The sequence below is a fragment of the Halorussus caseinilyticus genome, from assembly GCF_029338395.1.
Lineage (GTDB): Archaea > Halobacteriota > Halobacteria > Halobacteriales > Haladaptataceae > Halorussus > Halorussus caseinilyticus.
Genome location: NZ_CP119809.1, coordinates 2235882 through 2291549, shown reverse-complemented (window position 1 = coordinate 2291549; position 55668 = coordinate 2235882). Strand labels below are relative to the sequence as shown.

General features: G+C 64.7%; 53 protein-coding genes, 1 tRNA gene and 3 pseudogenes (1 of these 57 cut by a window edge). 28 read left to right on the top strand and 29 right to left on the bottom strand.

Annotated elements, in window-relative coordinates; translation table 11 throughout:
* Both P2T60_RS11485 and P2T60_RS11480 read left to right on the top strand, forming a co-directional pair.
* Positions 1–79, top strand: partial view of a molybdopterin molybdotransferase MoeA gene (locus tag P2T60_RS11485; RefSeq protein WP_276279389.1) — the 3' end only. The gene continues 1148 nt to the left of window position 1, outside the view; the window shows 79 of its 1227 coding nt (coding positions 1149–1227); its start codon lies off the left edge, out of view; the stop codon is at positions 77–79.
* Between the two features lie 466 nt (positions 80–545).
* Positions 546–2456: a molybdopterin biosynthesis protein gene (locus P2T60_RS11480; protein WP_276279388.1), complete on the top strand. Its 1911-nt coding sequence runs from the start codon at positions 546–548 to the stop codon at positions 2454–2456.
* Positions 2457–2595: 139 nt separating this feature from the next.
* Here P2T60_RS11480 and P2T60_RS11475 read toward each other — a convergent pair whose 3' ends face one another.
* The 3 genes from P2T60_RS11475 to P2T60_RS11465 all read right to left on the bottom strand — a co-directional run bounded on the left by P2T60_RS11475 (position 2596) and on the right by P2T60_RS11465 (position 4005).
* Entirely contained in the window at positions 2596–3246 is a 651-nt protein-coding gene (locus tag P2T60_RS11475) for an HAD family hydrolase (protein WP_276279387.1), read from the bottom strand.
* 97 nt (positions 3247–3343) lie between these two features.
* On the bottom strand, positions 3344–3715 hold the full coding sequence (gene lwrS, locus P2T60_RS11470; RefSeq protein ID WP_276279386.1) for an LWR-salt protein: 372 nt from the start codon (positions 3713–3715) through the stop codon (positions 3344–3346).
* 14 nt (positions 3716–3729) lie between these two features.
* A complete protein-coding gene (locus P2T60_RS11465) occupies positions 3730–4005 on the bottom strand; it encodes a 4a-hydroxytetrahydrobiopterin dehydratase (RefSeq protein ID WP_276279385.1) in 276 nt (91 codons plus the stop codon).
* Between the two features lie 193 nt (positions 4006–4198).
* Here P2T60_RS11465 and P2T60_RS11460 point away from each other — a divergent pair, with 193 nt between their 5' ends.
* Both P2T60_RS11460 and P2T60_RS11455 read left to right on the top strand, forming a co-directional pair.
* A complete protein-coding gene (locus P2T60_RS11460; protein ID WP_276279384.1) occupies positions 4199–4831 on the top strand; it encodes a hypothetical protein in 633 nt (210 codons plus the stop codon).
* On the top strand, positions 4812–5099 hold the full coding sequence (locus tag P2T60_RS11455) for a hypothetical protein (protein WP_276279383.1): 288 nt from the start codon (positions 4812–4814) through the stop codon (positions 5097–5099). The genes P2T60_RS11460 and P2T60_RS11455 overlap by 20 nt, the downstream gene beginning before the upstream one ends.
* Positions 5100–5124: 25 nt before the next feature.
* Here the strand turns inward: P2T60_RS11455 and hemA are convergent, their stop codons facing one another.
* From hemA to P2T60_RS11440, 3 genes are all read right to left on the bottom strand, one after another.
* On the bottom strand, positions 5125–6492 hold the full coding sequence (hemA, locus tag P2T60_RS11450; protein ID WP_276279382.1) for a glutamyl-tRNA reductase: 1368 nt from the start codon (positions 6490–6492) through the stop codon (positions 5125–5127).
* Between the two features lie 162 nt (positions 6493–6654).
* Positions 6655–7056: a DUF5778 family protein gene (locus P2T60_RS11445; RefSeq protein WP_276279381.1), complete on the bottom strand. Its 402-nt coding sequence runs from the start codon at positions 7054–7056 to the stop codon at positions 6655–6657.
* A gap of 101 nt (positions 7057–7157) precedes the next feature.
* The gene (locus P2T60_RS11440; protein WP_163520280.1) at positions 7158–7352 is read right to left on the bottom strand and encodes a cold-shock protein; all 195 of its coding nucleotides are present in this window, start codon (positions 7350–7352) and stop codon (positions 7158–7160) included.
* 135 nt (positions 7353–7487) lie between these two features.
* Here P2T60_RS11440 and uppS point away from each other — a divergent pair, with 135 nt between their 5' ends.
* Together uppS and P2T60_RS11430 are read left to right on the top strand one after the other, a co-directional pair.
* Positions 7488–8438, top strand: coding sequence for a polyprenyl diphosphate synthase (uppS, locus tag P2T60_RS11435; protein WP_276279380.1), 951 nt, complete (start codon positions 7488–7490; stop codon positions 8436–8438).
* A gap of 124 nt (positions 8439–8562) precedes the next feature.
* A complete protein-coding gene (locus P2T60_RS11430; RefSeq protein ID WP_276279379.1) occupies positions 8563–9000 on the top strand; it encodes a hypothetical protein in 438 nt (145 codons plus the stop codon).
* A 12-nt stretch (positions 9001–9012) separates the two neighbouring features.
* Here the strand turns inward: P2T60_RS11430 and P2T60_RS11425 are convergent, their stop codons facing one another.
* Positions 9013–9621: an undecaprenyl diphosphate synthase family protein gene (locus tag P2T60_RS11425; RefSeq protein ID WP_276279378.1), complete on the bottom strand. Its 609-nt coding sequence runs from the start codon at positions 9619–9621 to the stop codon at positions 9013–9015.
* A 134-nt stretch (positions 9622–9755) separates the two neighbouring features.
* Here P2T60_RS11425 and P2T60_RS11420 point away from each other — a divergent pair, with 134 nt between their 5' ends.
* On the top strand, positions 9756–11024 hold the full coding sequence (locus P2T60_RS11420; protein ID WP_276279377.1) for a DUF7115 domain-containing protein: 1269 nt from the start codon (positions 9756–9758) through the stop codon (positions 11022–11024).
* Between the two features lie 43 nt (positions 11025–11067).
* On the opposite strand, the gene P2T60_RS11415 is transcribed toward P2T60_RS11420, so the two are convergent.
* The gene (locus P2T60_RS11415; RefSeq protein ID WP_276279376.1) at positions 11068–11475 is read right to left on the bottom strand and encodes a DUF5830 family protein; all 408 of its coding nucleotides are present in this window, start codon (positions 11473–11475) and stop codon (positions 11068–11070) included.
* A 350-nt stretch (positions 11476–11825) separates the two neighbouring features.
* The gene (locus P2T60_RS11410; protein ID WP_276279375.1) at positions 11826–13649 is read right to left on the bottom strand and encodes a hypothetical protein; all 1824 of its coding nucleotides are present in this window, start codon (positions 13647–13649) and stop codon (positions 11826–11828) included.
* A 149-nt stretch (positions 13650–13798) separates the two neighbouring features.
* On the opposite strand from P2T60_RS11410, the gene P2T60_RS11405 reads away from it, so the two are divergent.
* The 5 genes from P2T60_RS11405 to P2T60_RS11385 all read left to right on the top strand — a co-directional run bounded on the left by P2T60_RS11405 (position 13799) and on the right by P2T60_RS11385 (position 17074).
* Entirely contained in the window at positions 13799–14446 is a 648-nt protein-coding gene (locus P2T60_RS11405) for a TVP38/TMEM64 family protein (RefSeq protein ID WP_276279374.1), read from the top strand.
* A gap of 156 nt (positions 14447–14602) precedes the next feature.
* Positions 14603–14965, top strand: a complete 363-nt coding sequence (locus P2T60_RS11400) for a PGF-CTERM sorting domain-containing protein (protein WP_276279373.1) — start codon at positions 14603–14605, stop codon at positions 14963–14965.
* Entirely contained in the window at positions 14962–16461 is a 1500-nt protein-coding gene (locus P2T60_RS11395) for a molybdopterin-dependent oxidoreductase (protein WP_276279372.1), read from the top strand. Before P2T60_RS11400 ends, P2T60_RS11395 begins: the two co-directional genes overlap by 4 nt.
* Before the next feature lie 37 nt (positions 16462–16498).
* Complete coding sequence (locus P2T60_RS11390) at positions 16499–16774, top strand: ArsR/SmtB family transcription factor (protein ID WP_276279371.1); 276 nt, start codon at positions 16499–16501, stop codon at positions 16772–16774.
* A gap of 12 nt (positions 16775–16786) precedes the next feature.
* The gene (locus P2T60_RS11385; RefSeq protein WP_276279370.1) at positions 16787–17074 is read left to right on the top strand and encodes a DUF8036 family membrane protein; all 288 of its coding nucleotides are present in this window, start codon (positions 16787–16789) and stop codon (positions 17072–17074) included.
* Positions 17075–17572: 498 nt separating this feature from the next.
* Here the strand turns inward: P2T60_RS11385 and P2T60_RS11380 are convergent, their stop codons facing one another.
* The 5 genes and pseudogenes from P2T60_RS11380 to P2T60_RS21740 all read right to left on the bottom strand — a co-directional run.
* Positions 17573–17695, bottom strand: coding sequence for an HVO_2523 family zinc finger protein (locus P2T60_RS11380; RefSeq protein WP_276279369.1), 123 nt, complete (start codon positions 17693–17695; stop codon positions 17573–17575).
* 40 nt (positions 17696–17735) lie between these two features.
* The gene (locus tag P2T60_RS11375; RefSeq protein ID WP_276279368.1) at positions 17736–18962 is read right to left on the bottom strand and encodes an aryl-sulfate sulfotransferase; all 1227 of its coding nucleotides are present in this window, start codon (positions 18960–18962) and stop codon (positions 17736–17738) included.
* A 374-nt stretch (positions 18963–19336) separates the two neighbouring features.
* Positions 19337–21965, bottom strand: a pseudogene (locus P2T60_RS21750) (TSCPD domain-containing protein); the annotation flags it as partial.
* Positions 21966–21968: 3 nt separating this feature from the next.
* Positions 21969–23120 (bottom strand): annotated as a pseudogene (locus P2T60_RS21745) (LAGLIDADG family homing endonuclease); the annotation flags it as partial.
* Positions 23115–23840, bottom strand: a pseudogene (locus tag P2T60_RS21740) (ribonucleotide reductase N-terminal alpha domain-containing protein); the annotation flags it as partial. The pseudogenes P2T60_RS21740 and P2T60_RS21745, both read right to left, overlap by 6 nt.
* A 397-nt stretch (positions 23841–24237) precedes the next feature.
* On the opposite strand from P2T60_RS21740, the gene P2T60_RS11365 reads away from it, so the two are divergent.
* Complete coding sequence (locus tag P2T60_RS11365; RefSeq protein ID WP_276279366.1) at positions 24238–24429, top strand: DUF8029 family protein; 192 nt, start codon at positions 24238–24240, stop codon at positions 24427–24429.
* Between the two features lie 531 nt (positions 24430–24960).
* Here P2T60_RS11365 and trpG read toward each other — a convergent pair.
* The 5 genes from trpG to P2T60_RS11340 all read right to left on the bottom strand — a co-directional run bounded on the left by trpG (position 24961) and on the right by P2T60_RS11340 (position 30143).
* Positions 24961–25578, bottom strand: a complete 618-nt coding sequence (trpG, locus tag P2T60_RS11360; protein WP_276279365.1) for an anthranilate synthase component II — start codon at positions 25576–25578, stop codon at positions 24961–24963.
* Positions 25575–27212 (bottom strand): anthranilate synthase component I, encoded by a 1638-nt coding sequence (gene trpE / locus P2T60_RS11355; protein ID WP_276279364.1) that lies wholly within the window; start codon positions 27210–27212, stop codon positions 25575–25577. Before trpE ends, trpG begins: the two co-directional genes overlap by 4 nt.
* Positions 27209–27871 (bottom strand): phosphoribosylanthranilate isomerase, encoded by a 663-nt coding sequence (locus tag P2T60_RS11350; protein ID WP_276279363.1) that lies wholly within the window; start codon positions 27869–27871, stop codon positions 27209–27211. Before P2T60_RS11350 ends, trpE begins: the two co-directional genes overlap by 4 nt.
* A complete protein-coding gene (gene trpD / locus P2T60_RS11345) occupies positions 27868–28872 on the bottom strand; it encodes an anthranilate phosphoribosyltransferase (RefSeq protein ID WP_276279362.1) in 1005 nt (334 codons plus the stop codon). Before trpD ends, P2T60_RS11350 begins: the two co-directional genes overlap by 4 nt.
* A 530-nt stretch (positions 28873–29402) precedes the next feature.
* Positions 29403–30143, bottom strand: a complete 741-nt coding sequence (locus tag P2T60_RS11340; protein WP_276279361.1) for a proteasome assembly chaperone family protein — start codon at positions 30141–30143, stop codon at positions 29403–29405.
* Positions 30144–30315: 172 nt separating this feature from the next.
* Here P2T60_RS11340 and P2T60_RS11335 point away from each other — a divergent pair.
* Together P2T60_RS11335 and P2T60_RS11330 are read left to right on the top strand one after the other, a co-directional pair.
* Positions 30316–30389, top strand: a tRNA-Val gene (locus P2T60_RS11335).
* 315 nt (positions 30390–30704) lie between these two features.
* On the top strand, positions 30705–31040 hold the full coding sequence (locus tag P2T60_RS11330) for a hypothetical protein (protein ID WP_276279360.1): 336 nt from the start codon (positions 30705–30707) through the stop codon (positions 31038–31040).
* Positions 31041–31145: 105 nt separating this feature from the next.
* Here the strand turns inward: P2T60_RS11330 and P2T60_RS11325 are convergent, their stop codons facing one another.
* The 3 genes from P2T60_RS11325 to P2T60_RS11315 all read right to left on the bottom strand — a co-directional run bounded on the left by P2T60_RS11325 (position 31146) and on the right by P2T60_RS11315 (position 32852).
* The gene (locus P2T60_RS11325; RefSeq protein ID WP_276279359.1) at positions 31146–31700 is read right to left on the bottom strand and encodes a DUF7504 family protein; all 555 of its coding nucleotides are present in this window, start codon (positions 31698–31700) and stop codon (positions 31146–31148) included.
* Between the two features lie 2 nt (positions 31701–31702).
* Positions 31703–32344: a DUF7344 domain-containing protein gene (locus P2T60_RS11320; RefSeq protein ID WP_276279358.1), complete on the bottom strand. Its 642-nt coding sequence runs from the start codon at positions 32342–32344 to the stop codon at positions 31703–31705.
* Between the two features lie 202 nt (positions 32345–32546).
* Positions 32547–32852 carry a lycopene cyclase domain-containing protein gene (locus tag P2T60_RS11315; protein WP_276279357.1) on the bottom strand — a complete coding sequence of 102 codons (306 nt, stop codon included), beginning with the start codon at positions 32850–32852 and terminating at the stop codon, positions 32547–32549.
* 115 nt (positions 32853–32967) lie between these two features.
* On the opposite strand from P2T60_RS11315, the gene P2T60_RS11310 reads away from it, so the two are divergent.
* Positions 32968–34110 (top strand): CBS domain-containing protein, encoded by a 1143-nt coding sequence (locus tag P2T60_RS11310; protein ID WP_276279356.1) that lies wholly within the window; start codon positions 32968–32970, stop codon positions 34108–34110.
* Between the two features lie 213 nt (positions 34111–34323).
* Here the strand turns inward: P2T60_RS11310 and P2T60_RS11305 are convergent, their stop codons facing one another.
* A complete protein-coding gene (locus P2T60_RS11305) occupies positions 34324–35325 on the bottom strand; it encodes a phosphate uptake regulator PhoU (RefSeq protein WP_276279355.1) in 1002 nt (333 codons plus the stop codon).
* A gap of 270 nt (positions 35326–35595) precedes the next feature.
* On the opposite strand from P2T60_RS11305, the gene P2T60_RS11300 reads away from it, so the two are divergent.
* From P2T60_RS11300 to P2T60_RS11265, 8 genes are all read left to right on the top strand, one after another.
* Positions 35596–36693, top strand: coding sequence for a PstS family phosphate ABC transporter substrate-binding protein (locus P2T60_RS11300; protein WP_276279354.1), 1098 nt, complete (start codon positions 35596–35598; stop codon positions 36691–36693).
* Positions 36690–37763 carry a phosphate ABC transporter permease subunit PstC gene (pstC, locus tag P2T60_RS11295; RefSeq protein WP_420028681.1) on the top strand — a complete coding sequence of 358 codons (1074 nt, stop codon included), beginning with the start codon at positions 36690–36692 and terminating at the stop codon, positions 37761–37763. The genes P2T60_RS11300 and pstC overlap by 4 nt, the downstream gene beginning before the upstream one ends.
* Positions 37760–39382 carry a phosphate ABC transporter permease PstA gene (gene pstA / locus P2T60_RS11290; protein ID WP_276279353.1) on the top strand — a complete coding sequence of 541 codons (1623 nt, stop codon included), beginning with the start codon at positions 37760–37762 and terminating at the stop codon, positions 39380–39382. Before pstC ends, pstA begins: the two co-directional genes overlap by 4 nt.
* Positions 39379–40296: a phosphate ABC transporter ATP-binding protein PstB gene (gene pstB, locus P2T60_RS11285; RefSeq protein ID WP_276279352.1), complete on the top strand. Its 918-nt coding sequence runs from the start codon at positions 39379–39381 to the stop codon at positions 40294–40296. The genes pstA and pstB overlap by 4 nt, the downstream gene beginning before the upstream one ends.
* Before the next feature lie 155 nt (positions 40297–40451).
* Positions 40452–41132: a phosphate signaling complex protein PhoU gene (gene phoU / locus P2T60_RS11280; protein ID WP_276279351.1), complete on the top strand. Its 681-nt coding sequence runs from the start codon at positions 40452–40454 to the stop codon at positions 41130–41132.
* Between the two features lie 127 nt (positions 41133–41259).
* Positions 41260–41868 carry an alpha/beta hydrolase gene (locus P2T60_RS11275; RefSeq protein ID WP_276279350.1) on the top strand — a complete coding sequence of 203 codons (609 nt, stop codon included), beginning with the start codon at positions 41260–41262 and terminating at the stop codon, positions 41866–41868.
* A 64-nt stretch (positions 41869–41932) separates the two neighbouring features.
* Positions 41933–43081, top strand: coding sequence for a hypothetical protein (locus tag P2T60_RS11270; protein ID WP_276279349.1), 1149 nt, complete (start codon positions 41933–41935; stop codon positions 43079–43081).
* A 50-nt stretch (positions 43082–43131) separates the two neighbouring features.
* Complete coding sequence (locus P2T60_RS11265) at positions 43132–43455, top strand: hypothetical protein (protein WP_276279348.1); 324 nt, start codon at positions 43132–43134, stop codon at positions 43453–43455.
* A gap of 110 nt (positions 43456–43565) precedes the next feature.
* Here P2T60_RS11265 and mptA read toward each other — a convergent pair whose 3' ends face one another.
* Both mptA and P2T60_RS11255 read right to left on the bottom strand, forming a co-directional pair.
* A complete protein-coding gene (gene mptA, locus P2T60_RS11260) occupies positions 43566–44495 on the bottom strand; it encodes a GTP cyclohydrolase MptA (RefSeq protein ID WP_276279347.1) in 930 nt (309 codons plus the stop codon).
* A 50-nt stretch (positions 44496–44545) separates the two neighbouring features.
* Positions 44546–45364 (bottom strand): NAD(+)/NADH kinase, encoded by an 819-nt coding sequence (locus P2T60_RS11255; RefSeq protein WP_276279346.1) that lies wholly within the window; start codon positions 45362–45364, stop codon positions 44546–44548.
* Between the two features lie 153 nt (positions 45365–45517).
* On the opposite strand from P2T60_RS11255, the gene P2T60_RS11250 reads away from it, so the two are divergent.
* Positions 45518–46912: a KaiC domain-containing protein gene (locus P2T60_RS11250; protein WP_420028680.1), complete on the top strand. Its 1395-nt coding sequence runs from the start codon at positions 45518–45520 to the stop codon at positions 46910–46912.
* Positions 46913–47048: 136 nt separating this feature from the next.
* Here P2T60_RS11250 and P2T60_RS11245 read toward each other — a convergent pair whose 3' ends face one another.
* The 3 genes from P2T60_RS11245 to P2T60_RS11235 form a co-directional block, all read right to left on the bottom strand.
* Positions 47049–47477 carry a universal stress protein gene (locus tag P2T60_RS11245; RefSeq protein WP_276279344.1) on the bottom strand — a complete coding sequence of 143 codons (429 nt, stop codon included), beginning with the start codon at positions 47475–47477 and terminating at the stop codon, positions 47049–47051.
* A 151-nt stretch (positions 47478–47628) separates the two neighbouring features.
* Positions 47629–49407 carry a sensor histidine kinase gene (locus tag P2T60_RS11240; RefSeq protein WP_276279343.1) on the bottom strand — a complete coding sequence of 593 codons (1779 nt, stop codon included), beginning with the start codon at positions 49405–49407 and terminating at the stop codon, positions 47629–47631.
* Positions 49408–49467: 60 nt separating this feature from the next.
* The gene (locus P2T60_RS11235) at positions 49468–51351 is read right to left on the bottom strand and encodes an ATP-binding protein (protein WP_276279342.1); all 1884 of its coding nucleotides are present in this window, start codon (positions 51349–51351) and stop codon (positions 49468–49470) included.
* Positions 51352–51438: 87 nt separating this feature from the next.
* Here P2T60_RS11235 and P2T60_RS11230 point away from each other — a divergent pair, with 87 nt between their 5' ends.
* Together P2T60_RS11230 and P2T60_RS11225 are read left to right on the top strand one after the other, a co-directional pair.
* Positions 51439–51789 carry a DUF7113 family protein gene (locus P2T60_RS11230; protein ID WP_276279341.1) on the top strand — a complete coding sequence of 117 codons (351 nt, stop codon included), beginning with the start codon at positions 51439–51441 and terminating at the stop codon, positions 51787–51789.
* Between the two features lie 362 nt (positions 51790–52151).
* Positions 52152–52973, top strand: a complete 822-nt coding sequence (locus P2T60_RS11225) for a PspA/IM30 family protein (RefSeq protein ID WP_276279340.1) — start codon at positions 52152–52154, stop codon at positions 52971–52973.
* Here P2T60_RS11225 and P2T60_RS11220 read toward each other — a convergent pair.
* Positions 52970–54352, bottom strand: a complete 1383-nt coding sequence (locus tag P2T60_RS11220) for a hypothetical protein (RefSeq protein WP_276279339.1) — start codon at positions 54350–54352, stop codon at positions 52970–52972. The genes P2T60_RS11225 and P2T60_RS11220 overlap by 4 nt on opposite strands.
* 71 nt (positions 54353–54423) lie before the next feature.
* On the opposite strand from P2T60_RS11220, the gene P2T60_RS11215 reads away from it, so the two are divergent.
* A complete protein-coding gene (locus P2T60_RS11215; RefSeq protein ID WP_276279338.1) occupies positions 54424–55497 on the top strand; it encodes a DUF7972 family membrane protein in 1074 nt (357 codons plus the stop codon).
* Positions 55498–55668 lie beyond the last annotated feature (171 nt).

Genomic DNA, 55668 nt, shown 5'->3' with positions numbered 1-55668 from the left:
GGTCGAAGTGCCCGAGGGCCGCGAGGGGATTCCGGAGGGCGAGACCGTGAGCGTGCAGGACTGGGAGTGGTCGGCGTGAAACGGAACGGCGAACGTGGACGGACGCTAGAGCAACCTCTACAAGTCTTTCGGGAAGGAAATAGACTTTTAAACAATCAATTTCATTGCTCTGCGGTCGGCGCGCGCTGGCGCGGCGCTCTCGTGCGCCGCGCCCTCCCCGCGCGAGGGACGAGCATCGTAGGCCGGAGCGAAGCGGAGGCCGAGACGCGCAGTCGGTTGGGGAGGCCCGTGGCCCGCGGTCGCGGTGCGGTTCGGGTGGATGAAGGGGCCGCCCGGTCGCGCCGAAGGCGTGGTCGTCTGGCCGACCCCTATCCGCGCCGGGCGGTGCGGAGAGGCGCGGATATGTCGGCCAGCGACCGCGACCGGGCGGGGGCTTCAGAGGCGTTCACCCCCGAATCCTCTGCCGTCGCTTCTGGCCCGTTTCTTCTACGTAGAACCCTGAAAACAACACCCAACCGCCAAACACCACAAGGAGATGATGAAAAATGACAGATAGAAAGGAGTTCAGAGACCTCGCGGACCCCGAAGACGCCCGGCAAGCAATCGCTAGCCTCGACCTAACGCCCGACCCGGAACAGGTCCCCCTCGCGGAGGCCCGCGGCCGCGTCCTCGCGGAGCGAATCGACGCGGCGCTCGACGTGCCGGGGTTCGACCGCGCGAGCATGGACGGCTACGCGGTGCGCGCCCGCGACACCTTCGGCGCGGACGAATCCGACCCCGCGAGCCTCGAACTCGCCGGTGCGGTCCACGCGGGCGAGGAACCCGACGTAGCGGTCGAAGAGGGCCACGCCGTCGAAATCTCGACCGGCGCGGTGATGCCCGAGGGCGCGGACGCCGTTGTGATGGTAGAGCGCACCGAAGAGTCGGACGACGGCGAGACGGTACTGGTCCGGACCGCCGTCGCGCCCGGCGACCACGTGATGCTCGCGGGCGCGGACGTGGCCGCGGGTGAGCGTGCGCTCGGACCGGGAACGCGCCTGACCGCGCGGGAAATCGGCCTGCTGTCCGCGCTCGGCGTCGAGTCAGTGCCTGTCGGAGGCAAGCCGACGGTCGGCATCGTCTCGACCGGCGACGAGTTGGTCCGGCCCGGCGAGGAAGTGGACAGCGCGGCGGGCCAAATCTACGACGTGAACAGCTACACCGTCGCCACAGCGGTCGAAGAGGCGGGCGGAGAGCCGAAACTCTACCCCCACGCTGGCGACGACTACGACGAGATGGAGGCGATTCTGCGAGAGGCCGCAGACGAGTGCGACCTCGTGCTGTCGTCGGGGTCCACGAGCGCAAGCGCCGTGGACGTAATCTACCGCGTCATCGAAGAGCGCGGCGAACTTCTCCTGCACGGCGTGGCGGTCAAACCCGGCAAGCCGATGCTAATCGGACGCGTCGGGGAGTCCGCCTACGTCGGACTCCCCGGATACCCCGTCTCGGCGCTCACCATCTTCCGGACGTTCGTCGCGCCCGCCGTCCGCGAGGCGGCCGGAGTCCCCGAACCCGCCACTGCGACAGTCGAGGCGCGAATGGCCGCCGAGGAGCGATACGGCGAGGGTCGGATGCGGATGATGCCCGTCGGACTGGTCGAGGACGCCGGGAGCGACGGGCCGGGCGACCTGCTGGCCTACACGACCGACAAGGGGAGCGGTGCAACCACCAGTCTCGTGGAGGCCGACGGCGTGGTCGAAGTTCCGGCCGACACCGCCTACGTCGCCGAGGGCGAGTCGGTCGAAGTCCAGTTGTTCTCGCCGGAGGTGCGCCCGCCGACGGCGTTGGGTGTCGGCGAGGACGACCCCGCGCTGGCCCGCCTGCTCGACGCGCTCGAACGACCGCGCTACCTCTCTGTCGGGTCGCGCGAGGGCCTGCGCCGACTCCGCGACGGCGTGCCGGACTTCGCGGTCACGAGCGGCGGGTCCGCCGACGACCGCGGGGTGGAAGCGACCGAACTCGCGGCCTACGACCGCGAGTGGGGACTGGTCGTGCCCGCCGGGAACCCGGAAGAAGTCGCGGGTCTCGTGGACCTCGTGGACCGAGACCTGCGGTTCGTCAACCGGGGGTCGGACTCGGGCCTGCGGACCTCCCTCGGGAACGCCGTCGCGGACCTCGCGGACGACCGGGGAGTCTCGCGCCACGACCTCGTAGAGTCCATCGACGGTTTCGGACTCGCGGCGAAGGCACACGAGAGTCCCGCCAGAAAGGTCGCGGGCGAGCAGGCCGACGCCGGACTCGGCCTGCGAGCGACCGCAGAGAAACTCGGTCTCGGGTTCGTCCCGGTCGGCTCCGAGACGGTCCGCGTGCTGGCGAACCCCGACCGCACCGAGAAGTCCGGCGTCCGGGAACTCCGGCGTGCGCTGGACGAGGAGTTGGACGCCGTACTCTCCGAACTGCCGGGGTTCGGGCGGTAGCGCCCGGTGGAACGTCCACGGGGGGTCGCGGTGACTCTACCGACTCGTAAGTCTTCGATAGTCGAATAGAGAAACGTCTTTAGTCCCTATACAATCAAAATTATTGCCAAAAGAAATAATTATGTTTTCCTCTCCCGGCTCACTTCGAGTTCGGCGTCGTCAGCAACTCGTCGAAGCCCTCCACGCGATAATCGCCCAAGACGCACTGCTCGCGTCGGTGGTGGCCGTGGCGCTCGACGTGAATCGCGTCGAGTCCGGCGTTCCACGCCGCGCCAACGTCGCTCGCGCCGTCGCCCGCGTACACGCCGTCGTGACCGTTCTCTCGGACACTGAGTCGCTCCATCGCGTGGTGCATCGGCGCGGGGTCGGGTTTCCAGCCTAACTCCTCGTCACAGCAGATAACGGTGTCGAACCAGTCGCGGATGTCGAGTTCGTCCAACACGGGGTTGGTGAGAAACGGCTGGCAGTGGGTGACGAGTCCGACCGGACAGTCCAACTCGCCGACGAACGCCGCATCGTCGTAGAGAAACGTCTCTTCGGCCCGGCGCTGTGGGTCCTCCACGTCGTGGAACTCCGGCCAGAAGTCCTCGGGGTCGATTCCCCACTCGCGCAACTGGTCGTTGCGGTTGCCGCCGAGCCCGTGCCAGAGAATCTCGGCCTCGCGGTCGGAGAACTCCCGGCCGAGTCGGTCGCCTACCCGGTCGAACACCGAACGCGGATACGACCAGTCCACGTCGATGAGGGTGCCGTCCAAGTCGAGCAACCAGTAATCGTACTCACGGGCGACCATAGGGACAGACGTGTAGGTACTCCGGCAAAATAAACGTTTTCCGGTCGAGACCGGCGAGCGACCGGAACGGTCGGGGACGCGACGGCCCGAGAACGTCCTACTTTTGGACCTCGATAGAACTCCCGAGGTACTTGTTCAACACCTCGGAGACCGAATCGGCCCTGAACGTCCCGAGGTCGTCCCGAATCTCGTCTCTCAACGCCGCCAGATACTCCTCGTCGGTCTCCAGTGCCCGGTACTCGACCGACACTACCGTCGCGCCGAGCGCTTGCTCGGTCAACCGCCGGAAGTGGCGCTCGTCGTTGATTTCCCCACGCCAGAGGTTGTCACGGAAGAACAACCACCCGTCCTCGCCCGGCGGGTCGGCCCCGCGGGAGAGTCGGGTCTCGAACTCGTCGGGAGCGACCGAGACGCCTTCGGTCGCGGGTTCGAGGCGGAACCGGACCGCGAAGACGTATCTGGCGTCCATCGTCCGACTCCGAGTCAGCGCAGGTCGTTGGTGAGTTCGGCCATGTCCACGTCGGCGTCGGTGATGCCACCCTCCTCGTGGCTAGTGAACCGGACTTCGACCTCCTCGTAGCCGATTTTCATCGTCGGGTGGTGAAACTCCTCTTCGGCGAGTTCGCCGACCTCGGTGGCGAACGCCACGCCTTCGAGGTAGTCGTCGAACTCGAAGACCCGGAGGATTTCGTCGCCTACGCGCTCCCATCCGTCGGGGAGTCGGGCCTGAATCTCGTCGTCGGAAAGCAAATCTGCCATGCGTGGCTGTTCGGCGTTCTGGCTGATAAAGTCCGGTGACAGAGTGGGAAGTCGGAGCCGATTCTCCGGGCGGTGGTCTTTCGTTGCTGTCTGGACGGGAGAATAAAATTTATACGAATCCATACTATAGTCGTATTCGACTACGAATTTCAGAGAGAATTCCCTCATGCCCAAAGCGCATTCATTTCGAGAAATGGATTGGAAGGTAGTCTTTCTAGCCGGTTGGTTAGTCGGCGTTTTTCTAACGATACTCGGTCTCTCCGTGGGTTTGCCACAGGGTGTCGGAAACGCTCCGATGGGCGTCTCGGGTTCCAATCCGGAATATACGCTTCGTCTCATCCAAGCTATCGGAATCTTGCTCCCGCTCTTTACGGGACTGCTACGACTTACGACGAGCGACTATGCTAGGGTTGGACAGAACATCAACAAATTTCTGTTCACCGGGATTCTCCTTCTCGTCGTCGGTGGAATTATCGCTGTTGCTGGAGGATTGACGGCAGATATGGCCGGAGTTCTGAGGCTTGCTCTGGTCTTTGTCCTCCTTACGTTCGTTATGATTGCTGTCGTTGCAGGAATGATGTTCACGAAGATACCTACCGAAACGGCATCCACGGATAGGACGACCGGGGAAACAGGAGACTACGAAGGCGGACAGACAGTGGATGACGAAGGAGTAGGAGACGACTCCGAGGAGGGGACTCCGGAGTGCGACGAACCGAAGAAAACCACGACGGAATCCGACGGGCCAGAAGCGGGGTCAGAACAGACTGATGAGGCAGATGGCGGGAGTGACTCTACGATAGGAGATGGAAGTGAACAGTTATGATGATGGAAACCGAACTTCAAACAAGAACACAAGTGGAGACGGGGCTATAACAATGGCAACTAGACAGGAAATCAACGAAATCGTTGATTACATTCTGAAGTCCCTCGGCGCGTTTGCCACACTCGCCATCGCGTGGGTCGCCTTAGATTCGCTTGCAAACATCACTAACGTCGGAGTCGTAGGCTCGCTCGCTGGACTCGTCTTTATCTCGGCGTTGGTCGCGCTGATTGCTGTCGTCGGGCTTGCAGGTTATCTTCTAGTGAAGTAACTATAGCGACCGATAGCTGTGCGAGTCAGTCGTCGTCGCTCGCAATCATCGCCCGAACGTCGTCGGGCATCCGTTCGGCCACGTCGTCGGGAACCTCGCCGTCGGCGAACTGCTCGCGGACGAACGCCGGTGGCCGGTCGCTCCCGCCGAAGTCGGGGTCGAACAGTTGAAGCGCCGTGTTGATGGTCGCCCAGTCGTCCTCGGCGGCGGCGTCCCGCAGACTCTTGGTCGGCGGCGCGAGCAGTTGCGAGACCAGCGCGTCGGCCAGCGACGAGACGATTTCGCGTTGGTCGTCGGTGAGTCCGCCGTGGGCGTCAAGTTTCGTGAGCGCCTCCGAGAGTTCGCGCTCCTTGGCGCGCTCGGCGCTCTCGTACATCGCCGAAATCACCTCGTCGGCGCGCTTGCGCTTGTAACTCTCGAGCAGGTGGTCGAACTCCCGGTCTATCATCGCCTCTACCGATTCGGCGGCGGCCCGGCGTCGGCGCTCGGTCTCGTCCGTGACCGACTCCAGCGCCGACATGCCGTGGACGCGCACGCCGTTCAGCGTCTCCGCGGCGGGCGACACGTCCCGCGGTTGGGCGATGTCCACGACTTCCATCTCGCCGGACCCGCGGAAGTCGTCGGCGGTGAGGACGTGTGTGTCGCTTCCCGTGGCGCTGACTACCACGTCCGCGAAGTTGAGCGTCGAGGCGAGTTCGTCGAGTGCGACCGTGTGTACGTCGTCGTGGTCCACAGCCCGAGCGACTTCGGCCGCGCCGTCGAGCGACCGGTTGGCGACGTAGAGCGTGTGAACGTCGGCGTCAGCGAGGGCGTGGGCCGCGATGGTTCCCATCTCTCCCGCGCCGACGACCAACGCGGTGGCGTCGGTGAGGTCGGTGTGGTCGCCGAGCAGTCTGACCGCCGCGCTCCCGACCGACACCGCGCCGTCGTTGATGTCGGTCTCGGTCCGGGCGCGTTCCCCGACGTGGATGGCTTTCGTCACCGCCGCGTCCAACATCGGGCCGAGCGCACCCACCTCGCGGGCCGACTCGTAGGCGTCCCGAATCTGCCCGAGAATCTGGTCCTCGCCGAGGACGAGCGATTCGAGTCCGGCCGCCACCCGGAGCAAGTGGCGCAGGCTCTGTTCGTGGCCCATCTCTACGACGGAGTGTCCGCCCACGTCGGGCGCGAAGTCGGCCAACGTCGCACGTCCGGCGGTATCGGCGTCGGTGACGACGTAGGCCTCGAAGCGGTTGCACGTCTGGAGCGTGAACGCTTCGTTGACGCCCGGCGCGTCGAGCAGTCGCCGGAGAACCATCTTTTCGTCGGCGTGGCAGGCGGCCTCAACCTCGTCCAGTCCCGCGTGGTCGTGACTGACCCGAACGCCCGAGACGACGCCCGTCGCCGCGGTCACGGGAATCGCCCCCCGAGTTGCGTGCCAGAGAGAGAGATTTCGAGAGTCATGTTTTCACCCTGTGTCTGCACCCGTCGCACCGTTCTTGTCGGAGGCTTGGGTCGGCCGGTACGTAAACCCTTCCAAACGCGACACATCGTGCAGGTACCTGCAAGCGTCGGTTCACCCCTCGACGCCGGTCACGTCGAATCCGAGGTCACGAACGTCTTCGAGGATGGTCTCGTGGTCGGCGGTGGCCTCGTAGTAGAACACCACGTCGAAGGTGCCCTCCCGCAGGAGTTGCTGGCACTCCCAGACGAACGACTCGTCGTCTAAGGTCAGACCTTGATGCTGGTTCGAGGCGAAGTCGGTGTCGTCGGTGCCCGAGTAGACGAAGGTGTCTTTCGGGTCGTGACCCGCGCGTTCGGCGATGATTTCGCCGATGTCTACGGTTGCCTGATGCATCTCGATGTCCTCGTCGCTCCCGAGGTCGGTGCGGACGATGGCCCCGTTGAGTTCGATGTCGCCGGGTTCGAGCAGTTGCTTCGTCCTGCGATAGAGGTCCTCGTCGAGTGCGTCTTCCATACTCGAAGCAAGCCGACCACCGGTTAAACGCCCTACGGTTTGCGAGGATAGCCGCCGCTACCGGGTCGGCGCCAATAAAAGCTCAGTTCGACGCGATACGTTTACAGACGTTTGAGGTTCTTCGCGCGCGGACCCTTGTCCGCCTGCTCTATTTCGAACTCGACTTCCTGCCCCTCTTCGAGGTCGGGACCGCCGATGTCCTCCATGTGGAAGAACACGTCTTCGTCAGCATCCTCGGTGTCGATGAAACCGTAACCGCCAGTGTCGTTGAAGAAATCAACCGTACCTTTCGCCATTGCGTTCTGTCTAAAGTCCCTCCACGCTTAAAAAGGTATGCAACTAGCTGAAGCTGGTGGGCCGACAGGTCGCCGAACCGAACGGTACAGGGTCAAAAGGCTAATTGCTCTCGGCGGTGACGAAGCCAGTAACGGATGTTCCAGTGGGCACGGCGGCGAGTTGGGGCCGCCTACGAGCGACTTCTGAGACGGGAGATTTCCGGCGCACCGACGCACGTCGCCGTCATCCAAGACGGGAATCGGCGGTACGCCGACAAGCAGGGCGAGGACACTCCCGACGGCTACCGCGCGGGTGCAAAGACCACCGAGCGCGTGCTGAACTGGTGTAAGGAGATGGGAGTCGAGGAGTTGACCCTGTACGCCTTCTCGACCGAGAACTTCGAACGACCCGACCACGAGCAAGCGGTGCTGTTCGACCTGCTCGAAGAGAAACTCTACGAGTTCGGCGACAACGACCGGGTTCACGACGACGAGGTGTGCATCCAAGCTATCGGCGATAGGGACCGACTCCCCGGACGAGTACAGGAGGCCATCGACTACGCCGAGCGCCGGACCGCCGACTACGACTCGTTCACGCTCAACGTCGCGCTTGCCTACGGCGGCCGGAACGAACTTCTCGGGGCCGCCCGCGACGTGGCCGGTGCGGTCGAAGACGGCGAGTTGGACCCCGAGGACATCGACGTGGCCGAAATCGAAGAGCGAATCTACGACCGGCCGCTCCGCGACGTGGACCTCATCATCCGGACCGGCGGGGACGAGCGCACCTCGAACTTCCTGCCGTGGCACGCCAACGGCAACGAGGCGGCGGTGTTCTTCTGCACTCCCTACTGGCCGGAGTTCTCGAAGGTGGACTTCCTCCGGGGGATTCGGACCTACGAGTCCCGCGAGGAGTCGTGGCGGCGCGCGAAGGCCAAGCGCGCGCTGGCGCTGGTGAAGGCCCTCGGCGGCGTGGAGTTGGCCGAGGCCCGCGGCGTCATCGACCGGTTCCGCGGGAGTCTGCCCGACGAGTCGAGCGTCGAAGAGATGGGCGCGGAGGAGTTGGGTATCGAGGAGTTCGAGGCGGACGGCGAGTCGTCGGAGGCGTGAGCTACTATAAATACAGACTCATTCTTGATGGATTTAGTTCTCCAGAGTTGTTGGTTGTGTGTATGTATGTTGTTGGTAAATTTCGCCGAAACAGTCTTCTCATATTTACTCGTATTTTCAATACATGGTTGCAGAAAGCGCGTTTATCGCAGGGTTTGCAGGTATTATCAGTGCTTTAGCCACTCAGTGGTTCGTTTATAGACGACGTAAAATTGAAGCAGTAAATGAAATTAGGTCTATATTAAAAAGATTCGAAGATATGGATGTCAATGATGTAATCCGGGCTAAAAAAGATATTGAGAAACAATTGACAGATAAGAAAATGACAGATATTTGGTTTCTACGGGAGCGATTACTCGAAATTAGAGTAACTTCACACGCTTCCCTAAATGCAGAAGAAAAAGAGTCAGTAACCGAGGTTTTCAAGCAATTCGAATATATAAATAGGGATTTGGGGAAAGATGGAACACATATGAAGGAAAGAGAGATTGCCAAAAGAATTCAGGAGAAGTCAAAAGTTGCTCTTGAAAAGATTTCTCCCCGCAGGTGGTGGGGAATATAATTAGGTCGTCGCCTATCGCCCGAACCGCCGCTGGCGATTCTTGTAGTCCAACAGCGCACGGAGGTAGTCGCGCTTCCGGAAGTCCCGCCAGTTCACGTCGGTGAAGTAGAGTTCCGAGTACACCGACTGCCAAATCATGAAGTCCGAGAGTCGTTCCGCGCCCGTCTTGATAACGAGGTCCGGGTTCTCGGGGAACACCAGATGCTCCTCGACTTCGCTCTCGCCCACCTCCTCGGCGGTCAACTCGCCGTCCCGCACGTTTTCGGCGATTTTCCGGACCGCGCCAGCGAACTCGTGTTTGCCACCGAGACCGATGGAGACCTGAATCGGCGCGTCGGCGCGTTGGGTGTCGTCGGGGCCGCGGACCGCCAACTTGCGCGGGGCCGACACCCCTTCGAGTTCGCGCTGGAGCGTCGGGGCCGCTTCGGGGTCCAAGACGCTGGCGTAGACGGTGATTCGTTCGACATCGTACTCGAAGGCCCACTCGAAGAAGGCTTCGAGGGTGGCGTACGCGCCCTGTTCGAGCAAGTCGCGTTCGGTGATGTTGACCGCGACGTGACTCGGCGGGTCGGCGTCGTGTCTCCGGAGGCGGGCGGCGAGATACCGGTCGTACACTCCCACAGACCGTAGTTCGCGGGCCATCGTCCTAAACGTCACGGACTGGGTTACGGTGGTTTCGTGTCGTCCGAGCGCCAGTAAATACGTCGCGCTACTCACCCGGCGGATTTAAGCCGGGGGGCTAATCATACCACTTCATGAGCGTTCCCGCCATCGTACAGTCCCGGTTGAACGGCGAACAGGTCGCCGCACGAGTCTCCCTCGGAGGCGAAGACGGTCTCTACGTGACCAAGACGCGGACCCTCATCTATCGCGCGGACGGACTCCTGAGCGACGAGTCCGTCGAGGAGTACTCTCACGACGCCGAGCGAATCGAGATTTCGGAGGGGCGGCGCAAGTCGTCTGTCACCCTCGACTACGGCATCGACGGCCAAGAGAAGTTCAAAGTGCCGTCGAACCGCCTCTACGAGGCGCTTCACCCCGTGCTGGCGGGCGTGTTGAACGCCGCCGACGTGACCGGACCCGACGAGACGGTCAAACAGACCTACCAGTTCAGCGAACTCACGCTGGTCATCACCAGCGAACGCGTCGTCAAGCACGTCGGCGCGGCGGTGTGGGACGAGGACTACGAGGAGTTCCACTTTGCCGACGTGACCGCCCTCGACGTGGAGGAAGGGAGCGTCTCCTCCCAGATTATCATCGAGAGCGCGGGCCGACCCCAGCGCATCAAGACCCCGAGCGACCAGACCCGCGAGGTCCGCGAGCGCATCGAGCGCGCACTGCTTGAGTACCACGGCGCGAGTTCCTACGAGGAGTTCGCGCGGGAACACGCCGACCCGGACGACCACGCCGACGCCGAGGGCGAGGCGTCCGCCGACTCCGACCCCGACGCCGACGAGGAGGCCGACCCGCTGGCCGGTGGCGGCGTGGACCCCATCGACGCCAACCCGCCGGAACTCGACGAGAACGGTGCCATCGTGGAGGAGGAAGCCAGCGTCACGACGGCCGACCGACCCGACGACGCCGAATCCGTGAGCGCCGCCGAAGCGAGCGACGCGGCGGCGAAAGCGGCCGCGGCGAGCGCGAGCGCCCCAGAATCCACCGAGAGCGCCGAGCGAGCCGAACGCGCCGACTCCGAGTCGGCGCGTTCGCAGACGGACCAGTCTGGCGACTCCGACGAGGCGGCGCTGACCGCGGACGCCGCCGACACCACGGACACCGAAGACACCGCGGACGCCGCCGACGCGAGCGGGGCCGCCACCGCCGCGAACGCGAGCGCCGAGACCACCGATTCGGACGGGTTCGCCGACTCGGGCTTCGAACCGGCGAGTTCGGAGTTGGAGCGCGACACCACCGAGGCCCAACTGGAGGCGCTGACCGAGGCGGTCCAGCACCAGAACGAACTGCTGGCCGAGCAACAGCGCACGCTACAGAAGCTCATCGACGAGTTGAGTCGCGGTCGGTGAGCGGGGGTCGGTGAATCCGTCGTCGGGGGGTCAGTGGCGGGCGTCAGTCCCGACCGGTGACCTTCCGGATGCACTCGGGACCGAACGCGCCGTGTTCGCCCGCATCGAGTTTGATGAAGTGTCCCGTCGAGATGCTCGCGCCGCACCGCCGACACGAGAAGTCGCCCTCCTTCGTGACGACTTCGCTCTGGAAGCTGACGTAGCCGCCGCCAGTGGTCTTGACGATACCGTTCTCGCGCTCGATGACGCCGCGCTTCTCGGCCTCGTCCAGAATCTTGCGCGTCGTCGCCGGGTGGGTCGTGACGGTTTCGATGCGGTCTACCGCCTCCGCGACCGTCAACTCGGGGTGTTCGACTTTCGAGAGGAGTTCGACGCCGACAGCTACGGGGTCGGCGTCGTCGGCGGAGTCTGCGCGCGTCCCCTCGCCCGCGGACTCGGCGTCTTCGCTCATCGCTTCCAAGTCGCTCCCGGCCGGGATTAAAGGTTGCGCGAGTCGCCGGGGGAACGGGACCGTTTCGGGAGTCCCTCGTTCGCCTCGTCTCGTGACAGCTACCGCCGGAATCGTCGGGAAGAAGTCCCAGAAAGCCCCCGCCCGGTCGCGGTCACGCGACCGGGCGGCCCCTTTATCTCACCCTGTCGATTGGTCGGCCGGGCGCGTCCGACCGGTCGGTTCGCCGCCGACTCGGGCAGAACGGACGCCATTGACTAACTATACATTGCTAAAAGCAACAGAAAAATTTCTTTTGGAAACGTCGAAAATGCCCTCCCGTCAGCGCGACCGTCGGGTTTCCCGACGGTCGCTCAGCGCCTGCGCGCGGCGACCAGCGCGGCCAGCGCGAGCGCGACGACCCCGGCCGACAGCGAGAATCCGGGGAGACCGGTGTCGAGGTCCGACTTCGACTGAACCGACGGGTCGTTGGGCGCGTAGTCCACGTCGTCGGGCACGCCGTCGCCGTCGGAGTCTCGCGCTTCGGCGTCGGTGGTCGTCTCGCCCTCGTCGGGCACCTCTTCGACTTCGAACTGGAGCGAGAGACCGTCTTCCTGCTTGGCCATGTTCTGGTGGCCGACCGGGAAGTAGGTGATAGACGCCTGCACCGTCTTCGGTCCGGGGTCGCTCCCGTACACCTCGGCGCGGACGTTCTTGATTTCGCCGGGTTCGACGACGAACGTGGAGGTGCTGAGACCCCCACCACTGCTCTGGATGTTGCTCCCGCCGCTGACCCGAACGCCGTTTGGCACTTGGAGCGTAATCTGGACTTTGACCGGGCAGTCGTTGGTGATGTCGCTGGCAATCGCGCCCGAGATTTGGCCGGGGTCGTCTGGCCTGACCGTCGTGTCGTCGGTGTGCAACTGCACCGCCTGCATCCGCGGTTCCCCGTTCGAGGGCCGACACCCCTCGGCAGTCGTCGCCGGTGGCTCTGACTCCGCGGGCGTCGTGGTCGGCGTGACTGTGGTCGTAGTCGGCGCGGCCGTGGTCGTGGTCGTCGCGGCCGTGGTCGTGGTCGTCGCGGCCGTGGTCGTCGTGGTCGCAGTCGTCACGGTGGTCGTCCGGGTCGGCGAACGCGTCCGCCGGTCCCCGACACTCACCGCCGGTTCCGAGTCGAGTCGGTAGCGAATCTTCACGTAGTCCCACTCCGCGCCGGGGTCCCCGCCGTGGTCCCGGAAGACGATTCGGGAGTAGCGGTAGGTCTCCTCGGCGTCGTACACCTTGCTCCCCGTCTCGCCGTTCGCCTCGTTCTCGGCGTACGCCTCGATGTCGCCGTTGGGTCGGAGGACGACTTCCTCCCGAATCGGTTGGTCCACCGCGAACTGGCCCGCGGCCAGCAGTTTTCGGCGGTCGGGCGAGTTCCACCCGATGTTGACGCCCACGCCGTCGTCGCCGTTCTGGTAGGTCCGCACGAAGAGCAATCGGTGGCCTTCACCGTTCTCGTTGACCAACCACGCCCGGCGCTGGTCGGTCCCGCCGCCGGTCGAACGCGAGATAACCCGCGTCTCCCAGTAGATAGGCACGTTCGACTGCACGAGCGACTGGCTCAGGTTCCGGTGGATTCGAACGCCGTCGCCGCGGGGTTTCAGCGCGCCGCCGGATTCGGTCCACTGCCCCGACTCGACGGTCCACTTCGAGTCGAGACTACCGTCGTCGAATCCGTCGTAGACGTTGTACCGGGCCTGATTCCACGGGACGGTCGCCGAGGACGCCGCCGGGTTGCCGTAGTAGACGGCGATGTCCGAGCGCGTCTGTCGCGCACCGACGTTCACCTGAAAAGCGAGTCGGTACCCGTCTCCGGTCTCTCTCACGCCGAAGTCGAGGACTTCACCGGTCGCTTCGTCCACGACGCGAATCGAGGCTGGGGACGCCGAACCGATGTCGATGGTCGGCGTCACGACGGGGTAGTTTCGCAGGTCGGTCCCCGACTGTTCGGTCACGTCGATGGGTCGCTTGTACTGCCAGTCGGCGTTCCACCACGTCGTCGCCGTCGTCGCCGTCGCCCCAGTCGCCTCCGGTCCGTCCGCCGGTGTCGGACCGTCTACCGCCGGAGCGTCTTGCAGGGCCAGCGCCGAGGCCCCCGAGGAGACGACTGCTATCGCGGCGAGAACTGCCAGCGTCGAACGCAAGAGAGTCATCTTCGAATCGTACATACCGCACCGGATACTTAATTCGTTAGGTACTACTAATAGTAGGAATAATTTCACTTCCTGCGGGTCTCGACGACCGCCGAGACCCGCGTCCCGACCCAAAAAGAAGTTACCCGCCGAACGAAAACCCCTCCGCGATGACCGCGTTCGCGCGCCGACAGACCGCCGGACTCGCCCTTCTCGCCGTCGTCGCGGCCGCCAGCGTCCTCGCCGGGCCGGAACACCTCCTCGGTCTCGCGCGCCGACTCGCCGACCGACCCGTCGTCTTCGGCGTCCTTCTGGTCGGAGTCTACCTCGTCCGGCCCCTGTTGGCGTGGCCGACCACGCTCGTCGCGGTCCTCGCGGGGTACGCCTACGGTCCCGTCGCCGGATTTCCGGTCGCGCTCGCCGGAACGACGGCGAGCGCGCTCCTGCCGTTTCTCGTCGCGCGCTACGTCGGCGCGGGGTCGGGACTGGTCGCGCGCCTCGGCGACTCGGGCGAGCGGTTCTTCGCCGCGACGGGCGACCTTCGGGGGATGGTCGCCTCCCGACTCGCGCCCGCACCCTCCGACCCGGTTTCGGCCGCGGCGGGTCTCTCGGGCGTCTCGACCGGCGCGTTCGTCGCCGGGACCGCGGTCGGCGAGGTGCCGTGGACCGTCGCGGCCGTCCTCGCGGGGAGTTCGTTAGACCGCCTCTCGACCGCTGGCCTGAACGCAATCGGGTGGGAACTGCTCGCGGCGGCGGCCGCGGTAGCGGTCGCACTGCTCGCTGGCCCGGCCTACCGCGCCGCGAGCGCCCGGCGGTAGTCGGAGGATTCGGGACTCGACCCCGACCGGACCGACCGCGACCCCGCGGCCGCGGTCGAAGTTGGAACGAAATTGGAAGAGAGTGCTACCGGACCCCGAACGAAGTGGGCGAGAGTTCGAAAAACTCCTTTTAGGACGGCTCTCGCGGGTAGAATCATGCGATTTGCAACTCCGATTACGGTCGCACTGGTCGTGCTGACTGCCTTCGCCGCGCCGATTGCGGCCGAACGGACCACGACCGAGTGCGAGCCGAAGACGACGGCGACGATGAACGAGTCGATGGGTGAGACGACCGAGATGATGGGCGACGAGACGACGACCGGGATGATGAGCGAGACGACCACCTGCATGGCCGACGACTCGATGGCCGGGACGACCAGCGCGATGGCCGACGACTCGATGGCCGACACCACCGACGCGACCGAGAGCGGGTCGAGCGCGTTCGCGCCCGGATTCGGCGTCGGCGCGGCAGTCGTCGCGCTGGTCGCGGCGCTCTACGTCGCGCGGAGGCGACCGTGAGCGACCGCGCGAGCGGTCGCGCCGACGCGCGTGACCTGTTCGAATCGGGCGTCGTGGCGGCCGCGGCCGGAGTCGCGGCGGTCGCGGGGTCCTACGCCGTGACTGGACTCACGCCCGCGTTCGTGGCCGCGCCGGTCTCGGACTTCGTGGTGGCTTCGACCCCCGACGCGGTGATTACGTGGTCCATCCAGACCCTCGGCGACGTGGGTGGCCAACTAGGATTCCTGTTGGCGCTCGCGCTCGCCGTGGGCGGGTTCGCGCTGGCGAGCGCGGCGGGTGCCGCGCTCGCCGACCGGTTCGCGGTCCCGGCCGCGCCGGTCGCCGCCGTGGTCTGCGTCGCCGTGGCGCTCGCGCTCACGGGGGCACTCGTGCCCGCGCTTGCGGCGGGCGCGAGCGCGGGCGTGGTCGTCGGTCTGGCGTCTCTCGGCCGCGAAACCGACGGCTCGGGGTCGGTCTCGCCCGTCGCGGCCCGGCGGCGCGTCCTCCAAGCCCTCGCGGGCGCGTTCGCGTTCGGCGGGGTCGGTGCCGTCCTCGGGTCGCGGAAGGGCGGCGGGATTTCGACCGACGACGGTCCAGTCTCGGCGGGCGTCGGGTCCCTGCTCGCGGAGGCCGACGAGAAGTCCCTCGACGTGGACGGCATCGAACCCCTCGTCAGCGAGCAGTTCTATCAAGTCGATATAAACAGCGTGGACCCGACCGTGGACCGCGAGGACTGGACGCTCTCCGTGACCGGCGCGGTCGAGGAGGAAGTCGAGTTCGACTACGACGAGATTGCCGGGACGACGGGTTCGGTCGAACACCGATTCGTCACCCTGCGGTGCGTCGGCGAGAGATTGAACGGCAGGAAGATGGACACTGCGCTCTGGACCGGCGTGCCCGTGACCGACCTGCTCGATTCGGCGGGCATCGACGCGGGCGAGAACTGCTGTGTCATGCTCCGGGCGGCCGACGACTACTTCGAGGAGTTCCCGCTGTCGGCCCTCCGCGAGGGCTTTCTGGCCTTCGAGATGAACGGCCAACCGCTTCCACGGGGTCACGGCCACCCGGTCCGGGCGCTGATTCCGGGTCACTGGGGGGAGATAAACGTCAAGTGGCTCACCGAAATCGAAGTGCTGGAGGAAGAGGCAAAGGGCTACTGGGAGAAGCGCGGGTGGCACGGCACCGGCCCGGTCAACACCGTCGCCAAACTCCACGCCGTGAACCGTCTGGAAGGCGAGGAGATTCAGGTCGGCGGTCACGCCTACGCGGGCACGCGAGACGTTCGAAAAGTAGAAGTCTCGACCGACGGCGGCGAGACGTGGACCGAGGCCACCCTCTCGGACCCGCTTCCCGGCGAGGACGTGTGGCGCCAGTGGGAGTACACCTACGAGGCCACCGACCCGCACGAAGTCGTCGTCCGGGCGACGGACGGCGAGGGGACTCTCCAACCGAAGGCAGAGAGAAACCCCTTCCCGAGCGGGCCGACCGGGTGGGTCGCCAAGCGCGTGGAGCCGTAGGTATAAGGTTCGTGACTGAGAATCGAGGGACAGCGCGATGGACAAGGCGCTCTGGTACCTGCTCACGGCGACCCGCGGCGGCGAGAACCGCGCGCGGCTCATCCGCGAACTCTCCGAGCGTCCACGGAACGCCAACCAACTCGCGGACGCGCTGGACGTGCGCTACAAGACGGTTCGCCACCACCTCGACATGCTCGAAGACCACGGCGTGGTCGAACCCGGCGACAACGAGTACGGCAAACTCTACTTCCTCACCGACCAGTTCGAACAGCACCGCGAAGCGTTCGAGGAAATCACGGAACACATCGAATGAGAGTGAAATGATATGAGTACGATACAGTTCGCCAGCGGAATAGCGGTCGTGAACATCCTCCTGCTCGGCCTGCTCACGACCGTCTGGGTCCGCAACTACCGGAAGTTCCGCACCTCGCTACTGCTCGGACTGGTCGCGTTCGGGAGCGTCATGCTCGCCGAGAACGTGGTTGCACTCTACTTCTTTTTCAGCATGAAGATGCTCTACTCGGGCGACCCGACGGTCCAACGGGCCGTGCTGGTGCTTCGCGGTCTCCAGTTCGTCGCGGTCGCCTTCCTGACGTGGGTCACGATGAAGTAGGGTCGGCGGACGGCGAGCGTCGATTTAGGGGTGGATTCGGGCAACTTCTCCGTGACCGCTCGCGCTCGGTGAATCGGCCGCCGGGAAACGGCCGAGGACGCAATCCGCCCGGACGCGCCCGGCCGAACCAACCACCAGCGAACGCTCGGCCGACCAGCCGCCACGGGTGGGGTAAAGGGGCCGCCCGCTCGCGCACCGCTTGGTCGTCTGGCCGACCCCTATCCGAGCGAACGCAGTGAGCGAGGATATGTCGGCCAGCGACCGTCTGCGGAGCGAAGCGACGCAGACCTCGGAAGTCGCACGCCCGCACAGCGAAGCGAGCAGGAACGTCTGCCGGTGGCGAGCGGGCGGGGGCTTTCGAGACGTTCGTCGTCGCTACGGTTTCCGCGACGACTGCCGAGGGACAGAACGTACCCGGCGAAAGCATTCTAAAGTAGTTCTAAAGCAATAAAAATACACTGTAGAAAATCAAAAACACGTCCCAAAGAACGAATCTCGTCAGTAAAACGTATCCGAACAGTCGTACATCACGCCGTGTCGCGGACAGACGTACTTGCAGTGGCGGGAGTACATCGGTTCCTCGCAGACGGGACACGGCCGACCGCCTCGGTCGTCGCTCATGTTCCCAAGAGGGTCGGCCAGCCCAATCACTATTGTCCTCTCATCGTCCGCAGACCAGCAGGTACCCGCCGCGAACCCAGAGCGCGAGGGCGACTCCGACCGCGAGAAGATGTATCTCCGACACCCAGTAGGGAATCGGGACGACGTGGCGCGCGCCAGCGAGGAGAGTCGAGACGCCCGGAATTCCGCGGTCCGGCGAGTCGCTCCCGCGGCGTTCGACGCCGTAGGGCGACCCCCGGCGCTCGCCGTACGGTACCCGGTCTGCCTCGTAGGGGAGCGACGGGACGACGTAACTCGCCACGACGCTCCCGTTCCGGCGCATCTCGACCACGCGGTTGTTCCGGCTATCGGTGACGAGCGTGTGGCCGTTCGGCAGTCGGTCGGCGTCCCGCGGCCAGTCGAACGGAATCCCGCCCGCCTCCGACACCGACCACGCGACTTCCCACCGGCCGGTGGTCTCGTTCTCGTGGAGTTCGACCACGCGGTGGTTCTCGGAGTCGGCGACGAGAACCGCGCCCTCCCCGAGCCAGTGGGGGTTGTGCTGGCGGTTCAACACGTCCGAGTCGCCGTCTTCGTTCACCACCTCGACGACACCCTCCCCGCGCTCGACGACGAGGAGGTGGTTCTCGTTGCGAATCGAGACGAGATACCGGCCCTCGCCGATTCGGTCGGCGTCGTTGAGGTGAAGCCAGTCGGACCGGGTGGGGTCGGCGGGCGCGTCGTAGTAGTCGCTGGCGTTCCACGTCCAGACTCGCTCGCCGGTCTTCGGGTTCAGCGCGAAGACGCTCTCGTACTCCATATCTGCGACGAGGACGTTACCGGAGGGGAGCATCTCGGCGTCGTGGACCTCGCTGTCCTTCCGAGTCCGGACCGGATAGCTCCACTCCCAGATTACCTCCGGCGCGGGTCCGGGGTCGATGATGCGGACCCCGGTCCGCTTGCACGGCGGGTCGTACGGCCCGCAACTCCAGTAGCCTCCGGCGGCGAACGTCGCCAGTACCGACCCGTTGTCGAGCGCCGACACGTCCTGATAGCTGATGATGTCGCCGACGCTCCACAGCACGTCGCCCGTGCCGTCTAACGCGGTCACGTTTCCGTTCGGTCCCGGTCCCTGCACGCCGACCAGCGTGGTCTCGTTCGAGTCGAGACCGCCGACGCTGGCGTCGGGCGCGAGCGCCCAACTCCCGCCGAAGGCTCCGACGACGAGCAACAGACCGACGCCGAGGTACGCGAGTCCTCGCCGAAGCGGGTCGCTCGAAGCGCTCACGGCGACTGCCCCGCGCCAGATACAGTCGGTTCTCGGGACCGTTCGTTCGGGGTCACGACGGACAGTTGGGTATGGCGTTCACCCACCTAACGTCTCTGGCCGCCGGAAAAGAGTGGTCGTCAGCTTACCGGGTCAGCACTCGCTCCAACCGCACGACTCGCAGGTCTTGCACCCTTCGGAGTAGTACAGCGACAGCGACCCGCAACTCGGACACTCCGGACTCTCACCCGAGTCGATGATGTCCTGTTGGTCGGCCTCCTTGCTGGCGGAGACCGCATCCGCGGCGGACCCGAGGTCCGCAGACGCGCCCGCACGCTCGCCGCCGTCGGTCTGCGTCCCGGCGTCGGTCTCGTCGGACTCGACTTCGGTGAGGTTCTGCTGTTGGGGGTAGGCCTTCTCGACTTCGCCGTCGAGATACCGGCGCATCGCGGTGCCGATGGCGTCGGGGATGGAGTTAATCTGCTCGCCCTTGTCCCACGCCACCTTCGGACTCCGGATGCCCTGCAGTTCGTCGGCTATCTCCTCGGGGTCCACGCCCGACCGGAGCGCCGTCGAGATGGTCTTGGCCAGCGCCTCGGTGAACGAGGCGGTGAACCCACCGGAGTTGCCGATGTTGGCGAACAGCTCGAACGGTCGGCCCTCGTCGTCCTCGTTGATGTTGACGTAGAGCTTTCCGTACCCCGTGTCGATGCGCTGGGTGATGCCGTGAAGCACGTCCGGCCGGGGTCGCTTGCTGGCGTAGGGACTGTCGGCGTCCTCGCCGTCGGCGACTTCGAGGATGGACGAGACTTCTCGGTCGAGCGCGGCCTGCACGTCCTCGTTGTCGAGGAAGCCCTCGATGCCGCCGAAGACCTCCTGAATCTGCTCGACGAGTTTCCCGGCGGCCTCGGACTCGTCGGCGAACTCCTTGTTGTCCGCGCGGGTCGTCAGCACCTGCTTGGAGCGCGTGCCGTCGCGGTAGACGGTCACGCCCTTCCCGCCGTTCTCGTAGATGTACTCGTAGACCTCCCGCATGTCGTCCTTGCTGGCGTCGTTCGGGAAGTTGCAGGTCTTGCTGATGGCCGAGTCCACGCCCTCCTGACAGGCGCACTGGACCGCGGCGTGTTCCTTGCCCGAGAGGTCCGAAGTCACGACGAACAACTCGCCGATGGCGTCCGGGACGGTCTCTAAGCCCTCCACGCCGTCGAAAACGTTGTTCGCCATCTGGTCTTGGGCCTCGCGCTTGACCTCCTCTACGTCGATGTCGTTGTCCTCCAGCACGCGGAGGAAGTAGTCGTCGAATTCCACGAGCATCTCGTCGCCCTGCACGTCGTCGGAGACGTTCTTGTAGTAGGCGACGTTGTAGATGGGTTCACACCCGCCCGTGGTGTTGCCGACCATCGAGGTGGTTCCGGTCGGCGCGATGGTCGTCGTGTTGTGGTTCCGGACCGGGAAGCCCTCGGCCCAGTCGTCGGCGTTGAGTCCGGTCTGCTTCTCGAACCACTCGCGGTACTCGGTGGGGTCGGCGTACTTCGACTTGCCCCACTCGTCGAACGACCCGCGCTCCTCGGCGAGTTCGTGGGACGCCCACTTCGACTCGTGGTTGATGTAGCGCATCAACTGGCGCGCGATTTCGTTTCCTGCCTCGCTCCCGTACTCGACGCCCAACTGGATGTATAGTTGGGCCAGCCCCATGACGCCGAGACCGATTTTACGCATCTCCCGGACCTTCTGTTCTATCTTCTCGACCGGGAAATCCGACATCGTGACGACGTTTTCGAGGAAGCGCGTGCCGTACTCGATGCGGTGGTCGAACTCGTCCCACGCCATCGCGTCGGCGAGGAAGGCGTCCACGGCCTCCGCGAAGTCGTCGTACTCGTCGCCGTGTTCGTCGTACCAGACGCGCCAGTCGGGGGCGTCGTGGTCGGCCAGCGTCGAGAGGTTGATGTGGCCGAGGTTGCAGGCCTCGTACTCTTCGAGCGGCTGTTCGCCGCAGTTGTGAACGTTCAGAGCCTCTTTGCCTGATTCGCTTGCGAAGAAATTGTGCGTGTCTTCGACCGTCAAGTCGTACACGTCTTCGGTGCCGTCCGTTTCGACGTTTGCGACGGTCTCGACGGTCATCTCGTGTTCGGTTCCGTGTGGTGTTGCGAGAGGTTTGGAGAGACCGATGATTTCGTCACCGGCTGAGAGGTGGGAAGCTTCGACCCACTCGCCGTTTTCTGCGCGGATTTCGTGGTCCGGGGTGACGCGAATGGAGAGACCGGACTCCGTAGTGATACGGACGACATCGACATCCTCCTTCGTTTTGAACGCGCTCGCCGACCGCGTAACGAGTTCACCGTCGTTGAGCGTGTGGACGCTTACCGATTCGTCGCTGGTAGCCAGCTCACCGATTGGCTGAGTGGTTCCGTTGGCTAACTGGACTTCCATGTCAGCCGTTAGACAGGGGTTAGTAGCCAGAATCCGGTGGTCGGGATGCTCCTCCACGTCGAACGAGTGTTCCTTGTTCACCCGTTCCAGATAGATGACGCCGGGTTCGCCGTTCTCGTGGGCACCGTCAACGATGCGGTCCCAGATGAGGTCGGCCGGAATCGACAGTTCCTCGCCGACTTCCACGTACTCGCCGAGACCGAACATCTCGTAGAGTTCCTTGGTGTGTTCGGTGGCGACGTGTGGCTCCTCGGTTCGGGGGTTGGTGAAGGTGAACTCCTCGTCGTTCTGGAGAGCCTCCATGAAGTCGTCGGTGACGCCCACCGAGATGTTGAAGTTCGAGAGGTGGCCCTCGGCGGCGTTCCGAAGGTGCTTGGGAACCCGCCCTTCGTCGTCGATGAGTTCGCGGGCCTCTCCGAGCGCGTCCTTGAACGAGTTGTGGGTGTAGTCGTCGGGGTCGTTCAGTCGCAGGGTCTCGGCGAGGCTCACGTCCTTGTTCTTGGCGTGGATGAACTGAATCACGTCGGGGTGGGAGATGCGCATGACGCCCATCTGGGCACCGCGTCGGGCACCACCCTGTGCGATGGTTTCGCAGTTATGGACAACGATGTCCTCCGCAACGTAGGTATGGGTCCCTGCGACTTCTGCATTGTAGACCGGTCCATCGTACTCGACGGTTTCGACGGAATCGACGGCAACGACTTCTCGACCGTTTGCCTGTTTCGTTCGGTCGGTCGCCCTGAAGTCGTCGGGAACCTCGTCGAACAGGCGTTCGAGCGGTGTCCCGAGTGCGGTACTGACACTTGCACTTACACCGTACGTCCGTTTTCGACCGTCCGGTTCCCGGTTGTGCCGTGAGAACTGCACGCCACAACGTAGCCCGGCCTGAAACACGAAGTCTACAACATCTTCGCTCGTCAGCTTTAGCTGTACACGCTGGCTCTTCCCGCGCTTTTCCAATTTACCGTCGCCCTCGAAGAGGGACTCCAGCACCCTCGCCTGTACGTTAGGTGGTGCCTGCCAGAGTACGTCTGGGACGGACTTTTCCGACGCTCCAGTACCGAAGAGTTCGTCAACGAACTGCGCGAAACTCGCGTTCTCGACGTGGAGGTGGAGTGTATTTCGGTCTTCGACTGGTTCGAGACGGGCAGACAGGCCGAACGACTCGAGCGCGGCTTGTATTTCGGATGCCGCGTCCCGCTCGTCGTTGTGGAGCGTGAACGTGACCTCGTTCGGGATACCGCGTCGATACACGACACAACCCTCTGCGAGATACCAGCCAGCGATTGTCGCAAAGTCAGCTACTGGTACTTCTGTCTCGAACGATTCGGGATTCGGTCCCTTCGATGCCCCGTAGTACTCACGGTTGATGGTAGTTCCGCCGTCAGCGAAAACGAGCGGGCCTGTAGCGACGTTAGACAGGTCGAGGGAGTCGTCGAGCGACAGGTCACTCTCCTGCGTGGCGTGGCCGAGAACGAGCAGGTCGTCTTCTTCTAGGTCGCTCGCATCAACCCACTCGAAGCCGTCGTTGCGCACGACCTTGAACGGGTGCTCCCCAGTCGCTCGGATGGGTTTGTTGATGCGCTCCGGCGTTATCTCGACGATTTCCTCGTCAACGTGGCGCTCCATCGTTTCGACGACAGGTTGCTCGTCACCGTTCTCGTCGATGACGAAATCGTCTTCGCCGAGGTCTTCGACGTTCTGCTGACCATCCGGAGTGAGTACTTTCGTTCCGGGTGGGAAGCACATCTGGTCGTACGTGCGCATGAAGGTGATGGGACCCGAAGCGATGCCGCCCGTACTCCCCACCGCGTCGCCGTAGGGTCGGAGTTTCCAGAAGGCGTACCCCATTCCGCCCCCCGACTGGAAGACCTGTGCGGCCTCTTTCGCGGTCTGGTGGATGTCGTCGATGTCGTCGTCCGGCGAGTCCACGAAACAGGCCGAGAGCTGTTGGAGTTCGTCCCCGGCGTTCATCAGAGTCGGGGAGTTAGGCATGAACGAGAGGTCTTCCATCAGAGTCTGGAACTCCTCGCGCACGTCCTCGACGTGGGCGCGAATCTCGTCGGGGAGTTCGGGGACGACCGTTTCGTAGGAGAACTTGTTGACGTTGTAGATGGAGAGCGCGGTTTCGGCGTCGTCGTCGGCCGCGGTTCCCTTGCCGAACACTTCCGCGGCGAGTTCGTCGCGCCGGGGGTGGTCGGGCTTGAGTTGGTCGGGCGTGACCGTGACTTCCTCGTCGCGCTTTTCGGCCTCGTAGACGGCTTCGGCCAGCGCGATGTTCTCGGCGACTCGCACGAAGAGGTCTTCCTGTTCCTCGATGTGGTTTCCGTCGGCGTTCTTCCGGAGGTAGCGCGCCGGAAGGATGTTGTGATAGGCGTTGCTCGTCAGGCGGTCTTCGAGCGTCTCCCCCTCGGTCCGCTTGATAGGCAGCGTGAGTTCGTCGGCCGTGGGTTCGCCCGCATCGGTCATGCGTGGCTCACCTCGCCCGTCTGTCCGGCGATTCCGGGTACTGCGAGTGGCGTAGTTCGTTTCATTCGTGACGACGATTTCATTCTGAGTCCTCCTCTTTAGTCCTTACTGTCTCAGTTGGACTACTCCAAATTTATTTGTACTTTGATGCCTCTGTCGGAAATTAGTCACGCCGGAATCCGACCGTACAAAAGGTGGATTCACGGCTATGAGTGGTCGCTCAAAGGTAACACCCGCACCCTAATAAGAGTACCCAGACCGCGGCGAAAGTGGTCAGCCGACCGGACGAATACTTGAGTAACGATAGCTTACCACGCCGATGTCGGGCGATTCGGATTTCGCGGCCGGTGTTGAAGGGCCGATACGTTTACGATGCCCGACTCGCGTTGATTTTAGCATGAGTGCCTCGCTCGCCACGCCGCTCGCCACCGGATTGCTCGGAACTCCGCTCGGCACGTTGCTCGTCGCCCTCGTCGGACTCGCCGCCGTCGTACTCGTCGGCCGAATCCTGTTGAATCTCGCGTGGCGACTCCTGCTGGTCGCCATCGTGGTGGTCGGCGCGCTTTACACCGCGGGCGTCCTGTTGTGAGTCCGCGCGCGACGGCGCGTCGCGCCGTCGCGCGCTCGGCGCTACCCCGGCGGACGGTTCGCCGAGCGTCCGACAGTCGGCCGAAGCCGGACTGTTTTTGGATTCTCAGACAAATAAAAACATTTCCCAAGAAACGGTTTCAAGATATTTAAGCAGTAGATAGCTGTCCGAAACCCGACTTTCAAGTACGAGGGCGCGCCGAACCCGGCGCGGACGCCTCGCGCGGTTCCGGGCGCGGGCGGCGCGCGGGCACTGCCCGCGCGCCGCGGGACCGCCAGTCCGACTAACCGGAAACGGCTGAGTCCCTACTGTCCGTGAACGACTGCGAGCGAGGAGCGGAGCGACGAGCGAGCAGGGGTTTTTGGTCCAGATTTTTCGAGGAGCGGTGGCCGTAACGTCCGAACGAAGTGAGGGCGTGAGGACACCCGACGAGAAAGAAAGGTGGGTTAGCTCGACTAACCGGAGACGGCTGAGCCGAGACTCTCCGGACCGGCCGCGAGCGAGGAGCGACGCGACGAGCGAGCGGACGACTCAGACGACTTCGGTGAGGAAGTTCCGAATCACGTCGTGGCCGACGGCCGTCAGCACGCTCTCGGGGTGGAACTGGACGCACTCGATGGGGTACTCGCGGTGGCGGACGCCCATCACCAACTCGTGGCCGTCGTGGTCGGTCGTCGCCGTCACCTCGAAGCAGTCGGGCACGTCGGTCGCCACCAGCGAGTGGTAGCGCCCGGCGCGGAACCCCTGTTCGAGTCCCGCGTACACGCCGCGTCCGTCGTGAGAGACTGGGAACGCCTTGCCGTGAATCGGGTCTGGCGCACGGCCCACCGACCCGCCGTAAGCGTAGACGGCCGATTCCAGTCCGAGACAGACCCCGAGCGTCGGCACTTCGGGACTCACCTCGCGGAACACGTCGAGAGTGACACCTACGTCTCGCTCGTTCTCGGGGTGGCCCGGTCCCGGCGAGACGACGATTGCGTCGGGGTCGGCCTCGCGCACGTCCGCGAGGGAGGCGGTGTTTCGGACGACTTCGGTCTCGGCGTGTTCGCTGGTGTACTCGACGAGATTGTACGTGAACGAGTCGAAGTTGTCCACGAAGAGGACCTGCCGGTCGGTCGTCGCCGCCTCGCCCCCGGCGCTCGCGGTCATCGCCCCACCTCCGGCGTGTCCGGGCCGAGGTCCGCGTCCGCCGTCTCGGGGGCCGACTCGTCCTCGATTCGTTCGAGGGCGGTCAGCACGCCGTCCATCTTCTTCTCGGTCTCGTCGTACTCGGCCGCGGGGTCGCTGTCGGCGACGATGCCCGCGCCCGCCTGCACCGTAATCCGGTCGGGCGGCGAGGCGTCCGTCTCGGACTCGACCGTCGCGGTCCGGATGACGATGGCGAAGTCTGCGTCACCCGACCACGAGTAGTAGCCGACGCCGCCGCCGTAGAGACCCCGCGGGGTCAGTTCGAGGTCGTCGATAATCTCCATCGCGCGAATCTTGGGCGCGCCCGAGAGCGTCCCCGCGGGGAACGCGGCTCTGGTGGCGTCGAAGGGGTCCGAGTCCTCGGCGAGTCGGCCGGTCACGGTACTCTCGATGTGCTGGACGTGGCTGTACTTGAGGACGTTCATGAACTCTTCGACTTCGACGCTTCCGGGGGTAGCGACCCGGCGCACGTCGTTGCGCGCGAGGTCCACCAGCATCGTGTGTTCGGCGCGTTCCTTGCCGTCCGCCAGCATCTCGCCCGCGAGTCGGCGGTCCTCGACCGGACTCGACCCCCGCGAGCAGGTCCCGGCGATGGGGTTGGCCATCACTTCGCGGCCTCGAACCGAGACCAGCGTCTCGGGACTCGCGCCGACCACGGTCAGGTCGTCGTAGCCGAGCAGATACATGTACGGCGAGGGGTTCACGTCCCGGAGCGCCTCGTAGAACCCCAGCGAGTCGATGTCGCCGCGGAGTTCGCGCGTCCGGGAGATGACTCCCTGATAGATGTCGCCGTCGAGGACGTGTTCCTTGGCGATTCGGACAGCCTCCTCGTACTCGTCGCGCGGCCCGGCGGTTTCGCTCTCGCGGACGAACCCGCCCGTCTCCGGCGCGTCCGCCGCATCGAGCAGGTCGGCCACTCGGTCGGACTCCGCACGGAGTTCGTCGTACACCGCCCCCGGGTCGTCGTCGCGCCCGACCAGCGGCGTGAACACCAGCGAGACGGTCCCTTCGAGGTGGTCGAACGCCACGGTCTTGGTGTTCAGGACGAACTGCGCGTCGGGGAACCGCGATTCCGGTCGCTCGACGCCCACCTCGTCCAGCCAGAAGTCGTACACCGCGTCGTAGGCCAGAAAGCCGACCAGTCCGCCCTCGAAGTGCTGGCGGTCCTCGTCGGGGAACCCGCGCTGTTCGGCGTCGGGCATCACCGACCGGAGGGTGTCGAGAGCGTCGCTCGACTCGCTTTCGGCGTCGGCCGAGAGGTACCGCGCCGCTGGACCGCCGAGCGACTCGACTCGCACGTCGTCGGGGTCGGCCGTCACCACCGCGTCGGGGTCGTAGCCAACGTAGGAGTATCGGGCGTGGCGGTCGCCCGACGCGTCCGGCGAAAACGCGCCGTCCGGGTCGCTGGAGGCGGTTTTCTCGGCGCTCTCCAGCAGGAAGGCGTACTCCGAGGGTTCGGTCTCGGTCGAACGCCCGGTCAGCGCCGCGTACGCCGAAAGCGGCGCGGCGTCAACGTCGAGTTCGGTCTCGACCCGAATCACCGCAGGGTCGTCGCGCCCGGCGAGGTCCACGAACTGCTCGCGTTCGGGATTCATGGCGTCGGAACCGTCCGGGAGCGTTTCGCGTTCGCCACGAACTCGGCGACCGCTTCCGGGTCTTTTCGGCCGTCGCCCGCGGCCGCGGCGTCTTCGACGCCGCTGGCTACGTCCACGGCGAACGGTTCGACCGCGCGCACGGCGGCGTCCACGTTGTCGGGAGTCAGCCCTCCGGCGAGGACGACCGGCGAGTCGAGTTCGGCGGCGAGTTCGGCCGTGCGCTCCCAGTCGTGGGTTCGGCCGGTGCCGCCAGCGCCGTCGTCGTCCACGGAATCGACCAGCAGGCCGTCGGCCAACTCGTCGTAGCGACGGGCCTGTTCGGGGTCGGCGGCGTCCACGACTTTCAGGACCTGCGCTTGGACGCTGGCGGTCAGGTAGGCGAGGTCGCCCGCGCCCACTTCGCCGTGAATCTGAACCGCGTCGGGTTCGACTGTCCGGGCGAGTTCGACCGTTCGCTCGGGCGTGGCGGGCATCGTCACCAGTACGGTCGTGACGAACGGCGGCGCGGCGTCGGCGAGTTCGGCCGCCCGTTCGGGGTCGATTTCCCGCGGGGAATCGACCGGCACGTCCACGAGCAGACCCACGGCGTCCGCGCCCGCTTCGACGGCGACTCGGAGGTCCTCGTCGCAGGTGAGACCGCAGATTTTCACCCGCGTCATGCTTTCACGGCGCGGCAGAGTTCTTCGAGTTGGTCGGCCGCGTCGCCGTCGTCGATGGCTTTCGCGGCGCGTTCGGCACCGTCTTCGAGCGAGTCGGCTTCTCCGGCGACGTAGATGGCGGCCCCGGCGTTGGCGAGGATGATGTCGCGTTTCGCGCCGGTCACGTCGCCCTCCACGATACCCCGGAGGTCGGCGGCGTTCTCTTCGGGGGTGCCGCCCGACACGTCGGCCACGTCGTGGCGTTCGAGTCCGATGTCCTCGGGGGTGAGCGTGTACTCCTCGATGTCGTCGCCCCGGACTTCCGCGACGGTGGTCTCGTCGTGGATGGCGATTTCGTCCATGCCCGACCCGTGGACGACCAGCGCGCGTTCGACGTTCATCCGAGCGAGCGACCGGGCGAGGACGGGCACGAGGTCGGGGTCGTAGACGCCGACGATTTGGGCGTCGGCACCCGCAGGGTTGGTCAGGGGGCCGAGGACGTTGAAGACGGTCCGCATGCCGAGTTCCTTCCGGGGACCGATGACGGCCTTCATCGCGGGGTGGAAGACGGGCGCGAGCATGAACCCGATGCCGTCTTCTTCGATGGCCTCCTCGACTGCCGGGGGTTCGGCGTCGATTTCGACCCCGACCACGTCGAGTACGTCCGCGCTTCCCGACGACGAGGAGACCGAGTAGTTGCCGTGCTTGGCGACGGGGACGCCCGCGCCACTGGCGACGACGGCGCTCGTGGTCGAGACGTTGATGGTGTCGTAGTCGTCGCCGCCGGTCCCGCAAGTGTCTACCAGCGGCGACCGGTCGGGGTCGATGGTCCGCGCGGCGTCGCGCATCCCTTGAGCGAACCCGGCGATTTCGGTCTCGGTCTCGCCTTTCGCGCGGAGGGCGGTGAGCAACGACCCGATTTGTGCTTCTGTCGCACCGTCGAAGACGGCCGTGGCCGCCTCGCGTGCTTCGTCGAGTGTGAGGTCCTCGCCGTCGGTGACGCGTTCGATGTAATCCTGCATTTGAAATCACCAATGTACGTCTTCGTCTTACAATGAACACAATCGTACATCGACTTAAAGGTGTCGGGGAGATGGGGAACGACGGAGTGACATCTCGGTTCGGGGTACGCGAGCGACGTTTCTCGGTACCAACCGAGGAAGAGACCCGATGGAACCCCGTCGCGTGCGGGCGCGGCGTCGTCGGGAGCGAAGCGACGGAATCAGTTGGGCTTGTAGCCCACGGTGGCGGTGCGGAGCAGTTGCGACGTGTTAGCCGTGCGGGGCGGTGCCGTGTGGTCCTGATTGGTCCACGCCGCTAGCTTTTCACTCCTCTCACAGTCGCCGTCGCAGTGCTGTGCGGTCGCAGTCTGGACAGACGCCGCCAACTCCCCGGACGCCCGAAACTCGATACGCGAACGCGCCGATAGCCTCCGGCGACGACTCCGCGAACGACTACGACGTGGGACGGGAAAACAATTTCTTCAGCAATAAAAATAAGTCCTAAACAATTAGTCGTAGGGTCTAAAGAAACCGAGACAGTTCCGGCACGGTTACTGGTACATCCCGACCGGTTCGGCCCGCGAACTGTCGTCGCCCGACTCGTTCATCTGGTGGGCGAGTTGCTCTTTCTCGGCGCGGATTTCCTCGACGTGGGCGCGCAGGTCCGCGTCGTCCACGCTCAGGCCCGCGATGGGGTTGACGGCCCGGTTGATGTACGCGCAGGCCGCTTCGGGGTCGGGAAACTCCGGGTCGGTCTCGACAACGAGTCCAACGGCGTCGAGTTCGACTTCGCTGGCGCGCGCGAGAAGCGCGCCGGTCGGACCGCTCCACACGCCGTCGGTCGCGGGCGGGTCGATGTCGTGGTCGGCCAGTAGTCGCTCGCCGTCGCCGGTCGCCACGCCGCGGAGTGACCGCTCGCCGTCGGGTTCGACTTCGGCGGGGAGACCGCTGACGTACATCGCCATCCCGCCCTCGTCGGCCACCCACCGCGTCACGCACGACGCGAAGTCAGCGACTTCCGACGGCGACACCGGCACGTCGCTCCGGAGGACGACGAGACCGTGTTCTTCGCTCCCGTACAGTCGAACCGGTGGGTACGTCTCGTAGGACCCCGACTCGTAGACGGCGACTCGGGGCAGGCCCGGACACCGGACGGTCCCGAAGTAGGTCGCGTCTACCGCGTCGATAACGTGGTCGGCCGCAATCTTCCCCACTAATCCGACCCCGAGCAGACCCTCTATCAGCGTCGGACTCTCGAACGTTAGGTCGTCGTGTATCTCTACGTGCCCCATGTTACCAAACAGAAGCTCCGCGCGATATTAAACGCGGCGCGGCGTGTCCGGCCCGTCCCGACTCTCTCGGGAAACGACCCTCATGGAAATCACCGGACTGCGACCGAATCGAAAGGTTCAATTATCCCCCGGACAAACGCAGAAATGCGTCCGACAAAGGCCGCACCAACATGGGTTTGTGGTCTAGTTGGTTATGACACCTCCTTGACATGGAGGAGGTCGGCAGTTCAAATCTGCCCAAACCCACTAACTTTTCCCACGAGTAATACGGCGAGTAGTTTTTCTACTTGGCACGCCGTGGTCCGACACCTGACTCCCCGACGACTGTTTCTCGCGTTTCAGAACGCCGAAGCCACGGCTTCGGCGTTCCTCGCTTGCGTCGGGTTGCTGCGGTGAATTACTCCGGCCGCGGGAAGGCGTCGAACGACTTTCGACCGCCGAGAGCGGCCGGTGAGTCGCTCTTCGACGGCTCGTCGTCTGGTTCGGCACCAAATCGTGTGAGATAACTAATTTAAATCTAGCCACAAGAAATAATGTCGTTGAAATATTATTAACTATCGCATGTCTTCGGAACGTACCGACCGAAGTCGGCGAACGGTCCTCAAGATGGTCGCCAGCAGTAGTCTCGCCGCCGGAACGCTACTCGGCACGGCGAGCGCGACCCCCGAAAGTGTCGATTCGAAGAACGTCGTCGCGCCGGAAGACCGAACCGAACCCGACCGGGTAGTCCGAGACATCTCGGAAGTCGGTACCGACGCCGACTGTAAGACCGAGTACTCGTGTTTCGCGGACTCGTGCGGTGACTACGACCAGACGTGGTACAGTCGCCAGTGCTGTCAGCAGGGTGGCGACTACATCTGTGAGGACTGGCGCTCGACCGGCGACTGCTGTGCCTGAGTCGGACGAGTCGAGACCCCTCCGTTTATTCGAGAAGTATTTCCGAGTCCACAGTCGGGACTCCCGACCGAATAGGGAACTACCGACGGGACCGGAACCCCGAGTTCACTCCGATTCGTACTCCACGTCACACATCGTCCGGAGTCGTTCGTACGTCTCGTCGGCTATCACGTCGGGGTTGGCGCGGTAGACGCCGGGCACGTCCCGCGCGCGAATTCGGTTGGTGAGCGTCTGGAAGAAGCGACACACTCGCACGTCGTCGGCGTAGACCAGAAGTACGCCGAGACCGTCTACTAACACCCACCCGTTGCCGGGTTCGACGTACTCCATAGCGTCGGAGAACCGCATCGCCAGTCCCGTCAGGTCGTCGGGGTTAACGGGGTCGGTCGTCCAGAGGTCGCCGTCGTACGCTTCGGCCGCGGGAATTACCGGCACGACGCCGACGGTAGCGGGGTCGTGGCCCGCGCGTTCGAGGTGCGTCTGGAGTCGGTTCGGATGGTCGCGCGCCGAGACCACGAGGAGGTTGTCGAACGCGCGTTCGGGCAGGACGGAGAGCGGGTCGGCGTCGGTCGGCGCTCGGACGAGCGTCTGTACTCCTCGTGCGATCGCGTCCGCCCCGTCGCCGACCGGGACTTGCCCGGACCGCACTGCCTCTTCCATGGTCAGGACTCCTGAATCTCTGGTGGTGTTTCACCAGCCCCGCTCGCGTGCCGCGAGAAGTACGTGTGTGCGACCGCCACCGAGCCGTAGGCGACGACGATGACCGTCGCGAGGAGAACGTCCGCGACGAGCGAGAACGGCGGGAGACCGAGCCACGCACCCGTGAGAACGCCGAGACCGCCGACTGCGAGTCCGAGATACCAGTTGCACCACGGGATGTCGGGTCGGGATTCGAGGTCCAGATACACGTCGAGTTGTTCGGCGGCACCCGACAGCTCTACGATTCCGCGATTTTGGTTGTACTCCACGATGCCCGCGTCGTCTAACTTTGGCAGGTGAGACTGGTATAACGCAGTGTATACCCGTTTTCGTTCGGCCGCGGAAATCGTATCGACGGTGATGTCGTTCTCCCACGCCGCCACCTGTTCGGCCAGTTCGGACAACTGGACCGACCCGTCCGCACGTCGGAGGTAGTGGAGAGCGTATCGTCGTCGCCGATTCTTCAGAACGTCGAAGACGAGGTCCCGCGAGAGTTCCTCCTCGACTTCCTCTTCGTCCTCGGAATCGACGACGCCGGAGACCTGCGTTTCCGCGACGGCCGAGTCCTGCTGGTTCGGAGTCTCCTCCGGTTCCGGATGAGTCACCAATGGTGCTCATTACTAAGCCACCCCTTGGTCGTAACCCAGCATGGATAGAACACATCGCCCGGATTAGTCTTTGTTATTCACCATTTACCCGGTGGAAACCGTTCCTTACGAACAGTTGCACGTCCGTTCCAACCCGCTCCCGTCCTGCGGTAATTGTCACTTACTCCCCGATTTCGAGAGTCTCGGACGGCGGGGTCGTTCATCCCCGAGTGACCAAGTTCTCGTGAATTCCGAGGACGAGCGCCGGGACTACCACCATGAAGATATGTTCCTCGATTGGTATCCCGAGGAACTCTATTCCAGTCCGAAGGGGGATGGCAAAGACGCCGATACGGAGTGTGTACCAGTCCCACAAATAGGCGATTGGGTAGAGGACGGCGATAGTTCGGGCGGCTTGAACTATCGCCCCGGCCCGATAGAGGAGTCCTACCGCGACGGTCCCCCAGACGACTTCGGTCACGAGGTAGGTGTACTCGCCGAACGCCGCGCCGATGTCGGGTATCACTCGGGGTACTTCGACGGGAATCGGCAAAAATCCCCCGTCGGGACCGCGTTCAGTTCTCAAATTTCTGGAACCCGGCTAAGTTTCATTATCGCTGGCGGCGTACGTTCAGGTGACGATGGACATCGCTGATATTGCAACGACGGACTACACCGAGTTAGAGGCCGAATCGAACCTCGGCAAAGCTCGTTCCGTCTTCGAAGAGGAGAACCCGAAGGGCATCATCGTGACCAAGGCTGGCGAATACGAGGGGGTCATCACCCAGAAGCAACTGCTTCGCTCACACATAGAGGACCACACCAAAGTCGAGACGCTGACAAAATCCGCACCGAAAGTCGAACGAACCGACAACGTTCGGGATGTCGCGCGTGCGCTCGTGGAGGGCGGCACCAAAGTCGCGCCCGTCTTCGAGTCGGGGTCGCTCTGGGGCGTCATCAGTCAGGACCTCATCCTCGAAGCGGTGCTGGAGAATCTCGACACGCTGACCGTCGAGCAGATTTACACGGAGAACCCGATTTCCATCGCCGAGGACGCGACGCTCGGGCAGGCCATCAACCGCCTGCGCGAACACGGCGTCTCCCGTCTTCCCGTCGTGGACGAGGACGGCTTCCTCACCGGCGTCGTCACCACCCACGACGTGGTGGAGTTCGCTACCCGGAACGTCGAGAAGACCACCCGCGGCGACCGGTCGGGCGAGGGCGACAGACTGCTCGACCTGCCGGTGTACGACGTGATGTCGAGTCCCGCGGCGACGACGACGCTCGACGAGAGCGTCCGAGACGCGGTTGAACGCATGTTCGAGAAGGACTACTCCGGACTCGTCGTCACGCCCGAAGACGACGACCGGGTGGTCGGCGGCGTCGTCACGAAGACCGACGTGCTTCGCGCGCTGTCGTACACCGAGGAGGACGTGATGGACGTGCAGATTACCAACGTGAACCTGCTCGACACCCTCTCGCGGGAGTCGATTCGGTCGTCCATCGAGGAAATCGCCGAGAAGTACGGCAAGATGCGGGTCCGCCACGCCCACGTCCGGTTCCACGAACACAAGGAGAAACTCCGCGGTACGCCGCTGATTCAGTGCAAGATTCGACTCCGAACCAACCGCGGACAGGTCGCGGGGTCGGGCGAAGGCTACGGTGCGGAACAGGCCTTCAGCGTCGCGCGCGACAAGCTAGAGCGTAACGTCCTCGAAGTGAAGGGCGTCGAGAGCGACCGGGAGTACGAAGGACAACTCCTGCGGAAACTCGGCGAACTCTGAGGGGGTCGCTACCGAGTAGACAGGTCGCCCGGATTCGCTACCTCTGACCGGGCGCGTCCGGCGTGCCGGACGCGCCCGGCCGTAGCTCGGTACTCGGCGCGTGGCGCTTTCGGCAATCTATAGTTGCCCCTACTAATTAGATACATGTCTTAAAGAACGGAAGAAGTTGCTACGGGTTGTTCCGAGGGCCGCGAAAACTGAGTCCGACCGGACTCAGTTCTCGGGGCGCGGTGCGGCTTTCTGAAGCGCAGTTTCGGCGATGTTGCCGCCGTAGTCGGCGCTCCGGGACAGCGAGTCCACCACGAGACTGAGGTGTTGGGCGCGCTCGGCGTCCATCTCGCGGATGAGGTCGTCCACCGCGCGCGTGTGTTCGTCCACGTTGCGGACGCGCTCGCGGGTCTGGTTGCCGAGTCTGGTGGCTTCCGACCCCTCCTCTTCCAGCAGGGCGTCCATCGACATGTCCACGATTTCGGCCGCTTCGCGGTGCAGGTCTTCGAGCGCGTCGGCCACCTCCTCGGGAACGTCGCCGAGTTTGAGCGAGAGTTGGCCGATTTTGGCGGCGTGGTCCGCGATGCGTTCCAGTTGGCGGGCGCTGGAGTGGTAGTCGAAACACGTCTCGCGGGGTAGTCCGATGTCGGCGGCGGTGCTCGGGTTCCGGAGCGCCGACCGGAACACCCGTGAAATCATGAACCAGAGGCGGTCCACGTCGTCGTCGCGCTCGATAACGTCGGTTGCGAGGTCGTCGTCGTTCTCGACCAGCGCGGTCACAGCGTCTTGGAGCATCGTCACCGAGACCAGACGCATCCGCGTGATGGCGTTGTGAATCGACAGTTCCGACGAGTCGAGCAGGTCCTGCAACACCACTCGGTCGCCGGTCTCCTCTATGACTTCCAGTCCGACCAGACCCTGCGTGGCGTCCCGGACCGTCCGGCGCTGGTCGGGGGTCACGCGGGTCGCTTCGAGGTTGATGAGGTCGAAGCCGCTGACGTACAGCGTGAACACCGTTCGCATGAGCTCCGGTCCTTCGAGGTCCGTGATGTCCACGGTCCCCTCCACGGCGTCGTCGGTCGTTCGCGGCGAGAGCAACAGCGAATCACCTTCCGGATGAAACTCGACGCGGTCGCCCGCTTCGATGCCGTTCTCGGTCGCCCACCCCTTCGGAATGGAGACTGTGAACGTGGAACCACCCGTCACCTGCACTTTCCGCGTTTCCATGTCCCAACGGGGGTACCACCGCACAATAAATCTATTCAAATCTATATACAGGCTGTCCTCGGCGACAATCTGCGGCGACCAGCCGCGGGAAATTTTCCAAGAATCATCAGCTGTCTGTTTGGTTTCCCGCCCCTCTCTCGGCCGGATGCGGGCAATTGTGGGATTTCGTGACAGCCTCCGTTCGTACTCGAACCCGAATATCTATGGGTAAATACTTCTATATAGTTGTAATAGAAGGGTATTTACTTCGTCTTGGGCAAAGCAATCGTAATGCGGGAAAGACCCTCTGTAGACCGTCGCACCGTTCTCCTCGGAGGGGGTACCGCCATCGCATCGCTAGCTGGTTGTATCAGCACGAGTCCGACGCCACCCGGTAATCGGGGGGAGACGACTGCCGCGTCCGACGATTCGGGTTCCGACGACTCGTCTTCCGACCAGTTGAAAGCGGGCGGTTCCTCGACGGTGTATCCGATAACGAGCAAAGCCGCGTCGGTGTGGAGTTCCAACCCACCCGCCGACGACGAAGAGTACTGGGGTCCGAACGAGTACGGCATCCAGACCGACGAGCGACTGGCTACCTACTGGGCCAGCAAGTACGGGTTCGAGGGCGACGGGACCGCCCCGCCGTTCAAAGTCACCGTCGGTCTGAGCCACTCGGGAACTGGTCTCGAAAAGCTGAAAAACGGTCTCGTGGACATCGGCAACGCGAGCGCGCCCGTCTCGGCGGAACTCCCGGACCTGAGCGAGGAGGAACTAGAGAAGTTCACCAATCACGTCGTGGGAGTAGACGCCCAACCCATCGTCCTCAGTAAGGAGGTCTACGAGGCGGGCGTCGAGAAGCTGACCGCCGAACAGGTCCGGAAGATATACACTGGTGAAATCGAGAACTGGTCGGAAATCGACGCTTACACTGGCGAAGACAAGGAGATTCAGGCGGTGGGTCGCGCCGAAGGTTCGGGTACCGACACCGCGTTTCGGACCAACATGCTCGGCGGTCCCGACGCGTCGATGTCCGGCGTGGACGTGCGCAAGGGCCAGAACCAGCAGGTCAAGACCATCGTCTCCCGGTCGAACAACGCCGTCGCGTACATGGCACTGGCGTTCGTCACGGACGAAGTTGCGGCCGTCAAACTGGAGTTCGACGGCAAAGTGTACGAACCCGGAAAGAACCTCGCGGACGAGAACTATCCGCTGTCGCGTGACCTCCACTGTTACACCTACGACGGCACCTCGGAGATGGAGGCCGCGTTCCTTCGGATGCTCGTCAGCGAGTTCGGACAGGAGAGCTTCGTCAAACCGTCGGGCTACGCGAAACTCACCCAGAAACGCCGCGAGAACCAACTCGGAAAGCTTCCCGACCCCAAATGATAGGAAGCGTCGCCACCCGCGTTCGGTCCGCTCGCACCACCGTAGAGGACATGGACCGCGGGGCGCAGTTCGTAGACGGTGTAGCCGTCGCCTCCGTCCTCGGCGCACTGCTGACGTTCCTCGTCGCGCCCGCGTACACGGTGTTCCCACTCGTGACGTTCTTCGCCGTCGTCACCTACGGGTGGAAGTCCCATCAGGCCAACACCGCGAAACTGCTGATGTTCCTGATGACGGCTTCGACTATCGTCATCCTCGGTCTCATCTCCGTCTACCTCATCCTGCGTTCGGTCCCGGTGTTTCAGGCGATGGGACTCGACCTGATTCTCCGCACCGAACAGCCCCTGTGGAGTACCAGCGAGGGCGTCTACTCGCTGGTGCCGATGATGTGGGGGACGCTCGTGACGACGATACTGGCGATGGCCATCGCCGGACCCCTCGGCGTGGCCGGAGCGCTGTTCATCAGCGAAATCGCACCGGGGTGGGCGCGCGAGGTCATCAAACCCGGCATCGAGATTCTGGCGGGCGTCCCGTCCATCGTCTACGGGTTCATCGGCTACGTCATCATCAACACGTACATGATGGAGGAATTCGAGTTGGCGAACTTCGGAAGCCTGTTCGCGGCGGCGCTGGTCATCGGCGTGATGGCCCTGCCGACCGTTGTTTCGGTCGCCGAGGACGCCATCGGGAGCGTGCCCGAGTCGATGAAAAGCGGGTCGCTGGCGCTCGGCGCGACCGACTGGCAGACCATCAAGAGCGTCACCATTCCGGCGTCGTTCTCGGGCGTCTCGGCCGCGGTTCTGCTCGGGGTCGGCCGGGCAGTCGGCGAGACGATGGCCGTGACCGTGATGTTGCCCCACCAGCAGATTCTCCCCGACCCCATCTACGACGTGTTCAAGGGGACCGAGACGCTCACCAGCGTCATCGCGGGCCAGTACGGTGTCGCCTCGGGCAACCAGATGTCGGCGCTGTTCGCGGCCGGGGTCGTCCTGTTCGTGACCGTCCTCGGACTCAGTATCGCCTCGCAACTGGTGGAAGCGCACATGGAGCGTAAACTCGGAGGGAGCCAATGAGCTACGAGACCAGCGAACTAGTCGCCGACGAATCGTCGCTCGCCGAACGAGTCGCCGCGGGCGTCGTCGGTCTCAACGTCCTGTCGGTGATTCTGGGCTTCGCGGCCATCTTCCAGTGGACCGAAGTCGAGAGCGAGTTCTTCGGCGTGACGCTGTTCAACCTCTACGGCGCGAGTCTCGTCCTGACGGGTCTCGGCGTCGTCGCCCTCGGGTTCGCGTCGCGTGCCGACCTCGTGGAGACGACGCCCGACCGGAGCGCCGGACTGCTCACCGGCGCGCTGTTCGGTCTCGTCGGCGTCGTGGCGGGCGGTCTCTTCGCGTCCCAGACGCTCGGTCTCGGCGCCGTCGGGTGGCTTCCCGCGGCGCTGGTCGTCGGCGTCGGCGTCGGCGCGGTGACGGTCCTGCCCCGTGAAGACGTGGGTTCGACGCTCCCCGTGGGCGCGCTGTCGGTCCTCGTCGGCGCGCTGTTTCTGCTCGACGTGTTCACCACCGAGTGGGAGTGGGCACCCGAGGGCTTCTCGGCCACCTTCACCGGTCCCGTCGTCGGCCCGGTGTTGACAATCTTCGCGGGACTCGTCTGCGCGTGGGCGGCCGCGAAGGCCCACGAGGGGTTCGGGACCCGCGGGCGACAGGCCGGGGCCTACCTGCTCGTCGGCCTGAACGCCTTCGGGATGCTCGGCGTCCTGCTCTTGCTCATCGTCTTCGTCGTCGGCAAAGGCTGGTCGCGGATGGTCGAAGGCGTCGAAATCGGCCTGTTCAGCGAACCCGCCTTCTGGTTCCACGTCCCCGGTCTCGACCAGTATCTCATCTTCGAGATTCCCGGCGTCTGGTTCTACTGGCCGTTCACCATGAACGGCTACTCGCTGTCGAGCGACGTGATGAACGGCGTCCTGCCCTCCATCGTCGGCACGGTGTGGCTGGTCGTCGGCGCGGTGCTGTTCGCGGTTCCGCTGGGCGTCGGCGCGGCGGTGTTCCTCACCGAGTACGCCGAACAGGGCGGATTCACCCGAGCGGTCGAGATTGCGACCAACGGCCTGTGGAGTACGCCGAGCATCGTCTACGGCCTGTTCGGGTACGCCTTCCTCGTCCCGCGCCTCGGCAACACCACGTCGCTGATGGCGGGTCAGTTGGTGCTTGGCTTCATGCTCCTTCCGCTGGTCCTCATCACCAGTCGTGAGGCCATCAAGACGGTGCCCGACGAGTACCGGGACGCGAGCGCGGCGCTCGGCGTCAGCCAGTGGGAGACGATAAAGAGCGTCGTCGTCCCGGCGGCGATGCCCGGCGTCATCACGGGCGTCATCCTCGGCGTCGGCCGCATCGCGGGCGAGACGGCCCCGATTCTGCTGGTGGCGACCGGGAACCTGCGGGCCAGCGGCGGCCCGCAGGTGCTGTCGTCGTTCCGGTTCACGTCGAGTCCGCCGTTCGTGGCGAACCCGGCGCTGTTGGACAGCATCAGCGCCCTGCCGTACAAACTCTACGCGACCATCACCGCGGGCGTCGTGAGTTCGGACCCGGCGTTCGGGTGGGCCACCGCGCTGGTGCTTCTGGTGGTCGTGCTGTCGTTCTACGCGGTCGGCATCGCGTCTCGAATCTACTTCCGGAGGAAACTCGAACAATGAGCAACGCAGAATTCAAACGGAGCGAGCAAGCGGGCGAACAGGCCGAGAGCCAACAGACCACCGTCAGCGGCGAGAGTCAAGAGCAACTCGAAGACGAGTGGGTGGAGTACGACTTCGCGGGCGCGCCCAAGATTTCGGTCGAGGACTTGGACGTGTTCTACGGCGACGACCACGCCATCCACTCGGTGTCGATGGACATCCCCGAGAACAGCGTGACCGCGCTCATCGGTCCGTCGGGGTGCGGGAAGTCCACCTTCCTGCGGTGTCTCAACCGGATGAACGACCGCATCAACTCGGCGCGGGTCGATGGCTCGGTCGAAATCGACAACGAGGAAATCTATCAGGACGGCGTGAACCTCGTGGAACTGCGCAAGCGCGTCGGCATGGTGTTTCAGGCCCCGAATCCCTTCCCGAAGTCGATTCGGGACAACATCGCCTACGGCCCGCGCAAGCACGGCGACATCAACGACGGCCTGCTCGACAGACTGCTCGGACGGGCCGACTCCGAGAAGGAAGACGAACTGGTCGAACGCTCGCTGAAGCAGGCGGCGCTCTGGGAAGAGGTCAGCGACCGACTCGACGACAACGCCCTCGGCCTGTCCGGAGGCCAACAACAGCGTCTGTGCATCGGGCGGTGTCTCGCGGTTGACCCCGAAGTCATCCTGATGGACGAGCCCGCCTCCGCGCTCGACCCCATCGCCACCGCCAAAATCGAGGACCTCATCGAGGAACTCTCGAAGGACTACACCGTGGTCGTCGTCACCCACAACATGCAACAGGCCGCCCGCATCTCCGACCAGACCGCCGTCTTCCTCACCGGCGGGGACCTCGTGGAGTACGGCGAGACCGACCAAATCTTCGAGAACCCCAACAGCCAGCGCGTCGAAGACTACATCACGGGCAAGTTCGGATGAAACGTTTACTGCGGGAGAGCGCGCTTACGGCGCGCTCTCCCGCAGGCCGTTCGCCTTCGCGTGCCGGGCGTTCGCGCTCGGTACGTCGGTGAGGTACCGCCACCCACGGTAGACTAATCCCGACAGCGAACGAACTCCTTTCGACGGCCGACTTCATGGCTCGAACCGACTACCAGAACCAACTCGAATCGCTCCGCGAGAGCATCCTCCGGATGGGCGAGCGCGTCGTCTCCCGTCTGCGGTTCGCGCTCGAAGCCCTAGACCGGCAGGACCACGAACTCGCGTGGGACGTTATCGACGGCGACGAGGAGATAAACCGGCGGTACCTCGAACTGGAGGGCGAGTGCATCGACTTGCTGGCGCTCCAGCAACCCGTCGCGGGCGACCTGCGGTTCGTCGCGGCGTCGTTCAAAATAACGACCGATCTCGAACGCGTCGGCGACTTGGCGGTCAACATCGGCGAGTACGCCCTGTACGCCGACCGGGAGGTGTTCGCCGAGGTGGACGTTCGCGCGCTCGGCGAGCGAGCCGTCGAGATGGTCGAGACGGCGCTGGCGGCCTACGCCGACGCCGACACCGAGGCCTGTGTCGCGCTGGCCGACCGTGACGCGGACCTCGACGCGGCGTGCGAGCGCGCGAGCGAAACCGTCGTCCGCCACCTCATCGAGACCGAACTCCCCGACGGGGCCGACGACGAGGAAGTCGAACTGCTCTTACAGGACGTGTCGCGGGTGTTGCTCACGGTCCGGGACTTGGAGCGCGTCGGTGACCACGCGGTCAACGTCGCGGCCCGAACGCTCTACATGGCCGAGAGCGACGACCGACTCATCGGGTGAGGCCGTCGAAGAAATATATTTAATTCTGAGGAACTTCGATTTCATTCTAAAAGCAATATATTTCGTTCTCTCGCGCCCGGACCGACGATTTGCAACGCTTATCCGGATTCTCTCCCAACGAACGGGCATGCACTCCGAAGACCTGCCGCTCCCCGGAACCAGAGACGTGCGAGCGACCCTCGACGCGCCCGACGACGCCGACCCGGACGCCGCAGTGGTCGCCTGCCCGCCTCACCCTCAACACCGAGGACATCGCGGCGACCCGCGCCTGACGGCCGTGAGCGAGGCGCTGGTCGAGTCGGGAGTCGCCTGCCTCCGGTTCGACTACGGCGACTGGGACGAGGGGTACGGCGAACGCGAGGACGCCCGCAACGCCCTCCGGTGGGCGCGCGACCGGTACGACCGCGTGGGCGTCTTCGGGTTCAGTTTCGGCGGCGCGATTGGGACCCTCGCGGCGGCCACGGTGGACCCGCAACCCGACGCCCTCGCTCTGCTCGCGCCAGCGTCCCGGTTGACGGCGGACCTCGACGCGGCGGCGGCGCTCGCGGACGTGACGGCCCCGGTGCAGGTCGTCTACGGCACCCGCGACGACACCGCCGACTGGCGACCGCTGGTCGAACGCGCCGACGAGTTGGGCCACGAGACGGTCGAGATGAGCGCCGACCACTTCTTCGTCGGTCAGCACGGGAAAGTCGCCGATTCGGTCGGTCGGTTCTTGGTGAAGAACCTGCGGTAGAGAACTCTCGAACTCGGGAAATCGCTCCGACACTTATTAGTAAATTAAACAGTCACGCAGAGATATGAGTACGCGGACCGAGTTCGTTCGGAAGTGGTTTCCGGACTGGAAGGCCGCAGTTCTCGACTGGCTACCCGAGCCGGTAGACCCGAATCTCGAAGAAGTGGACCACGACTACCCGCCGGACGAGTTTTTCGACCGATACCGTCTGGTCTCGTTCACCCGGCTATTCGTCCTGCTCGCGTTTCTGGCGACCGCCGCGAGTCTGTTCCGAGTCGGGAATCCCGACACCGGGATTCCGTACAACTACCCGGTGTTCGTCGGGTTCGTCTACGTCGTCGCGGTCATTTTCGTCCTCCGGCGGTTCCACGGTATCTTCGACGAGACCAAGACCGAACTCGTGGACATCTTCGAGCGAACCACGGAGGGCGAAATCGTCTTCGAGCGCGATTCGGACATCACCGGCGACGAGATGCGACGAGAGATAAACCGCATCATGAACTACGCGTTCCACCCCTACTTCGTCTTTTTCGGCGGACTGATTGGCGGCGTGTTCGCGCTCGCCGTGATGTGGGGACTCGACGTGTTCGACTCGTATCCGTACCTCCTGCTGAACTACGCTTACGGCGCGGGTCACGGGTTCTTCTATGCCCCATTTATCGGCTCTGTCGTCCTCATCAAGCGAATTTCCAACGAGTACATCGTGGACATCGACGTGTTGGACCCCGACGGCGTGGGCGGCTATCGGGACATCGGCGACGCGATTATCTCGCTTATCATCTACGGCATCTTCCTCGTGACGCTGGACTTCGTGATTCTGTCGAGCGTGTCGTTCACTGGACGCCCGGTGTTTCAGGTCGCGGTCTTCACGCTCTACGCCGGGATGCTCGCGTTCCTGCTCGGTCTGACGGTGTTCGGCGTCTACTCGCTCCGCAAGCGGTTGCTCACCATCCGGGAACGAAAGACCGACTTCATGCGCGAGCAGTTCGAGACGGTCGAAGCCAGATACTGGAAAAAACTGAGGGACGGCGACCCGCCGGACCCCGAGTCCGACCACATCCAGACGATGCAGACGATGTTCGACCAACTCTACAGCATGGAACTGTGGCCCATCAATCTGGCGTCGTTCGCCCGCCTCGCCTTCAGCGCGGGCAGTTCCGCCGCGATTGCGGCCTACAAAGCCGGACTGGTTTCGCTTCCGGCACCGCTCTGAGAAGTTTCGGCGAGCGATAGAAATATTTCCGGTGGCTATCACGTTCGGGTATGGGCGAGTTCCGGCAGGCAATCGACTTGCTAACCGTCCTCCTCCCGTTCGGAGTCGTCCTCGTCGCGTTCTTCGTCCGCGGCGTGGGGACGCCGCGGAAGTGGCAGGACTTGGCTGGCGACTTCCTGCTCTTTTCGGGCATCGGCGGCGTCGCCGAGCTCGGCTTTCCGACCGTCGGAACCGGCCTGATGGTCGCGTCGCTCGGGTTCTACTTCTGGACCGACAAGCGACTCGCCGACGAGGGGAGTAGCGGCCCGACCCACCCAAAGGACGCCTCCTACGAGGACGGCGGCCAGTCCTACCCGTGGGACGACGAGTCGTGAGTCGGACGTGAGTCGTGGTCGTCGTCCGCGCCGCGCGAGCGCGCCGCGCGGCGCGGGCGGCGTCGGGAAGACCTCAGAAGGCCAAAAACAGGAGAAAAGATTTCTCGAAGTCAGTCGTCGTCGAGTTCCTCGCGGAGCGTCTCCATCTCGGCGACTCGCTCGGCGTGGGCGTTGTGCTGGTGGATGGACTCGTCGTTGCTCTGTTTCATCGTCACCACGGCGTCGTCGGGCAGGTCGGTGAACTCCGAGACCACGCCCTCGGCCATGTCGCGCACGCAGTCCTCCACGAACTTCGCGTTGGCGTGGGCCTCGAAGGTCATGTGGTCTTCGTCGGGGCGCTTGGCGAGGTTGTAGATGCGGGCGCTCATCGAGTCGCGGGCGATTTCGATGAGTTCGTTCAGGTTCGCCTCGGGCGCGCCGTCGCTCTCGACGGTGAGGGTGGCGTGGCCTCGCTGGGAGTGGCCCGCCTGCGGGACCTCCTGCAGGAACTCCCGGACCTCCTCCTCGCCGACGCCGAGGTCCTCCAGTTTCTCGCGGGCGGTCTGGCCCATCATCCCCTGCGAGCAGGGACACACCGTCATGCCGGTGACGCGGGCACCGATTTCCTCGCGGGTCCCCTCGTCCGTCGCCGTCGCTCCGGCGATGATGTCGGCGGTGGCTTGGGTGGGCCGGTCGCTCTCGGGCGTGCGGTCCTTTATCATGTACTCGGCTTCCATCCGGACCTCCGCCTTCGAGGTGTAGTCGTGCTTGTCGAGGAGTCGCTCGGCGGCGTCGCCGCACACGTCCTCGACGCGGTAGGTTGGTTCGCTCACCGCGTCTTCGAGAATCTCGTCGATGACCTCCATGTTCCGACTCATGTCCGCGCCCTTGCGCCAACTCGGGAGGTCCACCAGCACCTCGAACTCCGCGGTCAGCACGATTGGGCGCTTGTCGGGGCGGGCGAGTTCGACTAGCTTCTTGACGCCGGTCACGCCGACGCGGTTCAGCCCCACGGTCACGTCCGGTTCGGAGGCTTGTACGTCCGGCAGTTGCTCTTCCATTACCGGAGCGTAGCGAATCCGCGGGATTAGGACTTTCCCTTTCGGCAGAATCAGTCCAGCTTTCCGAGCGCCCGGAAGAAGTCGCTAGAGGGTTCGGCGATGCGAGTGGGTTCCTCGGCCGGGCGCACCCGGACCGTCTCGGGCATCTCGAATCGCTCTCGGGTGCTGTCGGCGCTGACGTAGCCGAACTCAGCGCCCGTCGCCCGAATCTCGACTTCGCTGTCGCCCGGAATCGCCAGCGGCGGCATCGACTCGGCGGCACACATCTCCGTGACGACGAGCGCGTCGGTCTCGGGATGGACGAGAGGACCGCCCTCACTCAAGTTGTACGCCGTGCTTCCGGTGGGGGTCGAGACCAACACGCCGTCGCCGCGTCCCGAGGTGAAGACCCGGCCGCCCACGCGGACCTCGTAGTCGAGTCCCTTGCCGTGGCCTCGCTGTGGCCCTTGGACGACGATTTCGTTCAGCGCCGGGTGGACCGACCAGTCGCCGCCGTCGGCCCGGAGTCTGGGCACCTCCCGCGAGGGAATCGTATCGGTCTCCCGATAGCCCGCGACGACCGCTTCGACCGTCTCGACCGCATCGTCGGGTGCGACGCCGTTGAGGAAGCCGACCTCGCCGAGGTTGACGCCCAAAATCGGCGTCGCCTCCGCGCCGCGGGCCGCGAAGAGGAAGGTGCCGTCGCCGCCGATGGAGACCACGAGGTCGCAGGCGTCCATCTCCTCGACGGGGTAGCCCCCGCCGTCCAACCGCTCGGCGGTCGCGGCGTCCAGTCGAACCGTCACCTCGTCGGGTAACGTTTCGCGTATCTGTTCGGCCAGAAACGCGGCGCGGGCGTTCCCCTTCTGGGCAACGATGCCGACTCTCATCGGTGGTGCTTCTCGCCCGCCCGTGAAAAGTCCGCCGACCGCCGAACTATCACTCCGACCGACGCGGGACCGCTCGCCGACGCAAGAAACATTGAAATGTGGCCGGTCCGAGGTGCCCGACATGCATCGCGCTCGACCGAGGGGGTGGCTTCCGTGACCGACGACGACTGGTTCGAGCGCGCGCTCCGGGAGGACGAGAGAGAGAGCGATGGCGCGGACGACGAGTCCGCGGACTCGTCGTCCGCGACCGACCCGGAGACCGAACAAGCGCGGCAGGACCCGGAGGTGGCCGACCTCGAACTCGCCGGGACCGAACCGGCCGACTCCGAGGGTTTCGCGGACGCACCGGAGTTCACCGCTGAAGCCGACGCCGAGGGCGTCGATTCCGAAGGCGAGAGCGGAGGCTTCGATTCCGCCGAGGGACCCGATGGCTTCGACACGGCGAACGACTCCGGGGAGTTCGGCATGGATGGAACCGACGCCGCCCCTCCGAGCGAGTCCGGCGAGTCGCCCGCGGGCGACTCGCCGACGAGCGACCCGGCCGACGAGTCGTCGGGCGACGACTCGTCGGCGGATGCCTCACAGACCGGTGGCTTCGCCGACGCCGACCCCTACGACGCCGACGAGGACGACGAGGACCTCTTCGATGAGGACTTCGCCAGCGCCTTCGAGAGCGCACCGGGCGGCGGGGCGGGACCAGCGTCCGGCGACGGACCGGGCGGCGACTCGGGCGGTGGCTTCGACGCGGGCGGCGGCGAGTTCGGCATGGGTGGCGACGAGGGCTTCGGCGGGTTCGGCGGCGAATCGTTCGAGAGCGAGGAGTTCGACGACGAGGAGTTCGAGTCGTCGATTCCGCGCATCGACCTCGGAATCGAGGGTCTCGACGACATGATTCAGGGCGGGGTCCCCCGCCGGTCGCTCGTCACGACCATCGGGTCGGCCGGGACCGGCAAGACGACGTTCGGTCTCCAGTTCCTCCACGAGGCCCTCGAACAGGGCGAGAACGCGGTGTTCATCACCCTCGAAGAGAGCCACGACCGCATCGTCAACACCGCGACCGAGAAAGGCTGGGACTTCGACGAGTACGAGGAAAAGGGCCAACTCGCGGTCATCGACTTGGACCCCATCGAGATGGCCAACAGCCTCACCTCCATCCGCAACGACCTGCCGCGACTGGTCGAGCAGTTCGGCGCGACCCGCCTCGTGCTGGACTCGGTGTCGCTGTTGGAGATGATGTACGACGACCAATCGACCCGCCGCAACGAGGTCTACGACTTCACCAAGAGTCTGAAAGAGGCCGGGGTGACGACCATGCTCACCAGCGAGGCCAGCGAGGACAACGCCTACGCCTCCCGGCACGGCATCATCGAGTACCTCGTGGACGCCGTGTTCATCCTGCGGTACATCCGGAGTACCGACGACTTCCGGGAGACCCGACTCGCGGTCGAAATCCAGAAGATTCGGGACGCGAACCACTCCCGCGAGATAAAGCCCTACTCCATCACGAACGAGGGCATCAGCGTCTACCGGCAGGCGAACATCTTCTAGCACCTTTTTTCTTCGTCGGGTGTCCTCACTCGCTCCCTTCGGTCGCTCGTTGCGGTCACCACTCCTCGAAAAAATCTGCACCAAAAGGCCGCTCGCTCACTCCCTCCGGTCGTTCGCTCGCGGTCGAATCGCCGGTTCACCGCACCACAGTCACCGGAATCGTCGCGCGCCGGACCACCGTCTCGGCCACGCTCCCGAGCAGGATGCGCGAGACGCCCGAGCGTCCGTGGCTACCCATCACGATGTGGTCGAAGCCCTCGTCGTCGGCGTACCCCACGATGGTCCGGGAGGGTCGGCCGAGTTCGGTCGCGCTGTCGAGGGTGACGCCGTAGTCGTCGGCGACGTTCTGGGCGTCCTCGAACAGCGTCTCGCTCTCGCGTTCGGCGTTCTCGTACCACTCTTCGGACCCGCCGGGGACGCCGACCGGCGCGCTGTACCCGGCGTCGATGGGGTCGATGACGTGGAGAACGGTGATGTCGGCGTCCGCGAACTCTTCGAGCGCGTGGGTCAGCGCGTCGTCCGATTGGGGCGACCCGTCGATGGGCACGAGAATCTGCTTGGTCATACTCGAACCTACGTCGGGTAGTCGTTTAACCTTTCAGGCAATTCCCGTTCCGTGAGAACTCCGTCGAACTCCGACCGCGCGCTCGTCTCCGACGTTCGGAGACATCTCTAAGCGTGTAAAACAATCGTGACGAATTTCCTAGCAAATATTTTCAATCGTCTACCGTACGTTTTGGTGTCTCATCTCCCGACCGTTCCGGGTCACGCGGGGCCGACGACGCCGATTCAATCGGCGTCGTCGGCGACGGACGCGAGACCACCCCCGGCAACCGAACCGAGACGGTGGTGCCGTCGTCGCGGTCGAACGACACGTCGCCGCCGAGGGCGCTCGCGCTCCACTTGACGACCCAGAGACCGAGACCGCTCCCGTGTTGGAGGTCCCCCTCCTCGCCGCCGGTGACGACTTCGACTTCGTGGTCGGGGATGCCCGGCCCGTCGTCGCGGACTTCGAGGACCGCCGACCGCGAGTCGTCGTCGAGTTCGGCGAGGCGGATTTCGACCCGCGGCGCGTCGGTGCCGTGTTCGAGACCGTTCTCCGCGAGGTTCGCCAGTAGGAGTCGGAGGACCGCGGGGTCGGTGTGGAGTTCGAGATTCTCCGGCACGCGGACTTCGACCCGGCCGTCGGGGTACGCCGACCGGAGGTCGGCGGCCACGTCCTCGGCGAGCGAGGCGACTTCGACGCGCTGGCGGTCGGTCTCGTCGTCCATCGCGCGCTCGAACTCGCGGGCTTTCTCGCCGAGGGCGACCAACCCCCGGCCGTTTTCGAGTACCGTCTCGGCGTGGCGCTCGATTGCGGGGTCGTCCGCACCGTCCCGAATCAACTCGGTGTATCCGGTTATCTTGGTCATGTCGTTGCGGAGGTTGTGGCGCAGGACGCGGTTCAGAACTTCGAGGCGCTGTTTGCGCCGCCTGTCGGCGGTCACGTCCTGAAAGACCAGCGTGTGGCCGACGTGTGTCCCCCTCGAATCCGACACCGCGGAACTGGCGACGCTGTACTCACGTCGTTCGCCGTCGGTCCGGACCGTCACGGCCTGCTCGCTCGCCGACACGTCGATTGTCGCGTCCACGAGGTCGTCGAGGGTGTCGCCCGCGTCGTCGGTCGCGTCGAGGTCGAACACGCGTTCGGCCTCCTCGTTGGCGTCGATGACCCGGCGCTTGCTGTCCACGATGACCACCGGGGTCCCGAGGTCGTGGATGGCGGCGCGTTCGCCGATTCGACGCGCCGCCGGGGTCTGTTCGAACATGTTCCGGTGGAAGAACGCGTAGAAGTCGAACGCGAGGTGAATCGCCAGCGCGGTCGTGGTGAGGTTGAGCGACTTCGTGGGTCCGACCTCGAACAACCACGCCACGCTCGCCGCGAACGGCGCGACCAGCGAGAGCGCGACCGCGATGGTCTGGCCCCGGTAGAGTTCGCCGTAACTCACGAACGCGTCCACGAGAACGACCATCGCAATCCCGGCGAGGAAGTAGAACATCAGGGTGGTGGCGAACAGCCACGGTTGGTGTGTGTAGGCGACCGTCGCCGCGCCCCACACGGGTTCGACGCGGTAGTTGCTCCACGCGATTCGATGAAGCGGGTTGGTCGCCACCAGCAGGACCGACACGGCCTGTATCGCCGCGACCAGTCCCATCCACTTCGAGCGCACGAGTCGTCCGCGCCCGGTGTATTCGAGGACGAACGCGAGGAAGAACACGGTGATGAAGCTCTTGCCGAGCCAAATCGGAATCTCGAACAGCCACCGGACCGCGGGGTCGTGGACCATCAGCGCCAGACCGTACGCGCCGGTCCAGACGGCCTCGCAGACGATGGTAGCGATGAACAGCCATCCGCCGGGTTCGTCCCGGTAGGGCCAGAGGTGCCGGATAAAGTACAGCGACATGGCGAACGCCGTCAGCGGACCGAGCGCCAACCACGTCGGGTCGAGGTTCATTTCGTCCGGAGTAAACGTCTCAACAGATAAAAAGGTAGGTCGAACGATTCGACCCGTCGGTCACTCCCGACCGTGCTTGGTCACGCACTTCGAGAGACCGATAATTTCGACGGGTTCGGAGTTGTCGGGCGAGTAGACGACCATCTGACCCTTCTCCATGTAAGGGACCTTCCCCTCCAACTCCGAGGGGATGTTGACGCTCTTGATGGCGTCCTCGTCGCCCAGATTCAGGACGACGGTGGTGTTGACCTGCTTGAAGACGGGTTCGGCGATGTCCTGTGGGTCTTGGGTGATGAGGAACAGGCCCAGACGCTCCTTGCGGCCCTGCTTGGCGGCCTCGGTGAACTTGGTGATGACCTTCCGGGCCTGCACGCTCTCGGCGTCGGTCAGGAAGTTGTGGGCCTCGTCCATCCCGACGACCAGCGGCGTCTCCTTGATTCGGGTGTGTTCGGGGTCGTTCGAGAGTTTCTCGTCCACCAGCAGACTCGCCAGCGCCAGCACGACGACTTCCGTCGCCCGCGAGTCGTTGAGGTGGTAGGTCGGCACGACGCTCAACTGGCCGGACCTGACGAACGACTCGATTTGGTCGGTGATTGGCCGGGCGTCTCGGTCGAAGACGCTGTAGAACGCCGAACTGATTGCCCGGCGCTTCACGGCGTCGTAGGTCGCCTCGTGGACCCGGCCGTTCTCGTCCAACTCCTCGCGGAGCGCGGGGTCGTCGATGTAGTTCACGAACTGCTCGTAGGTGCCAGCGTCGCCGTACTGCTCGAAGAAGCGGTCGAGCAGGTGACGGAGCGCGTTGTACTGGTTGTCGTTGAGACTCGCGCCCGCGACCAGCCACGGGCGGCGCTTCACCATCGAGAACGGAATCGTGAACTCGACCTGCTCGGCCCGGTGGTGGTCGGCGGCGTAACTACTCTCCTTCACTTTCGGCACGAACGCCTTCGTCTCGTCGTGGCCGCCGTGGGCGACGCCCTCCGACTCCCACCGGCGCTCGTCTTCGGCGGTCACGTCGGGGTTGTCGTCGTGCATCTGGGCGTACTCGTCCTGCGGGTCGAACTGGACGACGGCGGCCCGCCGGGACGCGCCGTCGTCCATCTCGTAGCGTCGTTCCGCCGAGAGGAACTGCCGGAGCATGTTCTTCGCGCCGTGGGTCTTGCCGGACCCCGTGCCCCCGGCGACGAGGGTGTGCCGGAAGACGAGGGGGTCGCCGTCATCGTAGTCGTCCTTCAGTCGGTAGTCGATGGTCGGCGGTTCGGCGGCGGTCCGAACCTTCTCCCCGCCGACCGAGAGGTGGCCGAGGAACACGCCCTCGGCGGGCATCTTGAGACCGGTCTTGATTTCGGCCTTGTCGCTGGCCTCGCGGACGACCGACTTGGGTTTGGGCACCCGGTCGGTCATCCGACGTTTCAACTCCCCGCCGTCCTCGTAGAGGACCGCCACTGGCTTGAGGTCGGCCATGAGTTTGTAGTCCGCCTCGTCGATGTCCTCGCGGCGCATCGCGCGCTTGGAGTGGATTTCGGTCGCGTCGTCCACCCGGTACTCTTGGCGGTACTCCAGCGCGCAGATTCGACAGAAGAGTTTCTCGCCGTCTGGGTAGCCCACCAGCAGGTACTTGCCGACCCGCACGTCCTCGCGGTTGTCCGCGGTGACGTACGCTTGCAGGTGGGTCTCGTCCTCTTGCTCGCCGATTCGGAGTCCCTCGGCCGCCGAGAGGGTGCCGATGCCCCGGTCGGTTCCGCGGGGGTCGGTCCCCATCGAGTCGAAATTCTTCTCCCGTGTGCCGGAACTCGAAGATGTCTCGAAGTCACCGGGGTCAGAGGAGGTGTCGAGGCCCGAGTCGTCGGCGTCGAAATCGTCGGTCCCGGAGGCCGACGACTCGATGGTCTCCGAGTCGTCGTCAGCACTGGGCCGGGTGAAATCGCCGGGGTCGCGTTCAGTCATCGTTCCCCGGCAATGCGCGCATGGGACAAACCGGTTTCCCTCTGTTCGGTCGCACCCCTTTTACCTCCCCGCGCCCTACGCCCGTCTATGCTACTCATCCGTGGCGAAGCAGGGGGCACTACGCTCACCGGCACGCTGTACGAGCGAGGGGAGCGAGCGCCGCGGTTCAAGGGCGCACCCGACGAGGACGCCCCCTACGTGTGGGTCTGCGACGAGTTCTATCAGGTTGAGAGCGGCGGCACCGTCCAGAAGGTGGACGGCGAGGAGGTCAACGTCGCCTTCGAGTCGCCGATGCCCCGCGGGTTCGACACCCGCGAGCAGGCGACCGGTGCCGCCCGCGAACACATTCGGACGCAGTTCGCCCGCATCGGCATCGACCCCGAGGACGTTGCGATTACGGTCGAGAAACAGGAAGCCGAGACTGCCGAACCGCAGTAACGTCGGTTCCGTTCGTCCGCTGTTCTGTCTGTGAGGTCGATTTGTCGGTACGGTTTCTGTCGAAGCCGACCGCTACGTGACCGCGGAGGCCACGACGACGAATGCCTCGAAAGCCCCCGCCCGCTCGCGGTCGCTCAGCGACATCTCTCCGGTTCGCTTCGCTCACCTCCGAGAGGGGTCGCTGAGACGACCACGGGTCTGCGACCCGCGAGCGCGCGGCCCCTTTATCCCTCCCGGTGGTTGGTCGGCCGAGCGCGTCCGGGGGCGGACACGCCTGCGCCGAGGTAAACTATCCTCCGACGAGCGTCTGACGACTGTAGGGGAGGTGAGGATTTTAAGGGTCAGGTCACGAAAGAGGGGGTATGGGAGTACTTTCACGCCTGTCGTACGTCGTTCGGTCGAAGATAAACGCCGCCCTCAATCGGGCCGAGGACCCCTCGGAGACGCTCGATTACTCCTACGAGCAGATGCGCGACGAGTTGCAGGAGGTCAAACAGGGTATCGCGGACCTGACCACCCAGAAAAAGCGCCTCGAAATGCAGAAGCGCAAACTCGAAGAGAACGTCGAGAAGCACAACGAGCAGGCCCGCGAAGCCGTCAATCAGGACCGAGAGGACCTCGCGCGGCGCGCGCTGGAGAAGAAAAAGCAGAAGATGAACCAAATCGAGGACCTCGAAGGCCAAATCGCCAGCCTCCAGAACACCCAAGACAACCTCGTCGAGAAGAAAGACGAACTCCAGAACCGCATCGAGGAGTTCCGGACCAAAAAGGAGAGCATGAAAGCCCGCTACGAGGCCGCCGAAGCCCAGAGCCGGGTCTCGGAGGCCATGACCGGCGCTGGCGACGAGATGGAGGACGTTGGCCGGGCAATCGAACGCGCCGAGGAGCGCACCGAGGACATGGAGGCCCGCGCCGAAGCGATGGACGAGTTGCAGGACACGGGCGTCTTCGAGGACGCGCTCTCGGACAAGGACAGCCTCGACCGCGAACTCGAAGAGGTCCGGACCTCCGGTGAAGTGGACGCCGAACTCGAAACCCTGAAAGCCGAGATGGGCAAGGGGTCGGCCGACTCCGACGAAACCGAGGCCGAACCCGCGGACCTCGAAACCGAAGTCGAGACCGAGACCGCGGACGAGGACATCGAAGCCGAGTTAGAGGAACTCAAAGACGACGACGAGAGCTAAGGGTCGCTCTCGTTCGGTTCCGCGGCGTCGTCCTCGGACGACGCCGCGGAATCCGTCACCGCGGCGAGTCGCTCGGCGGTGTCGGCCATCTCCGCCGCCGTGATTCGGACCGTCGCGCCCTCGCGGGAGACGACGTAGTGGATGCCGGACGCGTGGTCGCTCGCCGGGACGAACACGGTGTCACCGGCCGAGCGCGCGCCGCGAGCGTCCAGCATCGACCGCCACGCGGCGGCGAACTCGCGGGCCTCGCGCTCGTCTTCCCACGCCGTCACCCAGTGAGTCGCCGGTCCCGCCGCGCCCGCGGCGGCGTAGTAGTACATCCGGTCGGCGGCCCACCCGTCGGCGGCGTCGGCCGCACGCTGGAACGACAGGCCGTTCATCCGGAGCGAGTGGCGGATGACCAACTCGCCCACGGTGTCGGTGTGATAGCGCGTCAGTTTCTCGGAGTCCGGAATCTCTGGGGCGTCGGGGACCGGGACGTTCGCCCTCGGTTCGGTCGGGTGGAGCAGTTCGGCCGTCGAGTTGGGCGGTCCCTCGATTGCGGCGGACCGCTCGGCGGGCGAACTCCCGGCCGCCTCGTAGAACTCGTAGCCGTAGTAGTAGGGCGTCCCGGCGACGCTGTGGGGCCACGCCGCCCGCGCCAGCGTCCGGTTGTACTCCGTGACCGAGTAGTCTCCGTCGCCGTAGCGCCTGACGTACTGCTCGGTGACCCACATGGCGTCACCTTCGACCATCGCGGTGGTCACGAGTCGGGAGTCGGTCGTCCAGCGCGGGAACTGCGACCGGAACTGGGTGCGCGAGGGCGTCAGCAGTTCGTGCTGGAACTGAAGCGCGTGGACGAACTCGTGGGCCAACACCACCTCTTGGGAGACGCCGTAGTCTTCGAGGTCCGAGTCGTTCAGCAGGTAGATGTGGACCGCGGCCTGTCGCTCGACGGTGTAGCCCAGCGGTTGGCGGCGCTCGGTCGAGGCGTTCGAGTACAACTGGAGCGTCTCGGCACCCGCGGGTCGGATGGCCGCGAACTCGTCGCGCACGTCGTAGGGTTCGCCCGCCTCGTCGTCGTACTCGTGGAGCGTGATGCCCTGCAACGCCGAGCGTCCCCGGAGTTTCTCGACTCGGTTCAGCACCGTGGCCGGGTCGTAGTCCGGGTCGAACCCCTCGGTCTCGATTGCGACCGACTGGTCGCTCGACTCGTCGTCGGACTGGTCGCCGTCCGCCTCGGTGGTCTGTTGCTCGGTGGTCTGTTGTTCGGTAGTCGTCTGGGTCGCCGGGCGGTCGTCAATCGTCGCGGTTCCCACCGCCGGGGTCGCGCTCGCGAGCGCGAGCAGGACCGCCAGCGCGAGGGCGACCCGCGTCCCCCGTTTCGTCCCCCGTGACATGTATTGGCGCACGAGCCGGAGCGCCAAAAGGCCCGCGGGTATTTCCGTCGGCGCGGTGTACGCCGACGCATATGTCGGAGAGCGCGGGGGACGGCCGGGAGTCGAGCGATTCCGACGACGGGTCACAGCCCAACGACACGATGCGCGAGCGAGCGGGCGAGAGTCGGGTGAAGCTCTGGTTGCTACTGGAGGCCAACCGATGGGTCGTCGCGGCGGCACTGCTCGCGGGCGTGTTCGTCGCTATGGTCGCGCTCGGCGTCCTCGACCCCTCGCCGCTCCAGCAGTCGGTGGCGGCCTCCGACCCCAACGAGACGCTGTTTCAGGCGTACGTCACGGCCATCGTGACCGGGGTGACGCTGGTCGTGACGCTGAACCAGTTGGTCCTCTCTCAGGAACTCGGTCCGGTCGGCGACCAGCGGAGTCGGATGGAGGACGCGATGCAGTTCCGCGAGGACGTGGAGGACGTACTCGACGCGCCGGTGAGTCCGCCCGAACCCTCGTCGTTCCTCCGGGAACTAATCGACGAGACCTGCTCGCGGGCCAACGCGCTCCAAGACGACGTAGAGCAGGACCGCGACGAGGAGTTGAAAGACCAAATCGACGACTACGTGAGCGGACTCCGGGACAACGCCAACGCGGTCAGCGACCGACTGGACGACGCCGAGTTCGGGAGCTACGACATGCTGTCGGCGGTACTCGACTTCAACTACTCGTGGAAAATTTTCCTCGCGCGGCGCATCCGCAACCGCCACCGGGACGCGCTGACCGACGACGCCCAAGACTCGTTCGACGACCTCGAAGAGGTGCTGAAGTTCTTCGGTCCGGCGCGCGAACACTTCAAAACGCTGTACTTCCAGTGGGAGTTGGTGGACCTCTCGCGGGCGATGCTCTACTCGGCGGTCCCGGCGCTGGTCGTCGCCTCTTCGATGATTGTCTACTACGACGCGAGGGCGCTTCCGGGCGCGACGTTCGGCGTGAGCAACGACGTGCTGGTGACCGCCCTCGCGGTCACGATTTCGACGGTCCCGTTCATGCTCCTGCTGTCGTTCATGCTCCGGATTGCGACGGTCGCCAAGCGGACGCTCTCAATCGGGGCGTTCGTCCTCCGGAACGTTGACCGGAGCGACGACCTCGACATCGAGTGAGCGGCGTTTTCGGGGCTGTACGTGTCTGAAACAGGTGTTCGGTGAAGCCTCCGGCTTCGGCGCTCGGTGAAGCCTCCGACAGTTGGCGCGCACTGGTTTCGTCTCCGACAGTCGGCGCGCGCTGGCGCGCCCTCCGTGGCGCGCCATCGTCGCGCGAGGGGACGAGCATCG

Bases quoted from the DNA above. Each gene is read 5' to 3' on its own strand.
- P2T60_RS11480 (WP_276279388.1), top strand. From the start codon at position 546: ATGACAGATAGAAAGGAGTTCAGAGACCTCGCGGACCCCGAAGACGCC.
- P2T60_RS11475 (WP_276279387.1), bottom strand. From the start codon at position 3,246: ATGGTCGCCCGTGAGTACGATTACTGGTTGCTCGACTTGGACGGCACC.
- lwrS (WP_276279386.1), bottom strand. From the start codon at position 3,715: ATGGACGCCAGATACGTCTTCGCGGTCCGGTTCCGCCTCGAACCCGCG.
- P2T60_RS11465 (WP_276279385.1), bottom strand. From the start codon at position 4,005: ATGGCAGATTTGCTTTCCGACGACGAGATTCAGGCCCGACTCCCCGAC.
- P2T60_RS11460 (WP_276279384.1), top strand. From the start codon at position 4,199: ATGGATTGGAAGGTAGTCTTTCTAGCCGGTTGGTTAGTCGGCGTTTTT.
- P2T60_RS11455 (WP_276279383.1), top strand. From the start codon at position 4,812: ATGGAAGTGAACAGTTATGATGATGGAAACCGAACTTCAAACAAGAAC.
- P2T60_RS11445 (WP_276279381.1), bottom strand. From the start codon at position 7,056: ATGGAAGACGCACTCGACGAGGACCTCTATCGCAGGACGAAGCAACTG.
- P2T60_RS11440 (WP_163520280.1), bottom strand. From the start codon at position 7,352: ATGGCGAAAGGTACGGTTGATTTCTTCAACGACACTGGCGGTTACGGT.
- uppS (WP_276279380.1), top strand. From the start codon at position 7,488: ATGTTCCAGTGGGCACGGCGGCGAGTTGGGGCCGCCTACGAGCGACTT.
- P2T60_RS11430 (WP_276279379.1), top strand. From the start codon at position 8,563: ATGGTTGCAGAAAGCGCGTTTATCGCAGGGTTTGCAGGTATTATCAGT.
- P2T60_RS11420 (WP_276279377.1), top strand. From the start codon at position 9,756: ATGAGCGTTCCCGCCATCGTACAGTCCCGGTTGAACGGCGAACAGGTC.
- P2T60_RS11415 (WP_276279376.1), bottom strand. From the start codon at position 11,475: ATGAGCGAAGACGCCGAGTCCGCGGGCGAGGGGACGCGCGCAGACTCC.
- P2T60_RS11410 (WP_276279375.1), bottom strand. From the start codon at position 13,649: ATGACTCTCTTGCGTTCGACGCTGGCAGTTCTCGCCGCGATAGCAGTC.
- P2T60_RS11405 (WP_276279374.1), top strand. From the start codon at position 13,799: ATGACCGCGTTCGCGCGCCGACAGACCGCCGGACTCGCCCTTCTCGCC.
- P2T60_RS11400 (WP_276279373.1), top strand. From the start codon at position 14,603: ATGCGATTTGCAACTCCGATTACGGTCGCACTGGTCGTGCTGACTGCC.
- P2T60_RS11390 (WP_276279371.1), top strand. From the start codon at position 16,499: ATGGACAAGGCGCTCTGGTACCTGCTCACGGCGACCCGCGGCGGCGAG.
- P2T60_RS11385 (WP_276279370.1), top strand. From the start codon at position 16,787: ATGAGTACGATACAGTTCGCCAGCGGAATAGCGGTCGTGAACATCCTC.
- P2T60_RS11380 (WP_276279369.1), bottom strand. From the start codon at position 17,695: ATGAGCGACGACCGAGGCGGTCGGCCGTGTCCCGTCTGCGAGGAACCG.
- P2T60_RS11365 (WP_276279366.1), top strand. From the start codon at position 24,238: ATGAGTGCCTCGCTCGCCACGCCGCTCGCCACCGGATTGCTCGGAACT.
- trpG (WP_276279365.1), bottom strand. From the start codon at position 25,578: ATGACCGCGAGCGCCGGGGGCGAGGCGGCGACGACCGACCGGCAGGTC.
- trpE (WP_276279364.1), bottom strand. From the start codon at position 27,212: ATGAATCCCGAACGCGAGCAGTTCGTGGACCTCGCCGGGCGCGACGAC.
- P2T60_RS11350 (WP_276279363.1), bottom strand. From the start codon at position 27,871: ATGACGCGGGTGAAAATCTGCGGTCTCACCTGCGACGAGGACCTCCGA.
- trpD (WP_276279362.1), bottom strand. From the start codon at position 28,872: ATGCAGGATTACATCGAACGCGTCACCGACGGCGAGGACCTCACACTC.
- P2T60_RS11340 (WP_276279361.1), bottom strand. From the start codon at position 30,143: ATGGGGCACGTAGAGATACACGACGACCTAACGTTCGAGAGTCCGACG.
- P2T60_RS11330 (WP_276279360.1), top strand. From the start codon at position 30,705: ATGTCTTCGGAACGTACCGACCGAAGTCGGCGAACGGTCCTCAAGATG.
- P2T60_RS11325 (WP_276279359.1), bottom strand. From the start codon at position 31,700: ATGGAAGAGGCAGTGCGGTCCGGGCAAGTCCCGGTCGGCGACGGGGCG.
- P2T60_RS11310 (WP_276279356.1), top strand. From the start codon at position 32,968: ATGGACATCGCTGATATTGCAACGACGGACTACACCGAGTTAGAGGCC.
- P2T60_RS11305 (WP_276279355.1), bottom strand. From the start codon at position 35,325: ATGGAAACGCGGAAAGTGCAGGTGACGGGTGGTTCCACGTTCACAGTC.
- P2T60_RS11300 (WP_276279354.1), top strand. From the start codon at position 35,596: ATGCGGGAAAGACCCTCTGTAGACCGTCGCACCGTTCTCCTCGGAGGG.
- pstC (WP_420028681.1), top strand. From the start codon at position 36,690: ATGATAGGAAGCGTCGCCACCCGCGTTCGGTCCGCTCGCACCACCGTA.
- pstA (WP_276279353.1), top strand. From the start codon at position 37,760: ATGAGCTACGAGACCAGCGAACTAGTCGCCGACGAATCGTCGCTCGCC.
- pstB (WP_276279352.1), top strand. From the start codon at position 39,379: ATGAGCAACGCAGAATTCAAACGGAGCGAGCAAGCGGGCGAACAGGCC.
- phoU (WP_276279351.1), top strand. From the start codon at position 40,452: ATGGCTCGAACCGACTACCAGAACCAACTCGAATCGCTCCGCGAGAGC.
- P2T60_RS11275 (WP_276279350.1), top strand. From the start codon at position 41,260: ATGCACTCCGAAGACCTGCCGCTCCCCGGAACCAGAGACGTGCGAGCG.
- P2T60_RS11270 (WP_276279349.1), top strand. From the start codon at position 41,933: ATGAGTACGCGGACCGAGTTCGTTCGGAAGTGGTTTCCGGACTGGAAG.
- P2T60_RS11265 (WP_276279348.1), top strand. From the start codon at position 43,132: ATGGGCGAGTTCCGGCAGGCAATCGACTTGCTAACCGTCCTCCTCCCG.
- mptA (WP_276279347.1), bottom strand. From the start codon at position 44,495: ATGGAAGAGCAACTGCCGGACGTACAAGCCTCCGAACCGGACGTGACC.
- P2T60_RS11255 (WP_276279346.1), bottom strand. From the start codon at position 45,364: ATGAGAGTCGGCATCGTTGCCCAGAAGGGGAACGCCCGCGCCGCGTTT.
- P2T60_RS11245 (WP_276279344.1), bottom strand. From the start codon at position 47,477: ATGACCAAGCAGATTCTCGTGCCCATCGACGGGTCGCCCCAATCGGAC.
- P2T60_RS11240 (WP_276279343.1), bottom strand. From the start codon at position 49,407: ATGAACCTCGACCCGACGTGGTTGGCGCTCGGTCCGCTGACGGCGTTC.
- P2T60_RS11235 (WP_276279342.1), bottom strand. From the start codon at position 51,351: ATGACTGAACGCGACCCCGGCGATTTCACCCGGCCCAGTGCTGACGAC.
- P2T60_RS11230 (WP_276279341.1), top strand. From the start codon at position 51,439: ATGCTACTCATCCGTGGCGAAGCAGGGGGCACTACGCTCACCGGCACG.
- P2T60_RS11225 (WP_276279340.1), top strand. From the start codon at position 52,152: ATGGGAGTACTTTCACGCCTGTCGTACGTCGTTCGGTCGAAGATAAAC.
- P2T60_RS11220 (WP_276279339.1), bottom strand. From the start codon at position 54,352: ATGTCACGGGGGACGAAACGGGGGACGCGGGTCGCCCTCGCGCTGGCG.
- P2T60_RS11215 (WP_276279338.1), top strand. From the start codon at position 54,424: ATGTCGGAGAGCGCGGGGGACGGCCGGGAGTCGAGCGATTCCGACGAC.